At 50.8% G+C, this 57,671-nt stretch carries 51 protein-coding genes and 2 tRNA genes (2 of these 53 running past the window's edge); 7 read left to right on the top strand and 46 right to left on the bottom strand.

Annotation, left to right across the window (positions count from 1 at the left end):
• The 7 genes from CCUR_RS03170 to ileS all read right to left on the bottom strand — a co-directional run.
• Window positions 1-519, bottom strand: partial view of a hypothetical protein gene (locus CCUR_RS03170; RefSeq protein ID WP_012803043.1) — the 5' portion only. Its footprint begins 72 nt before the window's first position; only the first 519 of its 591 coding nucleotides appear in the window; it begins with the start codon at window positions 517-519; its stop codon lies beyond the left edge, outside the window.
• A 624-nt stretch (window positions 520-1,143) separates the two neighbouring features.
• Window positions 1,144-1,220 (bottom strand) — tRNA-Pro (locus CCUR_RS03165).
• 35 nt (window positions 1,221-1,255) lie between these two features.
• Window positions 1,256-2,704 (bottom strand): bifunctional phosphopantothenoylcysteine decarboxylase/phosphopantothenate synthase, encoded by a 1,449-nt coding sequence (locus CCUR_RS03160; protein WP_143711808.1) that lies wholly within the window; start codon window positions 2,702-2,704, stop codon window positions 1,256-1,258.
• Window positions 2,694-3,872: a ferrochelatase gene (gene hemH / locus CCUR_RS03155; protein WP_012803041.1), complete on the bottom strand. Its 1,179-nt coding sequence runs from the start codon at window positions 3,870-3,872 to the stop codon at window positions 2,694-2,696. Before hemH ends, CCUR_RS03160 begins: the two co-directional genes overlap by 11 nt.
• A gap of 8 nt (window positions 3,873-3,880) precedes the next feature.
• The gene (locus CCUR_RS03150; RefSeq protein ID WP_012803040.1) at window positions 3,881-4,924 is read right to left on the bottom strand and encodes an RluA family pseudouridine synthase; all 1,044 of its coding nucleotides are present in this window, start codon (window positions 4,922-4,924) and stop codon (window positions 3,881-3,883) included.
• A 1-nt stretch (window position 4,925) separates the two neighbouring features.
• Entirely contained in the window at window positions 4,926-5,447 is a 522-nt protein-coding gene (gene lspA, locus CCUR_RS03145) for a signal peptidase II (RefSeq protein WP_012803039.1), read from the bottom strand.
• A gap of 13 nt (window positions 5,448-5,460) precedes the next feature.
• Window positions 5,461-8,307: an isoleucine--tRNA ligase gene (ileS, locus tag CCUR_RS03140; RefSeq protein WP_012803038.1), complete on the bottom strand. Its 2,847-nt coding sequence runs from the start codon at window positions 8,305-8,307 to the stop codon at window positions 5,461-5,463.
• A gap of 224 nt (window positions 8,308-8,531) precedes the next feature.
• On the opposite strand from ileS, the gene CCUR_RS03135 reads away from it, so the two are divergent.
• Window positions 8,532-9,413: a DegV family protein gene (locus CCUR_RS03135; protein WP_012803037.1), complete on the top strand. Its 882-nt coding sequence runs from the start codon at window positions 8,532-8,534 to the stop codon at window positions 9,411-9,413.
• Between the two features lie 196 nt (window positions 9,414-9,609).
• On the opposite strand, the gene CCUR_RS03130 is transcribed toward CCUR_RS03135, so the two are convergent.
• The gene (locus tag CCUR_RS03130; protein ID WP_012803036.1) at window positions 9,610-10,731 is read right to left on the bottom strand and encodes a pyridoxal phosphate-dependent aminotransferase; all 1,122 of its coding nucleotides are present in this window, start codon (window positions 10,729-10,731) and stop codon (window positions 9,610-9,612) included.
• Window positions 10,732-10,862: 131 nt separating this feature from the next.
• Between CCUR_RS03130 and dinB the strand changes: the two genes are divergently transcribed.
• Window positions 10,863-12,254 (top strand): DNA polymerase IV, encoded by a 1,392-nt coding sequence (gene dinB, locus CCUR_RS03125; RefSeq protein WP_245526108.1) that lies wholly within the window; start codon window positions 10,863-10,865, stop codon window positions 12,252-12,254.
• 39 nt (window positions 12,255-12,293) lie between these two features.
• Here the strand turns inward: dinB and CCUR_RS03120 are convergent, their stop codons facing one another.
• A complete protein-coding gene (locus tag CCUR_RS03120) occupies window positions 12,294-13,316 on the bottom strand; it encodes a glycosyltransferase family 2 protein (RefSeq protein WP_012803034.1) in 1,023 nt (340 codons plus the stop codon).
• Window positions 13,317-13,560: 244 nt separating this feature from the next.
• On the opposite strand from CCUR_RS03120, the gene pta reads away from it, so the two are divergent.
• On the top strand, window positions 13,561-14,562 hold the full coding sequence (gene pta, locus CCUR_RS03115; RefSeq protein WP_012803033.1) for a phosphate acetyltransferase: 1,002 nt from the start codon (window positions 13,561-13,563) through the stop codon (window positions 14,560-14,562).
• Between the two features lie 199 nt (window positions 14,563-14,761).
• Here the strand turns inward: pta and CCUR_RS03110 are convergent, their stop codons facing one another.
• The 6 genes from CCUR_RS03110 to rnd all read right to left on the bottom strand — a co-directional run bounded on the left by CCUR_RS03110 (window position 14,762) and on the right by rnd (window position 20,154).
• Window positions 14,762-16,006 carry an acetate/propionate family kinase gene (locus tag CCUR_RS03110; RefSeq protein ID WP_012803032.1) on the bottom strand — a complete coding sequence of 415 codons (1,245 nt, stop codon included), beginning with the start codon at window positions 16,004-16,006 and terminating at the stop codon, window positions 14,762-14,764.
• A 115-nt stretch (window positions 16,007-16,121) separates the two neighbouring features.
• The gene (locus CCUR_RS03105; protein WP_012803031.1) at window positions 16,122-16,508 is read right to left on the bottom strand and encodes a histidine triad nucleotide-binding protein; all 387 of its coding nucleotides are present in this window, start codon (window positions 16,506-16,508) and stop codon (window positions 16,122-16,124) included.
• 66 nt (window positions 16,509-16,574) lie between these two features.
• Entirely contained in the window at window positions 16,575-16,835 is a 261-nt protein-coding gene (gene xseB, locus CCUR_RS03100) for an exodeoxyribonuclease VII small subunit (protein ID WP_012803030.1), read from the bottom strand.
• The gene (xseA, locus tag CCUR_RS03095; RefSeq protein WP_012803029.1) at window positions 16,832-18,202 is read right to left on the bottom strand and encodes an exodeoxyribonuclease VII large subunit; all 1,371 of its coding nucleotides are present in this window, start codon (window positions 18,200-18,202) and stop codon (window positions 16,832-16,834) included. Before xseA ends, xseB begins: the two co-directional genes overlap by 4 nt.
• 43 nt (window positions 18,203-18,245) lie before the next feature.
• Entirely contained in the window at window positions 18,246-18,911 is a 666-nt protein-coding gene (locus CCUR_RS03090) for a zinc metallopeptidase (protein WP_012803028.1), read from the bottom strand.
• Between the two features lie 97 nt (window positions 18,912-19,008).
• Window positions 19,009-20,154 carry a ribonuclease D gene (gene rnd / locus CCUR_RS03085; RefSeq protein ID WP_041225520.1) on the bottom strand — a complete coding sequence of 382 codons (1,146 nt, stop codon included), beginning with the start codon at window positions 20,152-20,154 and terminating at the stop codon, window positions 19,009-19,011.
• A 76-nt stretch (window positions 20,155-20,230) separates the two neighbouring features.
• Between rnd and CCUR_RS03080 the strand changes: the two genes are divergently transcribed.
• Window positions 20,231-21,151 carry a diacylglycerol/lipid kinase family protein gene (locus CCUR_RS03080; RefSeq protein WP_012803026.1) on the top strand — a complete coding sequence of 307 codons (921 nt, stop codon included), beginning with the start codon at window positions 20,231-20,233 and terminating at the stop codon, window positions 21,149-21,151.
• A 132-nt stretch (window positions 21,152-21,283) separates the two neighbouring features.
• On the opposite strand, the gene CCUR_RS03075 is transcribed toward CCUR_RS03080, so the two are convergent.
• The 4 genes from CCUR_RS03075 to CCUR_RS03060 all read right to left on the bottom strand — a co-directional run bounded on the left by CCUR_RS03075 (window position 21,284) and on the right by CCUR_RS03060 (window position 26,022).
• Window positions 21,284-22,120, bottom strand: coding sequence for a TerC family protein (locus CCUR_RS03075; protein WP_012803025.1), 837 nt, complete (start codon window positions 22,118-22,120; stop codon window positions 21,284-21,286).
• Window positions 22,121-22,430: 310 nt separating this feature from the next.
• Window positions 22,431-23,324 (bottom strand): CoB--CoM heterodisulfide reductase iron-sulfur subunit B family protein, encoded by an 894-nt coding sequence (locus tag CCUR_RS03070; RefSeq protein WP_012803024.1) that lies wholly within the window; start codon window positions 23,322-23,324, stop codon window positions 22,431-22,433.
• Window positions 23,324-24,310 carry a succinate dehydrogenase/fumarate reductase iron-sulfur subunit gene (locus CCUR_RS03065; RefSeq protein ID WP_012803023.1) on the bottom strand — a complete coding sequence of 329 codons (987 nt, stop codon included), beginning with the start codon at window positions 24,308-24,310 and terminating at the stop codon, window positions 23,324-23,326. Before CCUR_RS03065 ends, CCUR_RS03070 begins: the two co-directional genes overlap by 1 nt.
• The gene (locus CCUR_RS03060) at window positions 24,310-26,022 is read right to left on the bottom strand and encodes an FAD-binding protein (RefSeq protein WP_012803022.1); all 1,713 of its coding nucleotides are present in this window, start codon (window positions 26,020-26,022) and stop codon (window positions 24,310-24,312) included. The genes CCUR_RS03065 and CCUR_RS03060 overlap by 1 nt, the downstream gene beginning before the upstream one ends.
• Window positions 26,023-26,153: 131 nt before the next feature.
• Between CCUR_RS03060 and CCUR_RS07235 the strand changes: the two genes are divergently transcribed.
• Complete coding sequence (locus CCUR_RS07235) at window positions 26,154-27,122, top strand: hypothetical protein (RefSeq protein WP_012803021.1); 969 nt, start codon at window positions 26,154-26,156, stop codon at window positions 27,120-27,122.
• Window positions 27,123-27,130: 8 nt separating this feature from the next.
• Here CCUR_RS07235 and CCUR_RS03050 read toward each other — a convergent pair whose 3' ends face one another.
• The 14 genes from CCUR_RS03050 to CCUR_RS02985 all read right to left on the bottom strand — a co-directional run bounded on the left by CCUR_RS03050 (window position 27,131) and on the right by CCUR_RS02985 (window position 42,138).
• Window positions 27,131-28,306, bottom strand: a complete 1,176-nt coding sequence (locus tag CCUR_RS03050; protein WP_012803020.1) for a hypothetical protein — start codon at window positions 28,304-28,306, stop codon at window positions 27,131-27,133.
• A 98-nt stretch (window positions 28,307-28,404) separates the two neighbouring features.
• Window positions 28,405-29,325, bottom strand: coding sequence for a UDP-N-acetylmuramate dehydrogenase (murB, locus tag CCUR_RS03045; protein ID WP_012803019.1), 921 nt, complete (start codon window positions 29,323-29,325; stop codon window positions 28,405-28,407).
• Window positions 29,315-30,118: a TIGR03936 family radical SAM-associated protein gene (locus tag CCUR_RS03040; protein ID WP_245526107.1), complete on the bottom strand. Its 804-nt coding sequence runs from the start codon at window positions 30,116-30,118 to the stop codon at window positions 29,315-29,317. Before CCUR_RS03040 ends, murB begins: the two co-directional genes overlap by 11 nt.
• Window positions 30,111-31,991 (bottom strand): TIGR03960 family B12-binding radical SAM protein, encoded by a 1,881-nt coding sequence (locus tag CCUR_RS03035; protein WP_012803017.1) that lies wholly within the window; start codon window positions 31,989-31,991, stop codon window positions 30,111-30,113. The genes CCUR_RS03040 and CCUR_RS03035 overlap by 8 nt, the downstream gene beginning before the upstream one ends.
• Window positions 31,988-33,403, bottom strand: coding sequence for a hypothetical protein (locus CCUR_RS07230; RefSeq protein ID WP_012803016.1), 1,416 nt, complete (start codon window positions 33,401-33,403; stop codon window positions 31,988-31,990). Before CCUR_RS07230 ends, CCUR_RS03035 begins: the two co-directional genes overlap by 4 nt.
• Window positions 33,400-34,614 (bottom strand): rod shape-determining protein RodA, encoded by a 1,215-nt coding sequence (gene rodA / locus CCUR_RS03025; protein WP_012803015.1) that lies wholly within the window; start codon window positions 34,612-34,614, stop codon window positions 33,400-33,402. Before rodA ends, CCUR_RS07230 begins: the two co-directional genes overlap by 4 nt.
• A gap of 8 nt (window positions 34,615-34,622) precedes the next feature.
• A complete protein-coding gene (mrdA, locus tag CCUR_RS03020) occupies window positions 34,623-36,773 on the bottom strand; it encodes a penicillin-binding protein 2 (protein WP_012803014.1) in 2,151 nt (716 codons plus the stop codon).
• Between the two features lie 13 nt (window positions 36,774-36,786).
• Window positions 36,787-37,314 (bottom strand): rod shape-determining protein MreD, encoded by a 528-nt coding sequence (mreD, locus tag CCUR_RS03015; RefSeq protein ID WP_012803013.1) that lies wholly within the window; start codon window positions 37,312-37,314, stop codon window positions 36,787-36,789.
• Window positions 37,315-37,331: 17 nt separating this feature from the next.
• A complete protein-coding gene (mreC, locus tag CCUR_RS03010) occupies window positions 37,332-38,279 on the bottom strand; it encodes a rod shape-determining protein MreC (protein ID WP_012803012.1) in 948 nt (315 codons plus the stop codon).
• Window positions 38,280-38,294: 15 nt separating this feature from the next.
• Window positions 38,295-39,344 (bottom strand): rod shape-determining protein, encoded by a 1,050-nt coding sequence (mreB, locus tag CCUR_RS03005; RefSeq protein WP_012803011.1) that lies wholly within the window; start codon window positions 39,342-39,344, stop codon window positions 38,295-38,297.
• A gap of 216 nt (window positions 39,345-39,560) precedes the next feature.
• The gene (gene ndk / locus CCUR_RS03000) at window positions 39,561-39,965 is read right to left on the bottom strand and encodes a nucleoside-diphosphate kinase (protein WP_012803010.1); all 405 of its coding nucleotides are present in this window, start codon (window positions 39,963-39,965) and stop codon (window positions 39,561-39,563) included.
• 36 nt (window positions 39,966-40,001) lie between these two features.
• Entirely contained in the window at window positions 40,002-41,372 is a 1,371-nt protein-coding gene (locus tag CCUR_RS02995; protein ID WP_012803009.1) for a tetratricopeptide repeat protein, read from the bottom strand.
• 96 nt (window positions 41,373-41,468) lie between these two features.
• A complete protein-coding gene (locus CCUR_RS02990) occupies window positions 41,469-42,002 on the bottom strand; it encodes a peptidylprolyl isomerase (protein WP_012803008.1) in 534 nt (177 codons plus the stop codon).
• A gap of 60 nt (window positions 42,003-42,062) precedes the next feature.
• Window positions 42,063-42,138 (bottom strand) — tRNA-Arg (locus CCUR_RS02985).
• A gap of 303 nt (window positions 42,139-42,441) precedes the next feature.
• Between CCUR_RS02985 and rlmD the strand changes: the two genes are divergently transcribed.
• Window positions 42,442-43,776, top strand: a complete 1,335-nt coding sequence (gene rlmD / locus CCUR_RS02980) for a 23S rRNA (uracil(1939)-C(5))-methyltransferase RlmD (protein ID WP_012803007.1) — start codon at window positions 42,442-42,444, stop codon at window positions 43,774-43,776.
• Between the two features lie 135 nt (window positions 43,777-43,911).
• Window positions 43,912-44,325, top strand: a complete 414-nt coding sequence (gene rsfS / locus CCUR_RS02975; protein WP_012803006.1) for a ribosome silencing factor — start codon at window positions 43,912-43,914, stop codon at window positions 44,323-44,325.
• A 101-nt stretch (window positions 44,326-44,426) separates the two neighbouring features.
• Here the strand turns inward: rsfS and yqeK are convergent, their stop codons facing one another.
• From yqeK to CCUR_RS02910, 13 genes are all read right to left on the bottom strand, one after another.
• Window positions 44,427-45,167 carry a bis(5'-nucleosyl)-tetraphosphatase (symmetrical) YqeK gene (gene yqeK / locus CCUR_RS02970; protein ID WP_143711807.1) on the bottom strand — a complete coding sequence of 247 codons (741 nt, stop codon included), beginning with the start codon at window positions 45,165-45,167 and terminating at the stop codon, window positions 44,427-44,429.
• A complete protein-coding gene (gene nadD / locus CCUR_RS02965; protein ID WP_012803004.1) occupies window positions 45,133-45,966 on the bottom strand; it encodes a nicotinate-nucleotide adenylyltransferase in 834 nt (277 codons plus the stop codon). Before nadD ends, yqeK begins: the two co-directional genes overlap by 35 nt.
• Window positions 45,966-47,360: a GTPase ObgE gene (gene obgE, locus CCUR_RS02960; protein ID WP_012803003.1), complete on the bottom strand. Its 1,395-nt coding sequence runs from the start codon at window positions 47,358-47,360 to the stop codon at window positions 45,966-45,968. The genes nadD and obgE overlap by 1 nt, the downstream gene beginning before the upstream one ends.
• Before the next feature lie 180 nt (window positions 47,361-47,540).
• Window positions 47,541-47,795 carry a 50S ribosomal protein L27 gene (rpmA, locus tag CCUR_RS02955; RefSeq protein ID WP_012803002.1) on the bottom strand — a complete coding sequence of 85 codons (255 nt, stop codon included), beginning with the start codon at window positions 47,793-47,795 and terminating at the stop codon, window positions 47,541-47,543.
• Between the two features lie 18 nt (window positions 47,796-47,813).
• Window positions 47,814-48,119, bottom strand: coding sequence for a 50S ribosomal protein L21 (rplU, locus tag CCUR_RS02950; protein WP_012803001.1), 306 nt, complete (start codon window positions 48,117-48,119; stop codon window positions 47,814-47,816).
• A 167-nt stretch (window positions 48,120-48,286) separates the two neighbouring features.
• Window positions 48,287-50,548, bottom strand: coding sequence for a glucan-binding domain-containing protein (locus CCUR_RS02945; protein ID WP_012803000.1), 2,262 nt, complete (start codon window positions 50,546-50,548; stop codon window positions 48,287-48,289).
• Window positions 50,549-50,723: 175 nt separating this feature from the next.
• Window positions 50,724-51,596, bottom strand: coding sequence for a LicD family protein (locus CCUR_RS07225; protein ID WP_012802999.1), 873 nt, complete (start codon window positions 51,594-51,596; stop codon window positions 50,724-50,726).
• Window positions 51,597-51,736: 140 nt separating this feature from the next.
• Window positions 51,737-52,873, bottom strand: a complete 1,137-nt coding sequence (locus tag CCUR_RS02935; RefSeq protein ID WP_012802998.1) for a glycosyltransferase — start codon at window positions 52,871-52,873, stop codon at window positions 51,737-51,739.
• 14 nt (window positions 52,874-52,887) lie between these two features.
• Entirely contained in the window at window positions 52,888-53,865 is a 978-nt protein-coding gene (locus tag CCUR_RS02930) for a glycosyltransferase family 2 protein (RefSeq protein ID WP_012802997.1), read from the bottom strand.
• Between the two features lie 9 nt (window positions 53,866-53,874).
• On the bottom strand, window positions 53,875-55,269 hold the full coding sequence (locus tag CCUR_RS02925; protein ID WP_012802996.1) for an adenylyltransferase/cytidyltransferase family protein: 1,395 nt from the start codon (window positions 55,267-55,269) through the stop codon (window positions 53,875-53,877).
• Between the two features lie 14 nt (window positions 55,270-55,283).
• Window positions 55,284-56,351, bottom strand: coding sequence for a pyridoxal-phosphate-dependent aminotransferase family protein (locus tag CCUR_RS02920; protein WP_012802995.1), 1,068 nt, complete (start codon window positions 56,349-56,351; stop codon window positions 55,284-55,286).
• Window positions 56,352-56,557: 206 nt separating this feature from the next.
• Complete coding sequence (locus tag CCUR_RS02915; RefSeq protein WP_012802994.1) at window positions 56,558-57,640, bottom strand: YveK family protein; 1,083 nt, start codon at window positions 57,638-57,640, stop codon at window positions 56,558-56,560.
• A gap of 9 nt (window positions 57,641-57,649) precedes the next feature.
• Window positions 57,650-57,671 carry the 3' portion of an O-antigen polysaccharide polymerase Wzy family protein gene (locus tag CCUR_RS02910; RefSeq protein ID WP_012802993.1) on the bottom strand. It continues 1,844 nt past the right edge of the window, so the window shows 22 of its 1,866 coding nt (coding positions 1,845-1,866); its start codon lies beyond the right edge, outside the window; its stop codon occupies window positions 57,650-57,652.

Raw genomic sequence — 57,671 nt, 5'->3', positions numbered from 1 at the left:
CGAACTGTAATCGATAACAATGTAGCGCGAAGGGGAAACAGAGCCGACAACTTTGTACCCCTTGGTACTATGCCCGCTTCCCTCCATTGTTTCTGTGCCCCGTACCCAATCGTACGTACCAACTGTGAAGTCTTCTACCTCTGAATAGCTCTGTTTGATTGAGCCGATCTCTTCATCATTGAACCAATATGTATGTAGATCATCGCTGGTCAGAGCGCTGCTAGATACCTTCTGATCAACAGTAATTTCTTGAAGCACAATCGTTTCGCCACTCTTGTCACCACCGGGAGAGCACGTCAGAGTGGTGTCTGAATTATCTTCCCATGTCCAATCGGACGGCGATTCAAATGAATACCCATCGCGCTGTATAGTTGTGGTAGCCGATGCGGTGGTTGATGATGTCGTCGATGAAGACCCAGATGAAGAACATCCTGTAACAAAGCAGACAACAATAAGAGCAGTGACCGTTACAACAGTAAACAGCGCGATCTTTTTTGTGCTATTCAATATGCTACTCATATCCTCACCTGTTTCTCTTTATGTCACATCATCCCGCATGATGGTGCTCCACAGCAGGTACGTATCCGCCGCATAAAGCACCTAGTGCAGAGAGATTATATCCTCATCAATCCACTTCTGCCGATTCTTTATTATCTTATCGTGTGAATTGAGCATACCCTCAAGTTTGCTTAACTCTCAAGTTCATTCGAACCTGAGCTTTTATTCTCATACTAATCTGTACACGTTCGAAGAAATATGAGAATTCCTCGTATAGGTTGGTTTTCAAAAAGGCGGCATACACGACGTAAGTACGAGCACAAAAAGACCAGCCTCCTTGGGCTGGCCTTTTTGTGCTTATCGCGGTGAATAGATGTGCCAATCTTCTCCCTACACGACCCTCCTTGCACCACGACGCAATCAGCCGCCCTCCTCAAGCGATCTGATTTCTATACGCAATCAATGTACACTGTATCTAACAGATGCGTCAACCAATGTACGAGGTAAAAACACGCTTGTGTCCTGTATCGAGAATACGGGCGATTTTCTGCCTATATTCCTTTCCTGAACAGGACTTCACAGTCACATTCCAATCACATTATAACAAGCAGGTCAGAGCTATAAGCTTCTGACCTGCGTTTTTGATGGTCGGGTTGACAGGATTTGAACCTGCGACCCCTTGACCCCCAGTCAAGTGCGCTACCAAACTGCGCCACAACCCGTTTTGTACGCTCCCTTAAGAGCAGCAGACGCTATTCTAACGACTGCCTAATGACATTTCAAGAGCCTTATCAAGGATGACATCAGCAAGATCACGCTTCGGCATGCAAGGTACCTGAACCTCGCCGTCAGCAGAAACCAGCCAAACCTCGTTACTATCAGTGCCAAATGCACGACCATCGCCTACTTGATTTGCCACTATGAAATCAGCATGTTTCGCCACAAGCTTGCACCGCGCATTCTTAAGAACGTCGTCAGTCTCCGCTGCAAATCCCACCACAATCTGATGGGTCTTTGTGCGTCCTGCGCAAGCAAGAATATCAGGGTTTTCGACCAGTTCGATACAGGAAAGCATCTCACCGTCAGTCCCTTTTTTCAACTTGCGCCCAACCGGTTGTGCCGGCCGAAAATCTGCTACGGCTGCAGAGAAAATAGCAATGTCAGCAGCATCAAATGCCTGGGCAACAGCATCATGCATTTCATTGGCCGTTCGCACCGGCACAAGCGCTGCATCCGCTGGCGGATCAAGCGCAACGGGACCAGAGACAAGCACGACCTTTGCACCACGTTCAATTGCCGCTTCGGCTAGGGCATAACCAGTCTTGCCACTGCTAAAGTTGGAAAGGTAGCGCACCGCATCGATGGGCTCGACGGTGGGACCTGCCGTAATTAATACCGAGCGACCACTCAGATCTTTGACATGGTTACCCTTAGCCGCTCGACCGTCTTGAACCGGCGAATTATGTGCACCACGCAATTCTTCATGGCTTGTTTGAACATCAAAAGCGCCTACTGGCAGCACGGTATTCGAAGGGGGTGAACTGATTGATTTAGTAAGCAGTGAAAGGACCTTTTTCACAATGCCAGCAGGCTCTGCCATACGGCCGCGACCTTCGTACCCACACGCAAGATAACCGCTATCTGCTTCGACAAACGTAACGCCCCGCTGCGCAAGAGCGTGCATGTTTGCCCTATTGGCAGGACTTTCATACATATGCACATTCGCTGCCGGACAAATAACAAGTGGACCAGTAAAAGCTGAAGCAGTGGTAGTCAGCAAATCATCGGCAATTCCATGGGTGATCTTAGCAATAACATTCACCGTAGCCGGTGCAATAACAAATACGTCGGCCTTATCTGCCAAACTAATATGATGAATGGGATCAGCTGAATCATTAAAAAGGTCAACTGCCACCGATTCGTGAGTAAGCGCACGAAATGTCAGCGGGTTTACCAGATGCGTTGCATGCTCGGTCATCACTACCTTCACATGTACGCCTGCCTTCTGCAAACCGCGCACGATTTCGCATGACTTATAGGCAGCTATACCACCCGTTACCCCAACGAGTACCGTCTTGCCAGCATATGCCGTATCAGCGGGCAACTCTGTCGATCGACCAGCAGACTTCGCTATGGCTTCTGCCAGAGATGTGAAAGTAGGCTCCCCCAGAGGCGTAGAAACAGACTTAGCCTTCTCAGTTGACATCGCTTCCCTCTTTTCCCACGCGTTTGAATAGATTAAGCGCGTCAAGAGCCACTTCGTGTAGAAGAGCAACTTCTTCTGGTGATGGCCCTAAACAGCGAACACCCTTAAAGCGGGCCTCATCGCCCGCAAGTGAGAGCGTTTCGGTGGTTTCAACCATGCGTCGCTGTGCTTCGTCAATCGCTGCAAGGGCTGCTGCAGCAGCAGTGTCACCCGCAGCCGCCAGGACCTCTAAATCGTCAGCTGTTGCACCAAATTCAAGCAATGCCATCATTTCGCGCGGAATATCGTGAAGCGTCTCTAAGCAATCAAGCGCAAAACCAGGACAAATGAAAAAGACTCGTGACGTTAGACCTTCATCATGCCACTTCTTGAGAATATCGGTCGATAACGGCGTAGTCCACGATGCTTTGTGTGGGCCAAATACACTTTGAAATCCGAGTGTGATATCGTCCACATCACTTTCTAACCGTTCGGCTATGTGCTCAATCATCTGGTGAATCTGCGCGCGATAAGAATCGCCATTGCGCTCATCTTTGAGCGGAATCGCATGAAGCGAAATAAGCAACTTATCGTCTGATCTATCGCCGAAGCCCGCCTTTTGTATCGATCCTGCAATCGCATCTAAATAACGAGGTCTATCTGCGTAGCGCTTTATCACCTGTATATCGGCAGCATCAGGCCAGTGAAGAGCATCTATTGCCTGCTCAAAAGCATCTATCACTGAATACGTCGATGAATAGGCGCTTTGCGGATATAGGGGGAGCAGAATAATGCGATTGCATCCTTTATCTTTCAAGGCACGCAGGGCATCGGTCATCGAAGGTGCGCCGTAACACATGGCACTGTGTACAATAACTTCCGTATCAGTGTCGTTTACAGCATCGGCATCGTCTGCAGAACGAGCAAATGATTCCTGCAAAAGAGACGCCAGACGGTCTTGTGCAATAACGAGCGGAGAGCCAGCTGGCTGCCAAATACGCTTATACCGAAGTGCTGATTTCACTGGCCGCCGCGGCAAAATAATGCCATGGAGCAGTAAATGCCAAATTGGCTGCGGAAGTGGACGAATTCGTCGATCAACCAAAAAACTCGCAAGGTAGTCTCGTACTGCTTCAGCAGTGGGGGCCGACGGAGAACCCGCATTCCCTATAATGATGCCTGTTTTCATGGCCTGTCCTAAAAGTAGTGTGCCTGTAATTCTTCTGATTGACGAGGAGCCGTTGCAAGCGTTGCAAAAATGCGCTTGCCTGCTTCGGTACGACCCATACTTCGATCTTCCAAACTGCGCAATGCCCCGAAGAGATCAGGTGGTAAGCCGTCAACAAGTGCTATATCATCACCGGTCATCGGGTGATTAAAACTGAGTGAATAAGAATGAAGGAATTGCCGCGAGAGTTCGAGATTCACCTGTTCATTTCCCCATCGATACAGAGGATCACCAACGCAGCAATGACCAATGAACTCCATATGTACTCGAATTTGATGGGTACGACCCGTATAGAGCCGACACTCTAAAAGGGTATAGCCATTATCCGCACGCCCTGCTTCAAAGCGCTCAAGCACCGTAAAGGTCGTTAGCGCATTGCGAGCCGTCGGCCGATAAGAAATCTTCATGCGTAACCGATCGTCACCAACACGTCCGATTGGTTCATCAATCTGACCAGTATCAAAGGCAATATTTCCGTGCACTAACGTTAAGTATCGTCGATCAACCTTGTGATCGCGTACGAGATCCTGCAGCGCCATGCCACAGGTGTCGTCTTTCGCACACATCATAAGCCCACTCGTGTCCATATCAAGACGATGAACAATACCCGGTCGATCGTCACCTTGCACATGAGCAAGACTATCGCGCCCATAGGCATAGATGAGTGCATTAACGAGCGTGCCACCTTCATGCCCCGGTGCGGGGTGTACACAGAGACCTGCTTGCTTGCTGATGGCCATCATCCAGCGATCTTCAAACCGCACATCAAGTGGAATAGGTTCACCACGTAGCGGAATATGGGTAGCAAGAGGAATTTCCTCATAGACAATGGTATCGCCCGGTGCCACGATTGAGCGCTTCGAGCGCGCGAGTCCATTCACAAGCACCTTGCCCGCTTCAATCTGCTTAACTGCTGCGCTGCGACTTGGATAGGCGCCTGAGACCGCTAAAAGGCTATCAAGCCGCATTCCCGCATCGGCCTGTGTGACGATAAGGGAAAACTGACTTGCCATTCTAGCACTTGCCTTCCCTCTGGTCAGGTGTAGCATGCCGACCAATAAGAAGCGATGCGAACAGAAGGATAACCCCACAGGTCACCCCAATATCAGCCACATTAAAGACCGGGAAATCAATAAAGGTGCAGTTAATAAAGTCAATCACATAGCCTTGCGTCAGACGGTCATAGGCATTACCCAGACCTCCAGCAACAATCAGCGCAATACAACACGTCTCAAAGGCTGTTGAACGATTGCGGGCATACACAAGCAGATATACGCAAGCCACCAAGCACACAACCACACTAAACCAGCCGAGCGCAGCTGTCGAGCTGCCAAAAATCCCCCAGGCAGCACCCGTATTATGAACAAGCTGAATATCGAACAGCCCCAGTACGTTGCGTGCCAGCACCATGCCAGGTGAAACAACATCAACGGCTGCCTTCGTCACGCGATCGAACACCCACCAACAAATGGCCAGCACGCAAAAGAGCGTAATGGTTACACGAGCAGGGAGCTCTTTCTTCAAGAAGGCAGCCATGTTCACTTCATTCTTAGTTGGACGTCATATCATCAAGCACTGCGGCGCAGCGAGCACACACATCAGGATGAGAAGCATTGACTCCCAGTTCGCGATAGTTCCAACACCGCGGACATTTTTCCTTATCGGTCGGAACGATCGAGGCAGACATTTCATCGGAATCCGTAGCCTCAAGCGTTACCCCTGCCACAATGAATAGCTCACAGAAAAGTTCTTCGTCGTAGCGTTGCAACACCTCAAGTGCACTGTTTGGTACAGATAGTACCACTTCAGCCTGTTGACTCTTACCGATACTGCCCTGTGTACGGGCATCTTCAAGTGCCTTGGTAACCGTTTCGCGTGCCGCAAGTATCACCGTAAAGTCGTCGTCGATGCGCGCGGCATCAGCTGGAAGCGCTGGTGTAAACGTCTCGGCACTCGGCCAACCCGCCAGCTGAACACTGATGGGGCGATCGGCCTGTTCACGCAATGCTGATGGATAGTGCTGCCACACCTCTTCACAGGTAAAAGACAGAATAGGGCTCATAATGCGTACCATCGTATCAAGGATAGCCATGAGTACTGTCTGGGCACTACGACGCGCAGGCGAGGTAGGCGCTTCTGCATACAGACGGTCTTTCAATGCATCAAGATAGACCGCCGATAAGTCGCCGACCACATAATCGTAGAGCGCACGGAACACGCGGTGATACTGATACAAATCGTAGCCGGCATTGACATCATCAAGCAGGCGGGCAAGACGCACCAGTGCCCACTGGTCAGCAGGCAAGAGACTGTCGAAGGATGCCACCGCATCCGTTTCAGGATCGAAATCAGCAAGACTGCCCAACAAGAAGCGGAAGGTGTTGCGGAACCGACGATACGCATCACTGGTACGCGCGAGAATACTTTCCCCTACTGACACGTCAACTGAATAGTCGGTCGATGCCACCCAAAGACGCAGAACATCAGCACCGTATTTATTGGCTACCTGCGCAGGATCGATGCCGTTTCCTTTGCTCTTGGACATCTTTTCGCCATTTTCATCAACGGTAAATCCGCAGCAGATAACATTTTTGTACGGAGCCTGACCAAACGCCCCAATACCGCAGAGCAGCGAGCTTTGGAACCACCCACGGTGCTGGTCGGATCCTTCGAGATAGACATCCGCTGGCCACCGCAGTCCATCGGCAGCCGCACGATGTTTCAATACACCAACGTTTGAAACGCCCGATTCCCACCAGACATCAAGAATGTCGTGTTCGGGTTTGAGCTCGGTTGATCCACACTGAGGACAGCAAGTTCCTTCTGGCAAATACTCAGCTGGATCCTTCGTGAACCACGCATCAGCGCCTTCGGTCGCAAAAAGGTTAATAACTGCATCAAAAGTTGCTTCAGTTGCAACTGTTTCGCCACACGAAGCGCACTTGAATACCGGAATAGGAACACCCCAATTCCGCTGGCGAGAAATGCACCAATCGGGGCGATCTTCCACCATTGAACCAATACGATTTGCGCCCCATGTGGGCACCCAATTCACCTTTGTGCGGATAGCATCAAGCGCCTTCGCACGAAGTCCGGTATCGTCCATTGACACAAACCACTGATCGGTCGCGCGGAAGATAACTGGATTATGGCAGCGCCAACAATGAGGATAGCTGTGCGTGATCTCGACTGATGCAACAAGCATCCCTTTTTCGCGCAGCCATTCAATAATCTTAGGATTTGCCTCGTCAGTTGAAAGTCCCCCAAAATGCGGCACGTAATCCATTAAGTGGCCATCGTCATCAACCGGCATGATCATCTCAACACCAAATTGCTGCCCCACCAGATAGTCATCGACACCATGGCCAGGTGCGGTATGCACCGCGCCGGTACCAGCTTCAAGCGTGACGTGATCACCCCAGATAATGCGACCTTCAACCTGATGCAAGATAGGTGTTTGATAGGTGATGCCCTCAAACTTATTGCCCTTGAGTAATACAGGTTCTCCCTGCGCAGAAACCACCCGCCAGTTGTTCCAACCGGCCACCTCTGCGATCGATTCGACCATCTCGTGGGCAAGCAGCATAAAGATACCGTCAGCTTCAACGAAGCAGTAGTCGATATCAGGCCCCAACGAAACGGCCGTATTAGCTGGCAGTGTCCACGGCGTTGTTGTCCAGATGAGTACAAAAGCGCGCTCAACATCAACACCTGCGCGAGTAAAAATAGCTGGTACGTTGTTGAGCTTGAAGTTCACATAGATCGAAGGCGATACTTCATCGGCGTATTCAATTTCTGCTTCAGCGAGTGCCGTATGGCAATGTGAGCACCAATGAATAGGCTTGCGGCCGCGATATACCGCGCCGTCGAGATACATCCGCTTGAAGACTTCAACATTTGCCGATTCATAATCCGGCTGGAAGGTTAAATACGGATGGTCCCAGTCGGCATTCACACCCAGACGCTTGAAGCCCTCACGCTGCACATTAACAAAACGATCGGCCCATTCACGACACATGCGACGAATAACGTCTTGAGGAAGACTATTCATCTTTTCAGTGCCGATTTTCTTTTCTACCTCATGTTCAATTGGCTGTCCATGACAGTCCCAGCCGGGGATATATGGCGTAAAGAAACCACGCTGTGCGTGACTTTTATTGACAAAATCCTTGAGGATTTTATTGAAAGCATGGCCAATATGGATAGGACCATTTGCATAAGGTGGGCCATCGTGCAGCACAAAGGGCTCACCATCAGCGTTCTTCTCGAGCACCTTGTGATAGATGTCAATATCATCCCACCATTGCAACCGCGCTGGTTCGTTCTGCGCCAGATTCGCCCGCATCGGAAAATCAGTTTGCGGCAGGTTCATAGTTTGCTTGTACGTGTTAGCCACGATTTCATACCCTCCGAGATGCTCAAGCGCGCTATCACAATCAAATGTATGCGCTTCCATCGTTCGACAAACATCGAGAAATTATACTGAATACCGCACCACTTCGGGCAGGCAGCAAGCCATTTTCAAATGAGTGCCATATGCAGCAGCATGCTCGTCTGCGATAATAGCGCTACAAAACGAGTAGCATGATGGATGCTCGTGCGTCTTGGCAAGGAGAGAACATGTCCTACACGATCCTCACCGATTCAAGTTGCAATCTGCCTGAAAGCATTATCGATCGGTATGAAATCGAAGTGCTGCCGTTGCGCTTCGAAAGCGACGGCGAAGAATATGCCAGCTATCTCAAAGGTCAAGTGACCGATCTTTCGACGTTCTACCGCATGATGCGCGATGGACGGGTATTCACCACGAGCCTGCCAGCGCTCGACCGTGCCAAGGTAATTATTGAGGGCATTCTCTCGGCTGGGTATGACATTCTCTACATTGGATTTTCTAGTGGATTGTCGGGCACGTATGAAGCAATGCGCCAACTCGTACTCGATATGACTGCCGAACATCCGGGCCGACAGGCACTGTGTTGCGACACCCGTTCCGCTTCATTAGGAGAAGGTCTGCTCGTTTTGCATGCCGCCCGTCGCAAGCAAGCAGGTGAAGCAATGGAGAGTCTTCACGCCTGGCTTGAGGACGCGCGATTTCGGTTGGCTCATTGGTTTACCGTGGACGATTTGATGTATCTCTACCGCGGAGGACGCGTCTCAAAAACAAGTGCCTTCGCAGCAAATATTCTGTCGATTAAACCGGTGCTGCATATGGATGATCCCGGGCATTTAGTGCCTGTTGAAAAAGTGCGGAGCCGCCGGCGTTCAATTGAGGCGCTGTGGCGTCATATGAAGAAAACGTTTGACCACTCGCTGGCACCACAAACTATTGCAATCAGTCATGGTGATTGCCTTGAAGATGCCCATGCACTCATAGATATTATTAAGGGCGATGAAGAGCTCGCGATTGATGATATCGTTCTGAACTGTATCGATCCTGTCATTGGTGCACATTCGGGACCAGGTACCCTCGCTCTTTTCTACCTAGCAACAACACGCGACTAGCTAACAGTTTCACAGCATTCAAAACGTCCGAAAAAGTAGAGAAACCATCGAAGCTCGGAAGTTCTCTTCTCCTAAGCGGCACCAAGGAACATCACAGTTAACTGCCATGAATACCTCGTTTTGACAGCAACAAAATGAGCTAGCCAACCATCTGAGATACAACGATCCAGCCAGTCGCTCAAGACACTGAAGTGACTCAGCCGTTTAAGATGCTCCGCATGGCGTCGATAAGCCGCTGATTTTCATTGCGTAACTTTACTGAAACACAGAAAAATTCGTCGCTCGCAAGCCCCGGAGTGCCCTTGAGGGGTCGTACTAAAAAGCCAGCGAGTTGAAGCCGAATAATCAACTCTTCAGCGCACGAAACACCTAGGCGCATGCCATCAGCCAACGAAAATTCACAGAGTACAAAGTTACCTTCAGCGGGATAAATGCTAATGCCTGGCACTAAGCTGAGCATACACTGCATCCAAGGAATTTCTTTATCCAGAAACTCATGCGTCTCATCAATATAGGCACCTTGTGCAACCAGCGTCTTAGCAAGCACTTCGGAAAACATAGAAATGCTGCCTCCATCATACAACGCGCGAATGCGCCTGACGGTACGCGGATGAGCCGCAAGATAGGCAATGGGGACACCCGGCATGCCATAGGTAACCGACGGTGTGCGAATAACCACCAAATTGGGATATTCTTCCACAAGCGGCAGCACGCTTTCCCCACCAAACGAAAGCTCGATATTGCTTTCGTCGACAATAACCCAGCTACACGTTTCTAAATAATGAATGAGTGTTGCTGATGAAAGCAAGCGCGACGTGGGATACGCCGGATTGGCAAGCACGGCACCATCAAGCTGACCAGCTTCATCACGGGCAGTATAGGCATCAACCGTCGCAAACGATCGCGTGTTAGAAAGACAAACGTAGCGATGACCCGCATTCTCGATAGCAAGCGCGTATTCGGGCGGACAGGGACTCATAATGCCAACCATACCCGGCATAAATACCTGAGCAGCGGCACGAATCAATTCAAACGGCGACGTACCCGTTAAAATGCGATCGGTTGCCATTCCCAATCGACCAGCAATAGCATCACACAGGGCATGACCATCTCGGTCGGGTGAAAAAGCAATTTCGCCATCAACTAAAGCAGTATGCATTGCCTGAACAATAGCACGCGGGCAGCCCAGTGGATTGACCGGATGGCTGAAATCTATCCAGGTCATTTCGGTACGTAGCTCATAGGGAAGAGCCACGGGTTTATCGGGTAGATCGGTCACTACCTGGCGGTAATCAACATCGCGATGTAAGCCGACCATGTAACCCTCCCCGGCCTTCGTAACCATACACATGCTACGAAGACCCCCACTTAAGAGGGTCGTATCAACGCAGCAGAGTAACCATGCTAGCATATCCGCTCGCACGTATCGGACCATGATAAACTGCGTCTATGAGCAAGAAGCCTTCTAACCACCATATGTTGGTTCGTCACGACACCAAAGCACAACCACCCACAGATTCTGCGCAATTCAATCTGCCAGATGAATGGGTGGGACGCGCCATTATGCTCTTGGACCTTGATGCGTTCTTTGCGTCGGTCGAGCAACTCGACCATCCCGCCTGGCGCGGAAAGCCCGTTATTGTTGGCGGCAACCCCGAAGCGCGCGGCGTTGTGTCGACTGCTTCATATGAGGCACGTACCTATGGAGTGCACTCGGCTATGCCTTCTTCAACGGCCAAGCGCCTCTGTCCCAACGCTTTCTGGACTCCTGGACGGTTTTCGCGCTATCGCGAGATATCGCGCCAGGTCATGTCCATTATGGAAGATGAAAGTCCAGCGCTTGAACAGGTCAGTATTGATGAAGCCTTTCTCGATATCACCCCCTCACGCGCGCAAACGGAACATCCTGCTGCCATTGCGCAACGCATACAGCAGCGGGTATGTGAATTAGGCATTACCTGTTCGATTGGACTGGGGCGTAGCAAAGCAGTCGCCAAAACTGCCAGTGAAGCGCATAAGCCACGTGGCCTGACCATCGTGCCCCCTGGATATGAAGAAACATTTCTTGCAGGCCTTCCCACCAAAGCGATGAGTGGCATTGGCCCTGCCGCGCAGCAAGCCCTCCGTAAATTTGGTATCACAACCTTGGGGCAGGTTGCCCAGGCTGACGATGTCATACTCAATCACGTTTTTGGGAAGAACGCTTCTCTAATGCGCGATCGATGCCGCGGATGCGACGATTCCCCCGTAATGCATCCTGCTGGTGCCAAGTCGGTCAGCAATGAAATGAGTTTTGCGGTAGATCTTACGAGCCGTGAAGACATTGAGGCAGCGCTTTCCACGGTTGCCGCAAAAGTTGGACGACGTATGAGAATGAATGGCCTGGTGGGCAGCACCCTGTCACTGAAGCTGCGACGAGGTGACTTCTCGATTCATAGCGCTCAATGTCACTTGGATATTCCCTGCGACGATGAGTATGTAATTACGCCAATTCTCTTTGATCTGCTTGATCGCGTATGGCGACCAGGAGATTCGGTGCGGCTCGTTGGCTGTGCCCTCACCCATATTGAAGAGGTGGGTGCTCCTCTGCAAGAAACACTTTTTGATGTCGCTGATGAAGCAAAACCGGATGACAGCTCTACCACTGAACCGAATACGCAAGCAGCACAGCGGGCGCGCATGAAGCGCGAAGATGTACGTGCTGGTCTCAAGGCTGCAACCGATTCGGTGCGAAACCGATTTGGTGAAACGGCGCTTCAATATGGCAGTGAACTGCGTACCACGCGCAATCTCACCGGATCTTCGAGCAAAAATCCTGCTGACTACCGCAGTACTCGTTAACGAGCGGTAGTCATTAACCCAAAAATCAGCCCAAACTGGTTAATTGAATTTAAAAATCCTTTGGGCTATGTGATATCCAGCTAGACCCACTCGCCTGCCAGCCTCGCCCGGAAGGTTTGCCCCCCAGTTAAGCGCGCTATGACGCACCCGGCGATACAATTTTTCGTCTCGGTTACGAAGATAGGCCCAGATATCGTCGAGCTTACGGGCATTGGCCGCTGACTTTTCCATACGCAAGAAGATGCTGCAGATGCACATCATCATCGAAAGATAGTTTTCCATATAGCGGGCAAGCTTAGGATGGATTGGCGCCTCAGAAATATTGACGCCATCAATCATGATACGCGTTATTTGCAGCTGCTGATCGATACGCGAAAGCATAACTGATTCGTTTACGCTTTGATCTTCGCGCCCAATGAAATAGCGATACATATCCTCGTCGAGGTAGTACAGCGTTTTCACCTGCGGCAAGGGAATATAAACAAAGATATTATCTACATAGAAGCAGTGTTCGGGCAGTTTAAGATGGATCCGCTTTAACAGTTCGGTTCGATAGATAACTGAATGCATCAGCAGATACTGACTTTGCTTGAAACGTCCCACATCAGCCCATGAAAATTCGCGTTCAATCGGAAAGACGTTACGGTAATTGATAGTTGTTGACGTGCCCTCGTGAACCTTTTCATAGACATAATTGCCAATAACTAAATCGGTTGGATCCTGCAACTCCATCTGGCGGCGTAGATACCCCATAATTCGCAGCATCGCTGTTTCATCAAGCCAGTCATCGGAGTCGACGACCTTAAAGTACAGACCGCTTGCACACTCCAAGCCATGATTGACCGCCCCACCATGGCCACGATTTTCCTGGTCGATCGCAACAATGATATCGGGATAGCAACGAGCCCATTCATGCGCGCGATCGCTTGTGTCGTCCTTTTGAGAACCGTCGTTGACGATAATGACCTCAATGTCATCGCCACATTTCAACAATGACTCAATGCACTTGTCCATATAGGCCGCAGAGTTATAACACGGCACGACAAACGAGATCGTCTTCATCCGACGGTATCCTTCCTATGCGCTGGCAGACAGAGCCAAACGCACTGCAAGGGGTGTATATACGGCAAGGGTTACACAGTGAAAACCAAGCTTTTCCTATCCTAATAGCGATACATGACCAAATACACCGAGGAAGCAAAGTTAAGCCGGCAACTCGACCAAATCCCTATACACCGCGCGTCGTAAGCCGCCTCGCATGGGTTATCATTGACACCAATTGATGCAGCTATCAAAAGGAGCATTGATGAGTGCCTTTATTGAATCAATGATCACCCGCGCGCAAACTTCTCGTCAGACTATTGTCCTTCCTGAAGGAAACGACCAGCGAACCCTGCAAGCAGCCAAAGCCGTTATGGAACGCGGTATTGCTGATGTTATTGTGCTTGGTAACGCTACTGAAATTACTTCAACCGCCGGAGATCTTGCTGGCGCGCGTATTGTTGACCCAGCTACATCCAACGCAGCATCTTCATATGCCGAAACTTTCTTTGAACTGCGTAAACACAAAGGAATCACCCTAGAAGATGCCATCGCTCAGATGGCTGACCCCATCTACTTTGGCGCCATGATGGTTAAACAAGGAGACGCAGACGGTATGGTCTGTGGTGCATGCCACGCAACGGCTGATGTTTTACGGGCAGCGCTGCAAATACTCAAAACGGCTCCTGGGGCTTCTGCGGTATCAAGCTTCTTTATTATGGCTCTCCCTGATACTACCTACGGGGACGATGGTGTACTGATGTTCGCTGACTGCGGGCTCACCATTCAGCCTGATGCCGCCGCACTTGCACAAATCGCGGTGAGTTGTTCGGAAAGCTGGCACGCTTTGTTTGAATCAGAGCCACGCGTTGCGCTTCTTTCCCATTCCACGCACACCTCTGCGGTGGCTAACCCTGATCGCGACAAAGTAATCGAAGCCACACGGCTTGCACATGAAATGGCACCCAACCTCGCACTTGATGGCGAACTACAGGCCGATGCCGCCCTCGTGCCCGCCGTTGCCGCGACAAAAGCAGCGGATTCCTCGGTTGCAGGCAGCGCCAACATCTTGGTATTCCCCGATCTCGATAGCGGCAATATCGCCTATAAGCTCGTTCAACGGCTCGCGCATGCTGAAGCCTATGGTCCTATTACCCAGGGAATCGCGGCACCCGTTAATGATCTGTCACGCGGTGCATCGGTTGAAGACATCATTGGCGTTATCGCTATTACCGCCGTCCAGTGCCAAGCTACTGAACGTGTTTAGACACCTGCTTTAAGCGCTTCAAACGCTTCAAACGCACGCTTTAGTCCATAGGTACGAATTCAGATATATGTGGCTACCTGGCAGAACATATAAACGCAGGCATGCTGTCTAAAAAAACAATATGCCCTGGCACCACATCTGAGGCTCCGTTTTAGAATAGTTCTATAGGCGAAAATACAACAGCTAAAAAGCTGAAGACCTACCCGTTCGATTGAACAGACTGAGCTGGAATATACGGTACGATCTGATTGCGTTCGTGCATAATCGCATAGGTGTCGCGCGCGATCATTAGTTCCTCATTTGTGGGAACCACCACAATACGCACGCGGCTTGACTCAGAGGAAATCACCCGTTCGAAGCCCATTTGTCGATTGCGCGCTTCATCAACGACAATACCCATTGGCTGCAGACCGGCAAAAATCATGCGGCGCATACGGGCGTCGTTTTCACCAACACCACCGGTAAGGGCAATTACATCCACACCAGCCATAACAGCCATATATTGGCCGATAAATTTCTTGACGGAATTCGAGTACATATCGTAAGCCAACAGCGCACGCTTGTTGCCATGTTCAGCTGCTTGGCGCACACTACGCAGATCGTTACTGATGCCTGAAATGCCTAAAAGCCCCGATTTCTTGTTCATGATATCGTTTACCGCTTGAGAACTAATGCCCTCATGCTCAATAAGAAACGGAACAATAGCCGGATCGATAGACCCGCAGCGAGTACCCATCATGAGCCCATCAAGTGGCGTCATGCCCATAGATGTATCAACAGCAACACCATGATCTATAGCTGAGATAGAACAGCCGTTACCCAAGTGACAGGTGATCATCTTCAAGTCGCTTGCGCGCTCGCCTACCAAATGGGCAGCTCGATCAGCAACATAGCGATGGCTTGTCCCATGAGCGCCATATTTACGAATGCCATACTTTTCGTATAGTTCATACGGCAACGCATACATATACGCCTTTGGGGGCAAACTCTGAAAGAAAGCAGTGTCAAAAACAGCCACTTGAAGGGCATCAGGCATCGCATGGCGACACGCTTCAATGCCCTGTAGAGCGGCAAAATTATGCAGTGGTGCGAGTTCAGCTAGTTCGCGAATTTTATCGATAACTTCGTCGTCGATAAGTACCGATTTATCAAAGTAAGTGCCGCCTTGCACGATGCGATGGCCAATAGCATCAATTTGACTCATGGACGATAAAGGAGCATCTGGTCCCTCTACCAGCACTTCCATAACACAAGCAACGGCCGCATCATGATCGGGAAGATACCGATCGATCACAACTTCGTTATCGTCAACTCCATGCTTGTGCACCGAGTCAGGCGACCCAACGCGCTCACAGAGCCCTTTCGCGATAACCTTTTCAGTATCAATATTAATCAGCTGATACTTCAAGGATGAAGAACCGGCATTGACCACCAAAATGTTCAAAAAGCAGCCCCTCCCCTTCGTCTATCGACTTAGCCGCTCGCACATGCCTCTCCCTGACACCGTGCCTGCATCTTTACACACTGCAGTCACAGCTGCGGTGTTAAGCCATACAACCTTATGCATCCGTTTCAGCATTGGAAGCAGCAGAACCCCAATCCTGGTCGTTTGGACGCGGCATCAAGCCACCACCAAGCACATGGATGTGAAGGTGTCTCACACTTTGGCTGGCATTTTCACCCGTGTTAATAAGGCAACGGAAGCCATCTTGGTGAATCCCTTTGATGTCGGCAACCTTTTGCACACACGAAAAGAGATGTCCCAGCACGTCTTCAGGCACATCATCAGCTACATCCGAATAATGTTCCTTGGGAATGATAAGAGTATGAACCGGCATGAGTGGTTCAAGGTCGTCAAACGCGATTACCTGGTCGTCTTCATAGACAACCTGCGCCGGAATCTCGCCTTTGGCAATCTGGCAGAAAATGCAATCATCTTTTTGCATAGGAACTCCTCCCCGGCAGTCATTCGCTATTTTATCTATGGTAGCGCAACCACCTGATGCTCTGTCTTATGCTTTGTGCAATGAGGTATCGATTTCCTCGTCAGTGGCAGATTGTTCCATCTGACCCATAAGAACTTCGACCTTCTGCTGAGCGGTGTCGAGGCGTCCGCGCAGATTACGCAAAAGTGCCACGCCGCGCTCATAGGCAGCAAGGCTATCTTCAAGTTCTAACGTATTACCCTCAAGTTGAGCAACAATAGCGTCGAGCTCATCCATGCCCTGCCGAAACGTTAAGTCATCCACCGGTGTGCGGTTCTCTTCTGTCATTTTTTCTCCTCCCACGAAACGGTTGTCTTTTCATCATGTGTTGTGGCTGTTACCTGCGCATCAATTGTTCCATCAGCAACAGCAATAGATACCTTCGTCCCTGGCGAAACCGTATCGATGCTGTGTACAAGAGCACCGGTATCGTCGCGCACTAAAGCGAATCCACGGCCAATAACGGAAAGAGGTGAAAGATCACCCAAGCGCGCGGCGCGCATCTGCCACGCCTCGTCAAAGCGCGTTTGCAGCGACCGACCAGCAGTACTCAAACGACTTTGCGACGAAGTAAGGTTCTCCACACGCATGCTTGTCAACGACGACCCGATGGCACGCAAGCGCATGTGATGAGCCGCAAGCGCTGCCGAATCGGCGGCTAGAGCGCCGGGAATAGCGCGCGTAAGACGCCCAGAAACCAAATCGATCGGCTGACGGAATCGTGCAATAGCCTGCAGAGGATCGGAAAGAACAGGCCGTGACGCAAGGGCATCAAGACGCCGCGTGAAATCGGCAAGACGAACTGTTGCCTGTGCTTGCAAACGATCGGCACTCGCATCAAGCGTCAAGGCAAGTTCGCGTTGGTCAGGTACGCACGCTTCAGCGGCAGCTGTCGGCGTTGACGCACGCCTGTCGGCAACCATATCAGCAATTGATGTATCGGGTTCGTGGCCAATACCGGTAACTACCGGCACGGGACAACGGGCGATAGTACGAGCGAGGCGCTCATCGTTAAAGGGCATCAGATCTTCAAACGATCCACCGCCCCGCACAAGCAGTACCACTTCGGCACCGGCTTCTACAACAACGCGCAAGCCTTCGACAATCTCGGCAGGAGCGTTAACACCCTCGACCATCACACCCGCAAGCAGGATGTTCGACAGTGGCCAGCGGCGGCGCAAGGTACGCAGTACATCATGGACGGCTGCGCCATGTGGACTGGTGACCAAACCGATTGTCCGTGGCATACCAGGAAGAGCACGTTTGCGTGAAGCTTCCATGAGGCCTTCTGCTGAAAGACGTCGTGCAAGGTCAGCCACCCGCTGACGAAGATCACCTTCACCCGCTGCGGAAAGCGAAAAGACATCAAAGTTCATACGCCCTTTCGGGGCATACACCGTAAAGCGACCGGTCAGTTGAACCAGTTGGCCTACGCGTAAGTCGATACCCTCACTCCGAAAGCGATTCATCCACATCATGCACGGCATCGATGCGGCAGTATCTTTCACGGTAAAGTAGGCGGCTTTGTAACCGGGCTTTACCGATACCTCAGACACCTCACCCACGAGCGTAACGGTGCACGACTCCAAGGTATTTTTGGCCAAGGCCATTGCTTGAGAAACGCTCAGTGGTGTTGACTCGGTTGCAGAAGACATGCGCGTTTATTACTCCGTCGATCGCTCTTGCTTCGTGAGCTTGTTAGTTTTGACGTTGGTTAAGCAGCCACAGAAGCTGCATAGCTGACACCAACGCCGCTGCAACATAGGTAAGAGCACACGCACGCAGTACGCTAAAAGCACCTGCTTGTTCGCCCTGAGGAAGACCGCTTGCCTTCAGATAGTCAAGTGCACGGCGGCTTGCATCAAATTCAACAGGCAGCGTTACAAGTTGAAAGAGGACAGCAAAGGCATACAGAATAATTGCAAGGTCGATCAAACCAGCTAAATTAAGCGCAAACCCCAGGATAAGTAAGATCATCCACGCGTTCGATGCGAGATTAACCACCGGCACCAGCGCACTGCGAACCTTCATAGGCGCATAACCTTTTGCATATTGGCACGCATGTCCCGCTTCGTGACAGCCTGTTGCAATCGCCGTTATGCTGCGCTGTCCATACGCATGCGGGTCAAGCGTGATGGAGTTGCTCCGTGGATCGAAATGATCTTCGCTCTCGCGCCCCTGATAGATGGGAACCCCACTAATCGAATGGCTCGCAAGCATGCGTGATGCCGCTTCAGCGCCCGAAAGACCCGTGGTTGAAGGGACCTCCGAATACTTTTTAATTTGGTTATTCACATAAAACTGCGCACCTAAACCAATCAGAGTAGATGCCACAATAAGAAGAAGATAAGAATAGCTCAACATAGGTTTTTCCTTTGCGCCTGGGCGCCTCGCTTACAATGGAATTGATTATACCGAGTTGCCCGTGCACGAAGCTGCACGTAGTACCAAATGCGCAAACCTATGGATGTTTCGTTACCTTGAGGGCACCTTCTTGTACACTCAGGCTTATACGACCAGCTAAAAGCTCCAGTAATTCCGCACCAACAATTTCACGACGCCACCCGCGCAAGATTTCGGCATCCTTGTGGCCATGCGCAACCTTTACCAAATCAGAATGGCTCGCCAATGTCTGGAACGCAATATTATTCTGGCGGGCACGCAAGCGTACAAGTGCTGTCATCGCATCGAGAACCGCATCGACGTTTACATCGCCCCCATAGGCAACATGATCGCTTTTCGGCCATTTATCGGGTTCAAGGTCGAGACCGCGGCAGATACAGCGCACCACCGTACGAGCATCCCCGGTTGAAAGACGATCCGAAAGACCCCGCACCATGAACAGACTATCGATCGTTCGCGCTTCGCGTTTGCACGCCTCAACCACCTGTTCGTCGGTCATCACCCATTTACGCGGTATATCCCGGTCGCGCGCGCGCTTTTCACGCCAAGCTGCTACTTCGCGTGCAGCAGAAAGCTGGCGCCGGCTGAGCTGACCCACTCGCTTAAGGCGACGATAGCGATCGCGTGGGTCATCAACGTACAGCGCTGGGTCAATGAGCGCAGCAAAATCAGGATCAAGCCAGTGAATACGACCCAACCGTTCAAGCTCATCGGTCATCGTATGGTATAGCTGAGGCAGATATATCACGTCATCAGCGGCATATGAGATTTGAGAAGCAGAAAGAGGGCGCCGCGACCAATCGGTGAAGGAATCCATCTTAGCAAGCTGCACACCACAAACAGCTGAAACGAGACTGCCATACCCTATTTGCTGGGTGTGGCCCAACAGCGCTGCAGCAACTTGCGTGTCAAAGAGTGGCTGTGGCAAAAGACCGACTTCACGATTGAGTATCTCCAGATCTTGCCGGCCGGAGTGCACGATCTTCATGATGCTCGACGACTGAAAGAGCGGAGCAAGCACACCTAAATCTGACACCGCAAAAGGATCGACAATAATGGTTTCATCATCGGTCTGCATTTGGAGTAAACACAAGCGCGCGTAGTAGGTCTTTTCGCGAAGAAACTCGGTGTCGATGGCCAGCACAGATGAGTCAAGAGCACGCTTAGCAAATGCTTCGAGCTCAGCTTGGTCGGTAATGAACACGCTATGAAATCCTTCAAGTCTCGATAGGTCGGTTTTGATGATAGTATCGACCATGATAGCAATTGAAGGAGTCTCTGTGAAACTGCTCGTACTTAACAACATATCAAGCGGTCTTCCTGATGGCGGTATCTTCGATTTTATTCGCAGCGTAGCTACCGTCGGCGATGAAGTAGTTCTTCGCAGTGTTGATGCTTCGTCATCATTTGCAGACGCGCTGGCTGATGCCGATACGTTCGATGTTGTTGTTGCTTCCGGTGGCGATGGAACCGTAGCATCTGTCTGCTATTTAACCCGCCATACGCAGGTGGCAGTACTTCCCTTTCCTTCCGGCACCGCGAACTTACTCGCCCAGAATGTGGCTTCACCCATTGAACCCCATGCGCTTGCTCGCCTCGCACGTGACGGGAAACGCCTAGCCTTCGATCTTGGCGAACTAACAGCGGATGAGCAAACCTTTGGATTTTCAATGATCGCAGGTTGCGGCTATGACGCCAAAGTTATGGATGACGCGCGCCCGTATAAGAAGCGCCTCGGTGCTGTTGCCTACTTTCGGGCGGCATTCGGCAATCCCAATCCACAGGTGTCTCACATCTCTCTGACGATCGATAATAACCAAGTAGAACACGATGGTGTGGGTGTTCTGCTGCTCAATTTCAGTAAGATACAGTTTGATATTTCATTGGGACCGCAAAATCTTCCGAACGACGGTGCACTCGATATTATCGTGCTCACAACGCAGAATGCCTGGAATCTCCTACCGGCTATCTTAGGCGCAGCAATCGATCACAGCGGTGCCTCGCTTACGCAAAGCGATGCCCTTGTGTACTACCGTGGACATGACATCCATATTGTTGCTGATCCGCCCTTGCCCGTTCAGTATGACGGTGAAGCAATTGATGTGTGTACGCCCCTTACCGCGCGCGTGCTACCGGCTGCTACCACCCTTATCATCAGCGACGAAGGCTACGAGGAATTCCATCGAGACAGCGATTTGTAACGTAACCTTACTGGTTACTTGCTGCCTGGCTACTCGGCTCCTCGTTACTTAATGAGTGACTGACCGATTCTTAGGTATAAAAAAGGGTATCGCCTGCGTCGATACCCTTTTATCGGACACGCTTTTTGTTCTTTACTTCGATTCTTGACTGCTTGCTGCCTCACAGCTCGACTTCCGCTGATGCAAAAATTCATCTGCCCGTCGGTTGTACGACATCTGTATAAGCTCGAGAACCAGACTAAATATCATCGCAAAATAGACAAGGGTCTTTTCAAGAGAAAGACCCAGAGCAGCAATCTCGATACCAGTATGGAATCCCACGCCATCGATAAAAAGCAAGACTCCAATGGCGGTAATAAACACCAGCGCGAGAATCTTGATCTCAGGATGCTTGTTGATGAAATCACTCACTGCATCGATGAAAACCATCATTAAGAGCACAGCGGCAATCACAGCAATGATCATCACAATCAAATGTTCGGCCATACCCACCGCGGTAATAACCGAATCGATTGAAAAGACGATATCCATTACCATAATAGTGCCCACTGCCTGCCCCAGGCCAATACGGTGCGCCTGAACTTCAGATTCATCGCCATGGAGGGCACGCAATTCATCGAGTGCGAGCATCGAACGAACTTCTTCAATACCCTTGTAGATTAAATAAGCGCCACCGGCAGCAAGCAGAATATCGCGAATAGAAAAGCCATGGACATACGGCCCTAGCTCAATGGTAAACAGCGGTTGTGCCATGTGAATAAGCCACGATGCGAAACAGAGGAAGAGACAGCGCATGAACATAGCACCTGCGAGACCCAGCTTGCGACCAATGTGCTGCTTGTCGGGTGCCAGACGGTTTGTGGTAACCGCAATAAAGGCAATGTTGTCGATGCCTAAAACAATCTCGAGAAAAACGAGCATTGCGAGGCTAATCCAAGCCTCCGGCGTCAGGAAAATGGATAAGTCCATGCCCTGCTCCTTGCTTCTCACAGCACCGCGGTAATAAAAAAGACCCGCGACGCTCAGGTACGTCGTGAGTCTCGTCATTTAATGCATACCAGGTGCACACAGCACCGAGGTTGTTGATATGCCGCCAATGCAGAAAACCCTGCACTCGCCAACTACTCCCTCACAGGATTTGACGATGGTAGCATGCACCACGCACAAAGAGCGATTTCTTTCGCGCAAAGTACACAACCATGACTCTCCTACTACCCCGACAGAACAACCGCATTAATTTTGCAGGCGAATTCCGCTCCTTTCACCTGCCAAGCTCTTATCACCCTTCGAACAGGTTAGTTGCATTAACAATATGGCGATTGAGCGCCATTTCACGTGCGGAAAAACCTAACGCTAAGCCCACCAACTGCGGTAGATGAATAATGGGCAGTGAAATATTGTCCTCATAGAAGCGCTGCGCGTCCGCCTGCCACATATCGAGCGCCATGTGACACAGTGGGCACGGCGTAACTATGCAATCCGCCTGAGCGCGGCGAGCACCCAGACAAATTGCCCCACATGAGCGTTCTGCCTGACGTTCTGCCGGATAGATCGCATGAAACCCACAGCAGGATAAGCGCTCAGGATACGAAACAGCCGTGGCACCTAAACATTCCACCACCTGTTCCATTGAATGCGGATTACGCGCATCTTCCATACCCATTGCATCAGATGGCATAAGAATGTGGCAACCGTAAAACGGCGCAACCGTTAACCCCGAAAGGGGCGTTTTCACCTGATGCGCCAAGTACTCAAGACCCACATCCTGAACAAGAGCCCACAGATAGTGGGTTACCCGACAGCTGCCCCGATAGGTCAAACCTATCTGAGCGAGACCTTCATTAACTTTCGCACGTAGCGCAGCGTCACGATCGAGACGCTGTTTAGCTTGGCGCAACATGAGCGTGCAGGTATTGCAGACAGTCAGTAGTGCATCAAAGCCTGCCGCTTCGGCCAAAGCAAGATTGCGGGCATTGAGCATGAGAGCAACATTCGCATCAACGTCCTGTATCTGTGAGGCACCGCAGCAGGTCCATCCTTCAAGTTCAACAAGATCAATACCCAAACGAGCACAGGTTTTTCGAGTGGCAATAGCAAGCTCGCCAGCCGCTGATTCCAGCGTACAACCAGGGAAAAACCCATACCGAAGCGTTGTGTGGGATGATGCACCCATTAGGTATCCTCGTCCATGGTCTGAGCAAAACGATACAACGTACGCACGCCCTCTATACCGTGTACACAGGGCGGATGAACCTTCAGTGGATTCATCTTTCCTCGCGCAATCATACGCATGGTAAAGGGAACTCGATTTTTCAATACGCCAAGAGGTCCTTCGGTTACCAGTGCCAGCTCTGTTTCCGATAGACGGCCCCACTTATAGGCATCGTTATAGAACACGCGCGCATGACGCGGCCCCATACCCTCTGAAAAACCGCGCGAGAGAGCCTGACGACGGAGAGTGGCTATTTCCTCTGACACAGGAATACCTTTCGGACATTTCGTCGTGCACTGCTGGCAATGAAGACATTTCCAGAGGTCGCTAGCAATCACTGCCTTCAGGCGGACTCCATTGCCGTGTTCATCGCGACTATCGCGCTCAAAACGAAATGCCTTATTCATAACAAAGGGAGCCAAATAGCCACCCTCATCAAAAGCCATTTCGCAACAGGAGCTTGCACAAATGCCGCAAAGGATGCATTCGGTTGCTTTTTCATAGCGGTCAAGCTGCTCGCGCGATTGACAGGAATCAGTGCGATCGGTATACGCATGAAGCCAAGGCTCGACCGTCTGCATCTGTTCAACTTTCGCATCGAAATCGACCGCAAGGTCGCGCAACACAGGGAAACCGCGCAAGGGTGACAGAAAAAGTCGCGTCGTTTCATAGAGCTCGATAAGGTCTTCAACCTGCGTCTCGCAGGCCAAACAGGCACTCCCATTAACCACCACCGCACAGCTGCCGCAAATGGCATGACGGCACGCCTCGTTAAAAACAAGCGTTTGATCCTGATGCTCGCGAATGAAATTTAAACAGGCCAATACCGTCATAGGCTGTCGGGGACAAGAATATTCCTGCACCCACGATTTAGTGCCATCAAACCGCGCAATTGCAATACACAGGTTTTCTTGCGCGAGGGAAGTTTCCCGATCTGAATACACCATCAGTACGTCCGCTCCTGCGGTGCCACCCGTTCGGCATGTACCGCGCGCCAAGAAATATCCCAGTGTCCATCAGACAGGATGAGAATTGTATGCTTGAGAAAGCGCTCGTCGTCGCGATGAGGATAATCAAGGCGTGCATGAGCGCCGCGACTTTCCTTTCGTGCACGTGCAGCAATCACCTGCGCCTGCGCTATCTGAATGAGATTACCTAATTCAATATAGTTAAGAAGCGCCATATTAAAACGGAGTGCTTTATCGCCAAGAACTGCTCTCTGGTAACGGTGTGCACACTGTTCAACGGCTTGTGCAGCTGTCTCAAGACCCTCTTCATCGCGAAAGATACCAACACCGCTCCACATCGCAGCGGCGAGGTCTCTGCGAATTGAAAAGATATCTTCACCATCCGTGCGCTGGCGTAATTCATAAAAGCGTCCGCGCCACGTTTCGCACAGTTCTTTAAGAGTGTCCATCTCGCCAAGCAAACGATCATGCGCACGCTCGGCAGCGGCAAAACCAGCCTGCCGCCCAAAGAAACAAACCTCAGAAACCGAGTTGCCGCCAAGTCGATTGGCGCCATGCACCGATATACATGAACACTCCCCAGCAGCATGCAGTCCGGCCACTGCGGTCTCACATGTCTTAAAGTTAATCACGTCAATGCCGCCCATGCTGTAATGTGCAGCTGGACGCACTGGGACGGGATCATTGATCATATCAACGCCCTCAAAGGTCAAAGCCAGATCGCGAACTTGCGGCAAGCGTTCGGTTATACGTTTAGCACCCAAATGACGCAGATCAAGATACACCGCCGCAACACCATGCGCATCGACGCTTCGACCAGCACGTATTTCCATTTCAATAGCACGCGCCACCATATCGCGTGGAGCCAATTCAAGACGTTGCGGAGCATAATGCCCCATAAAGCGTTCACCCGTACTATTGATAAGATAGCCACCCTCGCCACGACAGGCTTCAGAAAGCAACGTGCTATTTGATGGGAGTGCCGTTGGATGGAATTGAACCATTTCAACATCTTTCAGCGCAGCTCCAGCACGCGCACAGGCGGCTACCCCATCGCCAGTCATGTTCGTTGCGTTGGTTGTACGGCCCCAGAAAACACACCCAAAGCCACCGGTAGCCATAACAATCGTACGAGCACGAAACGCCTCGATAGCGCCGGTACGAAGATTTAAAAGCACGAGGCCGTGCACGCCATGGGTGGCATCCGCCCCAACATCAAGCAAGCAATAATCGGTAAAGAATTGGATACCTGCGCGCAAACATTGTTCAAACAGGGTATGTAGTACCGCATGTCCTGTTCTATCAGCGGCATAACAGCAGCGCGGGTGACTTGCGCCGCCGAAAGGGCGCTGAGCAATGCGGCCCTTCTCGTCACGAGAATACGGCACACCCCAACTTTCCAGTTCACGAACGAGACCAGGCATGCCTTCAACAAAAAAGCTAATTGCGTCTTGATCGCCTAAATAATCCGATCCCTTTACGGTATCCATGAAATGACTATCCGGACTGTCGACCGCATCCTGAAACCCTAAGGCAGCATTCATGCCGCCTTGTGCCGCCCCGGTATGAGAGCGCGTCGGGAACACTTTTGATACCACCGCCACTGAAAGATCGCCTTGGCGCGATGCGGAAAGCGCAGCATACAACCCGGCGCCACCAGCACCCACAATGATCACGTCAAACGCGTTCATGCTGCCTTCCTTCTCGTACCACTTTATAAGGCTACTACAGAAACCTCTCTACTGGCGATTGTCCCCTGTCAAACGCGCACTGAGTGATTTTGCTATACTGGGCACGCGAAAAATCCACAGTAGGAGGCTCTATGGCTTTACACGCCGGAGACCAAACAAATCACGTGGCCGGCGCACACACGGCAGATACCGCAGACGAGCACACGGTGCCCTCTGCAGAACAGTCTGTCGATACCACTGATGCGTCGGAAATTGCCAACGATACCGATAGCACACCGAAGGATGATAGCGCTATCGCTGACGCGCCGGAAAGTGGTCGCCACGCCAGCTGCGATACCGGCACACCAGTAGCGCCAACAGGCGCTTCAATTGTCTATCCCGATGCCTCAGGTTTAACTCGCCGCCGAGAAATCGGCCCGGACAGCCGCATTATTATCGGCGCGCTCGCTGCAAGTGCCCTTGTTATCGGAGGAATCGCTGGTTATCAGTATTACGACTCTATTGTCAATCTTCCTGTTCATGAAGCACAGGCGGTGAAAGAACAGCTTGCGCGAGGGACATCACTGCAAATTCCAACCCTCACCAGTTTTGCTGGTCTTGATGTCGAAGGTATTACCAGCGCACTCGATGCCGAGGGTATTTCGGTTATCGATGTCAACGCGTTTACTTCTCGATCAGGCAATACCATTGATCTTATTAAGCTGCCTGAATCTATGGGAGCATCTGATGCCGCTCTTGCCTACGCGCGTGGCGTTGATTCGCTTTCAGCAAGCGATGCGGTGCGCCTGCTTATGGGCTCGTGGCGGTTGACTCAGCAGAATCTCAATACGGCTGATCTGCGCGTAAAATACGCTGACTTTACGGCACAAACCCCTGATGCAGCCATCGATACAGCCATCGAATTACAAGGTTTCGCCGCCGACGAAGTAAGTGAATCGGGAGTAGACGGCAAAGGGAATACGTACCGATCTGGATCGACAACTGTCGATGGGCAGGTATTCGGTTGGACGATTAGCGCCTGCCCGCTTTCAAGCGCATTCAACATAACGGGACTACCCGACGACGCACAATACGTCGGCGTACGTGTTCAAAAGCAGTAAGGCGCACATCAGCTTTCTGAAGTCGTTGTCTTTGAAGCAGATGTTGAGGTAGAATCCGCCGCCGCAGAAGAACTCGACGATCCTGCTGTTTTGCCCGTCGATGAGGAAGTCTCTGAACCAGAACCGGTAGTGTTCGACGTAGACGAACTATTTGCTGCTGAAGATTTATTTGAGCTTGTACTTGAGTCTGTTGTTGTCGGTGTATTTGAAGTGCTCGTTGTATCTTGCACGGAAGATGTTTTGGTTGTCGTCGTCTGCGCCGTGTCCTGTGCGTCGGTTGACGTCGTATTTGTCGCCTGAGAATCATCTTGAGAATCAGAGACAGTAGAATTCTGTGTCGCAGTTTGCGCAGTCGATGACGAAGCAGATGAAGCTGGCTTATCGTCAACTGCTTGCACAGATGACGAAACGATTGATGTTTTAGTGCCAAGCCCCTGTCCGGCCGTCACAAGGTTGACGGCAAGAGCAGATAAGAGAATTGCAACGAGGGCAGAAACAACAGAAACGATAATGACACGTCGTGAAAGACGTGCTTTAGCGTCACGCCGATCGCGCGCACGTAAGCGCGCATCAGTAGCATATGCCTGCGAGATATTCGAACGATCTACCTGTCCTGTGATGGCAGAACTCGGGGAATTTCGATACACCGATGCACGTGCCGCCTGCACTGAAAACGTATTTTCACGTGCGGCAGCACCGGTTGACTGGTTTGACTCAACACCAGATCCAACACGCCCAGACGCTTGAGGCTGTGACGCTGTCTGACTTCCAGCGGTCGAAGCGGTGCGTGCATGCATTTTATCGGCTGATATCGACACCATATTGCGGTACAGCTGAGCTGAAACCGTGGATACAACCGAGCCAACGAAAACGCCAATAATTGATCCGGTAATACCGATTTGAGACGACAGCAACATAGATGTCAGTGCAGCAAGGGCTGTTGCCACCACTTGAACAGGAGAAATATCAGACAAAAGATGACGACGCGGCGTAGGTGTTCCGCTTGCCACCTGATGGTGCGATGCAGATTTGCCCCCAACGGACTGATACCGCGCGGATGATCCCGCGGCAAACGAACAATGAGGTGCAGAATTTTTTACAACGGGCTGATGATATGCAGGCGCCGCTGATACGGTACTCTGTACTACGCCGCTGTGCTGAGCATATCTGATTGATTCGGCCATGGGTGCTCCTTTCGCACCCCTTACCCTATGCCGTCCAACACGCTTTACCACGAAATGCAGAAGACCTGCAAATCTTCTTGATGTAAAGACAACAGGACTTATTCGTCTTTGAAACCCCAACAGCGCACTTCAGGATGAAGATCAACACCCGAATTCTCGCGAACGCGGCGCTGCACTTCGCGAATAAGCGTACGCACATCAGATGCCGTTGCCCCATCGGCATTAACAACAAAACCCGTATGCTTTTGCGATACCTGAGCGCCACCAATTGAAAACCCGCGCAAACCCGCATCCTCTATGAGCTTACCGGCAAAATAACCCACCGGGCGCTTGAATGTGCTTCCCGCGCTGGGCATTTCAAGCGGTTGTTTTTCACGACGACGACGCGAAAGATCCGCCATACGATCGCGAATATCTTGCGTATTGCCAGGCATCAGCTGAAGGATCACCCGTAGAACAATGGTGTTCGTCGTATCCATTGCGCTGCACCGATAGCCCCACTGTGCTTCATAGGCGCGCAGAGAGACCACCTCACCAGCGGCATTCAGACACACAAGGCGGCAGGCGACGTCGCGAAACTCTCCGCCGTAAGCGCCCGCATTCATAATAGCTGCGCCTCCCACGGTGCCCGGGATACCAGCAGCAAACTCATACCCGGTAAGAGCAGCCTGCGCTGCCGCTTCAGCAATGCGTGCGTTCGAAGCACCTGCCTGGGCTTCAATGCGCGACCCGTTGACTCGAACATCCGCGAGATTTCCCGCGATTTTCATAACAACACCTGAAAGACCCGTATCTGCTACCAACAGGTCACTCCCGCGCCCTATAACACGCAGTGGCACCGACGCTGCCCGACAGCTGCGGACAACAAAAGCTGCTTGTTCTTCAGTTTGTGGCATAACAAGAACATCAGCAGGCCCCCCAATACGAAACGTCGTATGTTTGCTCATTGGTTCGTTGAGAAGTACCGCACGCTCACCTAAGCCCTCACACAGTGCGGATATCAGACTGTTATCGACCATCGCCATTGTCCCCTTCCGGTTGAGCGGTAAAGCCATCATCTACTTGTTCGCATTTCTGCGAGCGAGCAGCAAGACCGATACGCATAATTTGCAATGGTCTCCATGATGCCTGTTGCGCAAGGGTATTGGTAAACATATCGACCCGCAAACTGCCACTTTCGTGAGATTCCAACGTGAATTCCAATGTATTACCGCTGATAGTCAGACTACCGACAAGAAAGTCAGCCGGGTCCAAAATGCGTTCTCGCCGCTTGCGCGTAACGGTAATAGAGTCTGGAATAGCAACAGACTCAATGGGCGCTGAAGCGCAGACACGATAGGTGCTCAGTGGATACGCAACACTTGCAGCAGGTTCACGCAGGCCAATATACGAACACGATAAGATGGCCATGTCGGGCACGCTCGCTTGCTGCATCTTCGCAAGAGCAATATCCTCATCAACCCGCTGGGAAAGTATCACATCGAATATCTCGCAAGTTCCCCCTACCCCAACTGGAAGTGCCGACCCAAACGAGATCCGCATGTGGGGCGAAAATCCCTGGGTAATGGCATATGGCAAGGCGGCGCGGCGCACCACACGCTCTAAATAGCGCGCGGTCTCAAGATGAGACAGCATCGCACAGCGACCAGTTTGGGCAAAGCGTACACGCAAACGAAATAGCTGGCTCTCGGCATTTGTGCACGTATTCGTGTTTGCCCCTGTATCTACACCCATATTCACACTCTCATTCGTACTCTCCTGTGTCGTGCGAGAGTCGATAGATGCATTCGGAGTGTGGGACGAATCAGTCACACCGCACCCCCTGGATATCCATGTCGATACTGTAACTCTGACAGAGCGAGCAGCCGGTACATCCGACAAATGAACAATCAGGTGTTGTTTGAGCCTCAAGAGCACGCTTATATTCACGACGCAGATACGACAGACTTGCGCCACTTGATATATGCTGCCACGGAAGTATTTCATCAAGCGTAAACGAGCGCTGGGCGATATCGTCAACATCAAGCCCAAATTCAGCAGCAGCTTCATGCCATGCTTCAGGCTTGAAATGTTCGGTCCACGCATCAAAGCGCGCGCCCCGCCGATACGCACCCTCGATAAGGTCTGCACACTCACGACCGCCACGGCTCATAACCGCTTCAACAAAACTTGTCGCCGGATCGTGCCAATGCACATCAATAGCCTTGTATTTCGCCGAATCGCGCAACAGCCTTACGCGACGAAGAGCTTCCTCGGGTGCAATCTGTCCATCCCATTGAAAGGGGGTCTGAGCTTTGGGAACAAACAGCGCACAGGAAACACTCAAGCGAATACGCCCCCGTTCAGCCGGCGGCACTTCAGCACGCACCGCTTCAAAGGCATGCTGTACTAAGTCGGCGATACCTTTAACATCGTCATCAGTTTCGGTGGGAAGCCCAAGCATAAAATATAACTTGCATCGGCGCCAGCCAGCCTTAAAAGCGGCCGTCAGCGACGAAATGACGTCGTCTTCAGTAACGTTTTTATTGATCACATCACGCAAGCGTTGAGTGCCCGCTTCAGGAGCAAACGTGAGCCCACCGCGTTTTTCACCCGCTACCATTTGCGCCATATCAACCCCAAAGGCATCAAGCCGCTGACTGGGAATGGACACCCGAATACCAGTACCGGACAGGGCGCTATTCAGGCGGGTTAGTATCTCGCGTATCTGGGAATGATCCGTCGTTGAAAGCGAGGTAAGACTTACTTCGTCATACCCCGTGGCTGCCAATCCTTCAAGCGTTGAAGACACAATATTGTCAGCTGAACGTTCGCGAACAGGCCGATACATCATACCGGCCTGGCAAAAGCGGCAACCTCGTGTGCAACCACGCAAAATTTCGACATTAAGACGATCGTGTACCAAGTCGGCAAAGGGGACAATGCAGGGTTCCCAAGCAGGTGAAGAAGCAAATCCTTCAAAAACGCGGCGCTCTATCACGGGGCGGGCATGAGCGTTGATCGGTCGAACACGAGCTCCTTGGCGGGCTGCCTGCTCATCATCTAAGAGTTCATAAAACGCAGGAATGTACACGCCATCGATATCGGCAAGTATTTCAAGAATGCGCTGACGGCTTGCACCAGCACGCCGCGCAGCACCAATAGCGGCCACCATTTCAGGTACCGCTTCCTCCCCCTCCCCAATGCAAATAGCATCAAAAAAGGGAGCGTATGGTTCAGGATTAAACGTGCAGGGGCCACCAGCAAACACAATGGGATCATCCTCAGCACGATCTGCAGCACGCAAGGGCAATCCCGCAAGATCGAGTGTCTCAAGTACGTTGGTAGCTGCGAGCTCATGAGGTAACGTGATGCCCACTACATCAAAATCGCGCAGCGGCGCACAGCTTTCCAGTGAAAACAATTCAAGATGTGCCGAGCGCATTTCGTCAGCAAATTCGGCAGCAGGTAAAAAGGCACGCTCCCCAAACATACCTGGTGTCGCATTTACCCGGTTCACCAAGATATGAATAGCCTGGTTAGCCTGCCCCAATTCATACGTATCGGGATAGACGATAACAAACGACGTATCAGCCGGGTCAGCATCGGGCGAGCGATGGAGTGCACCAAACTCATGATTGATATAGCGTACCGGACGCTGCGCACGTGGCAGAAGCTCCGACAGACGGGGCCAGAGATCTCTCACTCCTTGTCCGCCTTCCCTTTACGCTCGTGCGCAAGACCAGCACGAACTACAAGAGAAAGGCGTGGAAAGGCTTCCTGAAGGGCTGGTGACAAACGCTTTGCGGTACTCTGTACCACTGGCGTGGCAGCTTCAGCAAACCGCCGCAGCGTCGGTTGTGCGGCATCCCATGCAAAACCGGCAACCCCCTTCACCATAGGCGCCGCATACGAAGCCACTTCGCGTGCGCGTGGAGCAACCTCGTTGCGCACAAACGGCACCGCGCGCTCACCAGCTCGCTGGCCGGCTGCAAGTGCCTGGGTGGCTACCTCACGAGCGCCATCAGCTACAACAGGAGCATATGCTGCAAACGTGCGGAGGACAGGTTGGATTGCAGACTGTTTGTTGGAGACAACCGCACCAGGATGCACGGCGCCAGCTTCAACCGCATCAACATGAACAGCACCGGATTCAATTGCATACGTTTTAACGGTATCGACCTTAGCAGCATTGACTTCAGTCGTATCAGCTTCAGCAGTATCAGCAGAACGAGAAAGCCCTTCAAAGTAGGCAATAGCCGCTCGTCCAATAGCCTGAGTGCCCACAGCCCCAATACCAGCCCGCAAGGCAAATCCAGCACCAGGAACAAGTGGAGCCACCTGACGGGCAACACTACGACACGCAAATCCAGCGCCGACGACGCAGGCCAGTTCGCGCCACCGCGCAAGGGTCATTTCATATCCCCATGCCGCGCCAATACGCAATACCATTTTTGCCTGGTTAAAGGTCATCAGAGGCATGTCAGCACCGGGAATAATAACAACGGCTCCAATACCAGCATTCTGAATAGACGTGGTATTGACGCAATCCAGTGCAAAGGGACGCCGAACAAACGGATATGAACGAGCAAAGGCCAGACGCTTATCGGTAAACGTATGGACAATCCACTGACCCATTGTTTCAATAACACTGCGAATTCGATCGACCGTCATAGGATACGGTTCTTCGTTGAAGCGACTATCCGCAGCGTTGTGCCCATCTACCTGTGGATCAGGACCGATAACATCTTCAGGCAACAGTGATGACGCGGTTGCAGCCGCCAATTCCTGTGCGATAACCGGTAAGTTTGTAACCGTTAGGGTAACCACCCCTGCATCACGCAGGCGACACGACACTTCCCCGGTTGATTCATACGCACCAGCAACGAGCACTGCAAGATCATACCCAACCGCATTCTGCCATTCGTCGAGGCTTAATTCCCACACGGATGTAATTGCCTGTGCATCACCGGCAACAAAGGCATCACGCAGTGCGTGGACAAGCATTTCGTCTGCTGTCGGATCGATAAAAAGCGCCACCCGCACCGGAAGCGCACGCGCTTCATTAATACCTTCGGCCGCCTTCAATAACTCCGGTATGTTGATGGGAAGCTTCATCGCAAACCCCTTTTCAATTCGCGTCCATTATGCGATCGCACCGAGCCAATTAAACCCAGCAGAATGAAATTGACCACCATAAACGATGAACCATAACTCATAAACGGCAACGGAATACCAGTAATCGGCATGAGCCCGCAGGTCATTCCAATATTTTCAAGTATCTGAAAAAGCCACATGCCTGCCACACACATGACCAGTACCGTTCCAAATAGGTCGTTTGATCGATAGGCGATACGATAACAGATAAAAATAAGCAGCGCATAGAGAACAAGTAAAACAAAAGCGCCTAAAAACCCAAGCTGTTCAGCCAGTACACAGAAAATGAAATCGGTCGGAGCTTCAGGCAAATAACCCAGCGCCGACTGCGTGGCGTTCATATAGCCTTTACCCAAAAAGCCACCGCTGCCAATAGCAATCTGTGCCTGCTTAAGGTTGTAACCATCCCCCGTTGGATCATAACTGTTATCAAGGAACACCATAAGGCGCGCACGTTGGTAGTCTTTCAAGAGTACATCGTGACCAGCCAGCGAATCAGCAATGGGATCAAGAATAAACAGAGCAGCAACAGCAGCAACAGCCAACGCGACAAGAATAACAATATAGCGTGGGCGTGCTCCCCCCACCACAAGCGCCACACCAGCAATAAACAGATACACCAGTCCAGTACCTAAGTCGGGCTGCGTCATAATGCACACAAAGGGCACCAGCATAATGCCGAGCGCCTTAAGAAAATCGCGCACGTTATCGAGCTTCCCACCAAACCGCGCAATCACACTTGCCGCCAAAAGAATAACGGTTACCTTGGCGAATTCACCTGGTTGAAATCGTACTGGTCCAAAAGCAACCCACGAGGTAGCTCCTTTTGCCGATTGCCCCACAATAGGAACATGGGGCAGCATGATCAACACAACGTTAATAATTAGGAAAAACACCAGGTAATGCGAAAGATGATGATAGTCATAGCGAAAGAGCAGCAACATAAGTGCCGCGCCAACCGCAACACCAGCTGCCTGACGGGAAAAACTGTAACTGGTATCAGATGCAACCGCTGAATACACAATAAGCAGGCCATAAGCAACTAAGGCAAACACCACCGCACACAACGGTAGATTCAGATAGTTAAACAAACGCGGCTTCAACGACCGCGGCAGTCTCCCACCGGCACTCCGAAGGGTTGATATCTGATTCATGGGACGAAGTGGATCCATGGCGCGCCCTAATCTTCCCGTGCAGAATTAGTAGTAGAGCGCGAAGAAGAAGCAGAAGCTGAATAGGAACTATCAACTGATGCTATCGAATCAGCAGCAATCGAGCCAGCATCAAGCGCCATAGCGGCTTTGATAACACGCGCAACAATAGGCATCGTGCTTGTGGTTGCCTTGACGCCTTCTTCAACAAGGCACGCACAAACATATTTCGGATTATCGGCCGGCGCGTAACAGGCAAACCAACTATAGTCCTGCTTTCCTGCAACCTGAGCAGTACCCGTTTTACCAGCCACTTTATAATTCACATCGCTGAAATAGCTTTGCTCGTATCCGTTGATGGTCATAACCTCACGCAGGCCGCGCCGCACCAGTGCGATATTGGCTTCCGATTGATCGGGGGTGAAAATAACCTCAGGAGTATACGAAAGAACCGTTTCACCCAGTGAATTGCGGACTTCACGCAGCACATGTGGCCGCCAGACTTGGCCGGTGGCAATTCCACAATATCCAGCGGCAATCTGCAGCGGTGTTACCAGCACGTATCCCTGGCCGATCGCCATATTTGTCATGTCGCCACCCTGCCACTGGGCTTGTTCGGGGGCGTCTTTGAAGTATTCGGCCTTCCATTCAGGTGTTGGCACGCGCCCCGTTGCTTCCCCTGCTAAATCAATGCCCAACTTTGACCCAAAACCGTATTCTTTGATGTAATCCTGCATAGCAGTTTCACCAATCGAAGCGCCACGTACGTAGAAATCCTTCGCGATTTCGTAGAAAACCGTGTCGCAGGAATGCGCAATGCCACCAACCAAATCGAGTGTTCCATGACCGGTAGTCAACCAACACTTCTGTGGATACGCTTCGCCAAAACCGGTCCAAGTGCCTGTGCAGGTCCACGAACTGGTCGCATTGGCAACTGAATCGGTTAGTGCGGCCATCGCGGTAAATGCTTTAAAGGTAGATGCGGCTGGATAGGTGCCCTGCACCACACGGTCCATAAGCGGGTAATGAGATTCTTGGGTATTAAGGCTGTCCCACAAATCGCTTGAAATACCCCCGATAAACTGGCTTGGCTCAAACGTGGGAAAGTTTGACAGTGCAATAATTTCACCATTAGTCGCATCAAGACAGACAACCGCGCCAGCAGTACCTGTTTTACCTCCTGCGCGGCCATTGGGTGCAATAATCTCACGCAATGCCTGGTCAGCTGCCTGCTGAACCGGTCCACGAATCGTAAGATACACATCGTTGCCCCGCACCGGATCGGTTGAGCTTATTGTTTCGCGCACCGAACCGGTTGCATCAGTGAGCAGCGTGCGTGTTCCATGATCACCCGAAAGCATTTCGTCGTAGCTATACTCGACACCGCTTTTGCCCACAATGTCGCCCGACTGAATACTGCGCCCGGCAGCAACTTGTGCAAAATCGTCAGCTGAAGCAGTTCCGGTATACCCAAGCACATGAGCAGCTAGTGCCCCATACGGATACGCGCGCTGCGTGCGCGCCTCACACGTTACCCCCGGAAATGCATCAGCATGTTCGCTGATAAATGCAATGTTGCGCAACGACGCATCACGTGCTACTACGCGGCTACTCTGCACACCTGCTGAGGTATCAAGAATACGCTGCCGCACAACCTGAAAGGGAATACCTAAAAGCGTCGAAAGTCGCGCAACGGTATTGCGATTGGACGCAACATCAGCATTCGCAAGCACTGTATAGGACGACCGATTCGTCACAAGCGGAATGCCATTTGCATCATAGATAATGCCACGTGGAGCTGGCGTATACACCGTTGCATAGAGGTTGCGCGCTGCTTGTTCACTATAGCTTTCACTCTGCAGTACCTGCATACTCCACAATTTAGCAGCGAGTGTACCGAATATACCACCCGCGAATATACCCATTGCAACAAAGCGACCGCGCAGGGTTTCACCAGCGGTACCAGAAGCGCTCTTCTGTCCTGCAAGGCGGGTATGCTCTGCTACTCCAAAGCCTGTTTTTTCCTTCTTTGGTGCAACACCGAAGGTATCAACTGACTTCCACGCATGAGTGGGTGCGACCACATCTGATGATTGTCGCCGCCTGCGCATAACGACAACCAAAACGATAACAACGATAAGAGCAATAGTGAAAAGACCAGCAATCAGGGCGTACAGCATAGAGGCCCTTCCGTTAGCGCAACTGCTTCAATGAAGCTGCTGCTGTACCGATCCCATGCGTGCGAGCCTCCAGCAAACGTGACATAAGCGGATAGAGCACAAGTCCAATCGCACACTCGTAAACCGTACACGGCAATGCGCGGTAGATAAACGCATCGAGAATTGAAGTGGATGAGGCACCTATCAAAAATGCCGCATAAAGCATGTTAACAGCCAAAATAAAAACCATGAGTGTGCCCAAGGCCGCTGCAAGACGCCCATCAGCAATAGCTCCATATAAACGCGAAGCCGTAAAGGTCGCAATAACCAAGAGGAATGAAAGCGATCCAATCATGCCAAACCCAAAGAGGTCACTCGCAAGCCCCATAAAAAAGGCAATCCACAGCGACGCAGACGCGGGCAAGCACATCGCTACAACAATGGCATACACAATAAGAATGTTAGGAACAATGCTCGCAAAAGCAATATTTGGTGCTAAGACTATCTGAAGAATAACCGCCACGAAGGCGCCCACTACCGCTATTCTTGTTTCTCGCTGCATATCTATGGCACCTCCTTTTAGTTACGTGTCGCGCTGCGGGATGCAGAAGAAGCATCCTGCGCGGTATTTGTAGTGTTTGTGGTACGCGCAGTAGTTCCCGTGTCGGTGTCATTCGTCGTATTTGCAGTGTCTGACATACCGGTAACCACAAAAACCTCGGACAGTGGAGAAGCAGAAGCATTTGGCTCCACCACAATCCGCCGATTAGCATCGCCCTGCTGGCCGTCAATCTTCACGACGGTACCAATAAGAATACCGCGATAGAATCCGCCACCGAGCCCGGACGTAATCACCGTATCACCTAAGGCCACCTGGGCATCGCTATCGATATCCTCAAGATACAACAAACCATCGAGTGCACCTTTTACAATGCCCTCAGCACGACTTGACTGCACCATGGCAGCCACACCGAACTGAGGATCTTGCATAAGCCGTACCTGAGAAGAAAGAGATGTGGTTGAAATAACCTGACCGATAAGACCACTTGAGGCCATAACTGCCAGTCCTTCATGAATACCCGCATCGGTTCCTTTATCAATCGTGATAACGTTGTTCCACGCATCACTTGAACGCGACAGCACGCGTGCGGCTGTACCATCAAGCTTATTGTCATCTTTCAAATCAAGAAGCTCTTGAAGGCGCTGCGCTTCAGCGCGGTATTCCTCGAGTTCAGCAAGGTTCTGACGCAATTGTGCATTCTGTTCACGCAGCACTGAAAGGCTACTTTCATCTGCGACAACATCAGAAGCCGTTGCGGCAGAAGCATCTTCAGCAGCCGATAAGGCACCTGAAGCGCTCCGCAGTGGCGAAGCCGCTAAAGAAAGTGCGTTTTGAGCAGTATGCAGCACCCCTGAAGACCCTTCACGTGCGTATATCGTAATAAGCGCAAGAGAAAGAACAAGCAGCGCAACAAGAAGCACGTAAACGCGCGTTGCCGATGCCCCTTGTTTGAAATTAAAGGCCATGGCGAAGCCTGCGCCCTATCGAGAGCGCATGAGCGTCTGCTTCAAAGCTGTAGGAGTCTCCAACACCTTTAAGCAACCCATAACCACGTTGGTCAAGGCAGTTTCGCTCACCCAAACTGGTATTTCAAGTTCCTGCGCCAGATACTGGTCGAGACCAGACAAAAGACCGCCACCACCAGTAAGCAAGATACCATTCTGAATAATGTCGCTCGCCAGATCGGGGTTCGTTTTCTTGAACGTTTCCTTAATATGAAGCACCATTTCATCGCAGGAAGACTGAAGAGCCGCCCGCACGTCTTCTGACTGAATTGTTACTTCCTTAGGCTGTTCGGTCAGGACGTCCTGACCTGAAATAATCATGTCGCGCTCGCGTCCATCACCAAACGGAAGAATGGAGCCGATCTTAATCTTGATGACTTCAGCGGTACGTTCTCCAATTTTGATACCCAAAAGGTCACGCAGGTACATAGCGATAGCTTCATCCATGCGGTTACCCGCTAGACGCAGCGAAGACGAGGTAACAATACCGCCCAGTGAAATAACGGCAACTTCAGTTGTTCCGCCACCAATATCAACAACCATGCTACCCGTTGGTTCGGTTACCGGCAGGTCGGCACCCATAGCAGCCGCCATCGGTTCCTCAATAAGGTAAGCCTGTCTGGCGCCAGCTTGAATAGTAGCCTCAAACACCGCGCGCTTTTCAACACTTGTCGCCCCACATGGAATGCAGACAACGATACGCGGCTTCGGCTGCCACGGATACTTTCGTTCGACTGCTTTATTGATAAAGGCAGACAGCATCGCCTCGGTGACATCGTAATCAGCAATAACACCGTCATGAAGCGGATGTTCAGCAGAAAAGGCATCGGGCGTATGGTTGATCATATTTTTTGCTTCATGACCAACTGCCAAAACACGATGAGTACTCTTCTCGATAGCCACAACGGACGGCTCGTTAATAACGATACCCTCCCCCGTGATGGCTACCAGCGTATTTGCCGTACCCAGGTCAATAGCTAAATCATATGAAGAACCGGCCGAATTAAACCAATCCATGAAAGACATACAGGCAGTCCTTTTTCCCTCGTAAATATGCGAAAGTAAATATTAGCATAGGGGCATGGGCGCCCGTTGAAATCCATATCCAGCCTATATGAAAAAACTGACCCCAGAAGAACTTCCAGAATCAGTTTCTTGCGACGTATTTCTTATTAAACACCCACGCTTTGAATAGAGCTTACCGTGAAACGGACAAAACGAGTTAAACGCTCGTTAAAGGCACTAGTTGAAGAAGATGCCAATCTCACGTTCAGCTGAAGCAGGCGAATCAGAACCATGGATAACATTTTCATCCATGATAAGGCCAAAGTCGCCACGGATCGTGCCAGGTGCTGCATCAGCTGGGTTAGTAGCACCCATAAGAGTGCGCACCTTCGCTACTGCCCCTTCGCCAGAAACAACCATCTTCACGACAGGGCCCGAAGTAATGTAAGCAATCAGACCATCGTAAAAAGGCTTGCCCTCATGTTCGGCATAATTGGCCTGCGCTTGCGCAAGCGTCACCATGCCAAGTTCCATGCGCTCGATGGTAAGACCTGCGCGCTCAAAACGGTTAACAATTTCACCGACATGACCATTTCGCACACCGTCGGGCTTAATCATCGTGTAAGTTTTCTGCTCAGACATACCTTTCCTTTCGTTGAATGTCTCAGTAAAGATGTACTAGTTCTGGCTGGGGAAATAAAGTTCGATATTCGAGACCTTCCACCCAATACCATCACGGACCAGGCTAACCTTATACTGCACCTGGCCGCCTTCCTGTGTTGCTGCGGTCACATACACCGTCGAAGAATTCATCGAGCGGTCGATACCATCAACCTGCAAAGAAGAATCTTCGATAACAGGGTCCAGCAGCGAAGAAACCTTATCGGATGACAAGTCGGAGGCAAACAGTGAAGAAGCGGCGCTCTTATCAGTAAAGACCTTTTGCACAACGCTTTCCTGCGTGGGATAGCCATAGCCGCGGCTATAGGCAAACACACCAGCAGCAAGAGCCAACACGATAATAATGATGAAGGCAACCAGCAACTTCAAGCCAACATTGCGGCGCTTGCGATCCTGCTTAGCCACCCCACGACTGTACTTTTCAATTTCTTCTTCGGTTGCATTAAAGAAGCGATCGTCGCCCGACTGATAGTTATCTTCAACGCCATAGGAATCGGCGTAGTAATACGGGTTGGCATCAGCCGCTGCCTGATCGGTTTCTTGATACACCGGCGTGCCATCAGCAGGAACATCGAGGCCTGACATGTCGTTGAGTGCGCCCGTTGTCGCAGCGGACGAGCCACCCACCGGTTCCATAACCTGCGTACCCTGAGAAACGGCCCCTACCGCGCGCTGATAATCAACGCTTGCTGCATCGTTAAGGAAATAGGTCTTATCAGCGAGTGCCATTTCGAAAGCATTTACTGCCTTTTGCATCTGACCCGTTGAGGTATACGCCTGACCAAGATTTGCATAAAGCTTATTTTTCGTTGCCGCTGGCATCGTAAACTGCAGGGCACTTTCATAGCTCGCCTGCGCATCAGCTGGGCGATTAAGCGCCATAAAGCAAATACCCAGGTTCAGGAGCGCCTGTGCTGGATTAGGATTTGCTTCATCAAGCGCGGCTGAACGAAACGACGAGCCCGCCTCTGCTGACTTACCTAACTTCAGATACGCTTTACCCATACCCGAATACGCCTTATAGGGCGTAGCATACTTGCGATCCGAAACGGCAATCTCAAAGTGCTTAACCGCATTTTCGTAATCGTGCAAAGCCGCATAGGAATTGCCGAGATTGCAGTTAACAGCACCGATGCCATCGTAGGCATTGTCGCTGGTCGCTTGCGTATAAGCATGTATCGCTTCTTCGTAATCGCGCAGCTTCATTAAGCAGTTGCCAATTTGATGGTAAAGCAACCCCAGTTCGCCAGCCGCAAGAGATTCACCAGCTGCTGCGCCCTGTAGGCACTGGGTAAATCCCTCGAGAGCGGACACGTAATCCTTTGTGATGTAGGCCTGTCTCGCCTGCTGGAATAATACGTTGTTCATACAGGGAATTATCCTTCCGTGCCGATAATCAAGGGCATACCAAAAACGTGCGCAATCGCCAAAAATTTAGTAAGCGACTCGGCGCACCCTCTTGCCCTATTCCTGAGCACCTTCAATGGTAACGCTTTCGATAACATCGCCCACTCGCAGCTGGTCAATAACCTCGAGACCTTCGATTGTTTGGCCGAAAACCGTGTAGTTAGGATCGAGAAAATGCTGCGCACCCAAGCATAGATAGAACTGTGAACCAGCCGAATCAGGCATCTGCGAGCGTGCCATAGCAAGCGCTCCATCCTCGTGACTGTTATGTGGGTTAGTCGTATATTCTTCTTTAATGCAGTACCCCGGCCCACCGGTACCCAGACCACCAAGCGGGTTCTCTGCTGCAGCCTTGACCTGTTCGGAATCGAGTTCGCGAGTATGAGGGTCACCGCCCTGAATAACGAACCCCGGAACATATCGGTGGAATTTGAGGTCGTTATAGAAACCCTTTTGAGCCAGCTCGACGAAGTTGCCGACATGAATGGGAGCATCCGCACCTGCAAGCTGTACGCGGATTGTGCCCTTTGAAGTAACTATAACGGCCACTTCGTTTCCATTGGGCTTGTAAGCAGGTGTGTAAAGCGCCATGCGAACCTCTTTCTAGCCGGCCGTCAAACAGGAGTACGGCGACTTTTACATTGCATCTCATGGTGCCCTCGACAGGATTCGAACCTGCGACTTTCTGCTCCGGAGGCAGACGCTCTATCCCCTGAGCTACGAGGGCACGCTCCAAAGCATTATACGCTATCCCCGCACAAGGCGGCATAAGGCCTTTTTCTTGCATTTAATCGCCATGCCTACCCGAATTTCAGCCGTATTCCCATTTAAATGACTCAGATAATGTGTACGTCTATTCGTGCTCTCACGTGCATATCACTCAATAATAAGAGCTTCACCGCAGTATCCTCCCGAGGCTACCGTGTAAGGGAAAAGCATATCTTTAGCCCAATGCGTTTTATGCGGAAGTCGTTGTCGACATCTGACCCAAGCGCGATAATGCAACGACTACTCACACAAGAAGGATCCTATGGAACAAACCCTTACCATCGAAGCGCTTTCATACGGCAGTGCGGGCATTGCCCACGCCGGCGATGGTAAAACTATCTTTGTTAAACAAGGTGTTCCTGGCGATGTCGTACGGGTAGCTATTGACGAAGATAAACCGCGATTTGCCCGCGGACATATTCTCGAGGTTTTACAAGACGGACCTGCGCGTATTCAGACACCCTGCCCATATGCGACCGCCTGTGGTGGATGCCCTTGGCAGCACATTGCCTACGAAACACAGCTCGAAGCGAAACGCGAAAATATTACTGCTCAGCTTGTTCGCATTGGGGGCATCAACAGCAAGCAAGCCGATAATCTTGTCGAAGCATGTCGGGCAAGCAAGCAGCAGATGAGCTATCGCAACAAAATCGAAATGGCTGTTGGGCGCGATAAAGCAGGACGGCTTGCTCTTGGATTCAGACGCCAAGACAGCCATGAACTGATAGCAGTCGACCGCTGTCCCCTTGCCACTCGCCACCTTGAGCGAGCACCAAAAGCACTCCGCGGTGCTCTGCGCTTTCTTGCTGGTGGCAATGAGCACACCACAGACGACAACCCTCTTGGACTCTATCGTGTTGGCGTGCGGTCAAGCGAGCGCACTGGCAGTACCGAAATTGCACTCTGGACAAAACCAGGAGTTTTCCCGCGCGCAGCCGCTGCCCGTACGCTTTCAAGCACGCTCAAAGCCACCAGTATCGTGCGCGTATTGGCTTATGAAGGCAAACAGCGATCCATCAAAGGAGTTGAAGTACTTGCCGGTAAAGGCTTCTGGCAAGAAACATTGGCAAGATTCACCTATCGCATCAGCGCGCCAAGCTTCTTTCAAGTCAACACCGCGCAGGCTGAACAACTGATATCGCTTGTTATTGAAGGTCTTGATATCACCGAAACCAGCCACGTAGCCGATTTATACAGCGGAGCGGGAACGTTTACCCTTCCCTTGGCTGATCGCGCTGGCGAAGTTATTGCCGTCGAAAGCGCGTCGTCGAGTGTGCGTGATTTGCGCCGCAATGCTGAGACTGCAGGTGTATGGGTTGATGTGCGCGGTGGCGACAGTGCTCGAGAGCTTGCCCATATGGGTCATCTTGATGCGCTCGTTGTTGATCCGCCCCGTGCAGGTTTGACCGAGGCAGCTATCGCAGGAATCGCCCAGGCGCAGCCAGCCCGTCTTGCCTATGTCAGCTGTGAGCCAGCAACGTGGGCACGCGATGTTGCCCGCCTTGCAGACTATGGCTATACCCTCACACGCGTCACACCGGTTGATCTCTTCCCGCAAACCTACCATTGTGAGCTCGTCAGCATTTTTAGCCGCTAAATAAGCACTTCAGATGGAATGCTGCACATAAGTACACTACACCAGCCAAACTCGCTATCATCTATACAACTGCCAACATGTCGTATCGAAGTATCAATTGCGCACAGCACAATCAGAAGAGAACCTGAGGAACCTATGACTGAACAACCTGCTTCTTCCCGTAGCATCGCTCTTATCGCCGCCAAGGCTGCCGATGAAAAGAAGGCAACCGACATCATGATCCAAGAGGTGTCAGAACTCACCTCGGTTGCTGACTACTTTGTTGTCGTCACGGCAATGAATAATCGGCAGGTTGATGCAATCGTTGAAGCAATTGAAACAGCAGTACGCGAGCAGACAGGCGAAAAACCGACTGGCCGTGAGGGTCTTGATGAAGGAACCTGGGCGCTTCTCGATTTCGGCGCCGTGGTTGTGCATGTTCTACAACCCGAAGCCCGCGACTATTATCGTATTGAAGAGCTGTGGAACGACGCACCGATTATTGACCTCAACGAGGCCGGCATCACCGATGCTATCTATTCAAAGCGCATTGCCGACTTGCTTGGGTAAGACGTACAGCAAACTAGCCATATTTACCTGGATGAAGCTTGCCATGTACTTGCTCGAATAGGGCTCGCGAACAAACCAGTTCAATCTGCTGTCCGACAGCCTTAGAGCTGACCAGCGCGCTTCATGCGCGCTAAATCCCCAAATCGCGCCATTAGTGCATTCCAGATATCAATCGTGCCGGGATATAGCAGGCGTTCCTGATCAACAAGGAATGCAAGAGTGTATTTAAACGCTTCGAAGTAAAGCTGTTCGAGCGAGACCTTCCCCACCAATGAACGCAGGTGTTCAATTCCATCCGCATCGCCATAGGTTCGGTTTGGTTCAATAATATCAGCCAGATAGATAATACAATCGAGTAGACGCATGTCGGCAGTACCCGAGGTATGATGCGCGATCGCGCTAAACACCTCAGAGCCTAGTTCAGGGCAAGCGCGCTCAAGGGCAGCAGCAGCCGTTGGACCATGCAAAAGCCAGGGCATATCTCGCACAACCATAGGATCGATAGTAAGCCCTAATTCAGTTACTCGCGCACGGACCGCTTCGTTGTTAAGACCCTTGTCCCAATCATGCAGTATGCCAGCTATCCGCGCCTTATCTGCATCAAAACCGTAGCAGCGCGCCAAAGCGCGAGCTGTTTTTGCCACGCCTTTGGAATGCTTGAATCGGCGAGGAGAAACCCGCTCTTTCAACTGATGCTTGAGATACTGATAGTTTTCCTTACTCCATGGATTTGCTGTATCCGGTAGGAGAAGATGTTCTTCGCTTATCAACGTTGCCACCCTTTCAAGCAGCACCTTGGTGAATAAGTCACCGATAGAGCTGGTGATCGATGATGTAGTCATACACCGCTTCGGGCACAAGGTAGCGCACCGAGCGGTTATGAAAGATCATAGCGCGTATCGCGCTCGATGAAATATCCAATTCGGGGGCCTGTACCGTATGCACTCGCAGGTGACAGGTAGGTTGCTCGGCACTATCGCACACAGGAAACTCGTCTTTGTGCTGATTGCTGCTTGGTCGCACAACTTCGATAAAGTCAGCGAGGGCGCTAATTTCTTCAACGGATCGCCAATGCGACACCGACGAAAGCGCATCGGTCCCAACAATAAGCGAAAGAGATACCCAAGAAGGCACCAAAGCACGCAGGGCACGCAAAGTATCAATGGTGTACGTTGACCCCGGACGATCCACTTCGATCGAACTGACTGCGAAAAAAGGATTCGCCCGACAAGCAATCTCACACATCGCTAAACGATGACGAGCATCAGTAATAACACGATCGCGCTTAAATACCGGCTTTCCCGCGGGAACAAAAAGAACTGCATCGAGATTACAGGCGCAACGTGCTTGTTCTGCCAATGAAAGATGCCCAAGATGAATGGGATCGAACGTGCCGCCAAACACACCAAGATGAAATGGCTTCTGATCGCGGGCTCGAGAAGCTACATCATCTGCCGAAGAAACATCTATTGGGGGAACGCCCGTTGAAGCAACGTCTGTTGGAGGAACGCCTGCTGAGCCGACGTCTGCTGAGGAAGCGTCTGTCGAAGCATCACGTATCCCACCCGCATTGCAAATCGGGATACCCCAGGCAGCAAGACGATTTTGCACCGTATCAGCTATCGAAGCTTCATCCATCATTAGAGCTCAAGCTCCGAAAATACATCTTCATGCTGACGGGCCGACTCAAAGGCAAACGAGTATCCAACGATGCGAATCTCATCACCATCGCGCGCACCAGCTGCCTCAAGAGCAGCGTCAACGCCAGCGCGGCGCAGGCGGTGTTGCAAAAACGTAATAGCTTCTTCGTTATCCCAATCGGTCTGAACCACCCAGCGCTCGATTTGTGGTCCTTCCACTCGAAAGACCCCTGGTGAAAGCATAACGGCCGAGAACCGTTTATCAGCTGCCTGTCGACGTCGTTCCCAAACGTGGTCGTAATGGGGCTGCTCAGCCGCAGCAGTCCGTGCCGCTGCACGAATGCGTGCAACTTCAGCACCAATAACGGCTTTAAGCGACTCAATGCCTTTACCTACCACAGCACTCGTTAGAAATAGTTTGGGATTTATGGGACTTTCAGCAAATTCATTGCCACCAACTGCCGCAAGCGAGTCTTCACGTACCACTGCTTCAAGGCGAGCAAGGTTATCTTCAAAACCAGGTACATCAACCTTATTAGCAACTACAATACATGGACGATTTGCCAGTTCAGATGCGTATAATTTAAGCTCTTGGTTGATGATGCAGTAATCCTCGACCGGATCACGCCCCTCAAAGCCACCAGTAATATCAACAACATGCACAATCAGCGCACAGCGTTCCACATGACGCAAGAATTCGTGTCCTAAACCACGTCCCTCATGCGCTCCTTCAATAAGACCCGGAACATCCGCAATCACATAATCATAATCGTCGGAACGTACCACACCCAAATTAGGTGCAAGTGTCGTAAAGGGATAATCAGCAATCTTGGGTTTTGCAGCGCTCATACGAGCAATCAGCGAACTTTTGCCGGCACTTGGCATACCAACAAGCGCTGCATCAGCCATAAGCTTCATTTCAAGCTCAATCCAATGCTCGCTGGCCGGCTCGCCTAATTCGGCAAAAGCAGGAGCACGCCTGGTTGACGTCACAAAATGAATATTGCCGCGCCCGCCAGCGCCGCCTTGCGCTACCACGACTGCATCGCCATCGTGCGTCAAATCAGCGATCGTCTCGCCCGCTTCGCTTTTCTCTTCGTTCCAAGCGCGCACCACGGTTCCCACTGGCACCCGCAAAATGCAATCGGCACCATCGGCACCGTGCATGCGGCTTCCTTTACCATGCACGCCGCGCTCAGCCTTAAAATGATGCTTGAATCGGTAATCGATCAGCGATGAAACACTGCCATCAGCTTGAATAACAATATTACCGCCATGGCCTCCATCGCCGCCGTCTGGCCCACCTTTCGGCACATGAGCTTCGCGCCGAAAACTCATGCAGCCGGCGCCACCGTCGCCACCTTTGACATGGATATGCACTTTATCGATAAACATGGGATCACCTTTAACAGGAAGGATAAACCCTTATAGCCATCTGGCTTTAAGATATATCCTATTTAAACCAGCACGTCCTTGAGTGTTCGCTTGGTTAACCATTCATAGTTTAGTCGTTCAGTATAAAACAAGAAGCCCCCTGTATCAGAGGACTTCTTGTAGGCAAATCTGCAAACGACGTTATGCTTGTGTAGGAACTACGTGCACCTTGCGCTTGACACCGCGCGTGTATTTAACCGTTCCCTCACAGAGAGCAAACAGGGTGTCATCCTTGCCGCGCCCCACATTTTCACCAGGATGAAAATGGGTGCCACGCTGACGCACGATCACGTTACCAGCGATAACCTTTTCGCCACCAAATTTCTTACAGCCCAAACGCTGAGCGTGAGAATCACGACCGTTTCGGGTAGAACCAAGGCCTTTCTTATGTGCCATCTTACTTCACTCCCTACTTTAAGCGATGGATTCGATTTTAATGCGAGTGAGGTTCTGGCGATGACCGCGAAGCCTCTGATAATTCTTGCGCTTCTTGAACTTAAAGACAAGCTTCTTCTTGTCTTTATACTGGTCAATAACGACTGCCTCAACTTTAACCTTAGCGACCTTAGAAGGCTCTGTCGTTACTTTGCCGCCATCGATAAGTGCGATAGCCTCTAAAGAAACTTTGTCGCCCTCTGCAGCGTCAAGTTTTTCAATATCAATGATGTCACCTGAGGCAACCTTGTATTGCTTGCCGCCAGTTTTCACGATTGCGTACATGTGCATTTACTCCTTGAACGTATCAAAACGCAAGGCGATATTCTATCTGCCCCGCACCGAGTAGTCAACGCTTGCGTAGGTAAAAAAATGCCTGCGCATAAAGCGCACATGCCAAACAGAGCGCTCAATACACACGATTGCAGCGTCTTATAGCATCCGACATACCGTCACAGTGCGCGGCTTTGGCCATCCCACGTGCCGTCGGAACGTAAATGATACGACTTCCCCGCAGCAACATCATCAACCCAACCGGTTTGCATGACGCCAGAATCGGAAAAGAAGTACCAAGCACCATCGTCTTGACGCCAGCCAACTTGCATAGCTCCACTTGAAGAAAAAAGATACCACGCGCCACCGTACGAAAGCCAACCACGCGCCATGCTACCGTCCTCTTTTAGATAGTACCAACTACCATCACAGTAGAGCCAACCAGTGGCCATCGTGCCATCTTCGCGCAGGTAATACCACAAGCCGCTATCGTCTATCCAACCCGTTTCCATGGCGCCTGATGAATCGAAGTGATACCAGCTGCCAGCTATGTTTTGCCAACCAGTTTGCATGACGCCAAAATTGCCATCATGATCTGGATTGAGATAAAACCAGAGACCACCTACCTGCTGCCAGCCTGACGCAACATAGCCCAGTGCACTAAAGTAGTACCAGCTACCATCAACTGCTTCCCATGTGTTTTGCGGATAGGAACCATCGGGATGTTCAAGCCACCAGCCAACCGTGTCAGAGCGCCATACCGGTCGCGTGCGGCTGGGCACCCAAGCGCCATCAGCACCCACATAGTAATGCCCATCATCGACCCATTGATTGCGTGCCATTACACCATCATGACCAAGCCAATAATTACCCGACCACGCATCAGACAACATGAGGCCCGTTTCATCAAAGCAATACCAATCGTCCTTTATCTTCTGCCAGCCGGTCTGCATAATGCCATCAACGCCGGTGTAATACCAGCCATCCCAATCGACCCAGCCGGTAACCATTTTCGAGTCCTCGCCAAAAAAGTACCAGTTGCCATCGATTTCTTTCCACGACTCATGCATCGCATACGCATGACCATCAAAGTAGTACCACGCTCCTTCGATGTATTCCCATCCGGTACTTGCTACACCCGCATGGCCACCCCACCGAACAACCGCTGGTGCTAACGAACGCATACGATAGTGTGTGCTGTCGTCGGCAACATTTATCTGCAGTTCTGACGAATTGAACGTCGCAATAACGGCCTGATACCCTTCTGCTGCAACATCGGGTGTCGTATAAAACTTGGTACCCATATCGCAAAAATCTTCGAGTACCTGTGTCTCAGGCCTATCGTACGGGCCGGTTTGCACCGCATAGCGTGGACTCAAAGCATGAAGGTAATTCGTTGTGTTTGAACCCCAAAAGCCATGATGACCCGTTTTCAAAAAGTCAACGTGTCCCAGAAGCGAAGCAAGACGATCTTCGTCGCCGTCGTAATTGTTAATATCCCCCGCCAAAAACGCCGTCTTACCATATGCGCTGACCTTTACACCCAGCGAAAACCAATTGCAATCGGGACGACCATATAGTTTGTAATCATCGCCATAGTTCATAACCTCAATGGTCATCGCGCCAAGAGAAAACACCGGATTGCCTGTGGTCTGCGAATTCGACGCAACGCTGCGTTCATTCGGCGAGGCAGGTACAACCGCCCTCACTCGCCCATCGGGCAGTTCAGATGAATTATTAGGGTCATGCGGATCGGTAGGATCAACGCCAAAACGCTCGATAATATCCTCACGCGAAAGCGATTCAGCAGCGGGGGCATCTGTTCCAGCTGACGGATCAGTTTCAACAGAAGCGCTACGCTGGGCAGCTGAAGCATCCGCAACGGGGTCAATGGGCGCAGACGTATCGAAGCTCGTGATAAGAGTTGCCCCTACATTATGGGCCGCCTCTACCAGTCGATCGTAGCAGTACTGGTTATCCCACAATGCATTGGAATCAGTAATGTATGAATCGTCATATTCGGGCGTATAAACACGTTTGGGTCGAAACTCATTAATAACCTGGCTCGCCGATCCAATGTGGTCGCTATGCGGGTGAGTACCGAGATAAAATTCGAAGTTCGACTCAGTGGCACCAAGGCTATGCAAGTAAGAAATAACTTCGTTTTCATGGCCGTTTCCCTTAGTAATACCATCACGCCAAGGGTACCGCGCATCTGATCCACCGGGATAGGTACTATCCTCCCCCGAATCGACCATCGCAAACCGCCCATTGCTTTCAAGCACGATGGCATCCATGTCGGTAAACGCCATCACATGAATACGCGTTACATCAGCAGCAAAAGCAGCTGAAGGACTAAACATGAATGCTCCCGTTGCTGCTGCCATGCCAGCATAGGCTCCACCAATCACAAATCCACGACGTGAGATTTCTCGTTTCATGGCTACCCCTTTTTACTGCCTAAAGAACGAAGCATACGATACGCTTATCTTACGCGATTTTAGACCCATCAGCTGTAAGAGATACACGAGACACGTTGAAACCAGTCACACTTTAACGGCGCGGTTTGAGGGTCAATTAAGCTATATCCTTAGCGACTATTGAACCAATCATGTGCTAGTCGACGCGATTCTCAGGCCAATAATCGGTATAGGGTGTATCAAGACTCACTATGACATCGTCTGACCCACCACCAGAATGGCACCACCGCAAATCGCTTGACTCGTCAGGAATCTGAGCCCAGTCTTCGCCATAACAGTGCGCAAGCACCTTTTGATACTCGCCTGGAGCAGGCACTTTCATGTCTTCGTAGTCGAGATAAACCGTTGAATCGAACCAAGAGCGCTTATAGGAATCAGCCGGTTCAACACAATCAATATCGGTAACCCAACCACTTGCCAAGTTAGCTTTGTCAGTGAAAAGAGCGTTTTCGACCGCAAGCCATTTCGTAATGTTTTGTTCATCGGAACCAGAAGCACGCCACTTGTTGTACAGCTTACGCAAACCTGACGTCTTCGATACATCATTGGCATAAACATACTTTGAACTTAACCGCTGAAACGATCGAATGCGCTTCAGAAACCCAGAAAATCGCGGTGTTTCAGGGTTAGGGCACGGAACCAAGGGGAAGATATCCATGCAGACTCCCCAATCAGCCGGAACATCGAGCTGATTACGCGGAATCGATGTGGTGTTGCGCACACCAAGACACTGCCAGGTTATCGCATTAGCTGGATTAAAAGAATGTACATTCAGATAGTATTCACTGTTCAGTTCAGTGCGACAAATTTCGCGGAAAGCCAGATAGTCATCAGGCATCATCCACACATCGATATCGTCATCCCACGGGATAAACCCTTTATGACGCGCAGCGCCTAAGAGTGTTCCGTACCCAATCCACCAATTCAGATTATGTTGATCGCATATGCCAGAAAATTCCTTGAGAATCTTAAGCTCAAACAGTTGATATTCTCGGAGCGAAATACCCATTGATTTCCTTTTCCCTTATATTCTGCAGGTATCGTACCTGAGATGGTTGTCTGGTACTACTCAAAAGACTCTTTGCACCACCCGCTATGCAGTAACGCAATTCTTTGTTTCGGTACCTGCTCATTTCTCTGCTAGCTGCTTTACTTCGTTCCCTGCCGTCCTCTTTGCTGCTTCTTTATCTTCTTTCCTGTTATTTCGTCAAATAAATCGAGCCACAAACGACTGACTCGTGATTCAGAAAACGCTTCGGCGCCATACTGGCTGGCAGCAGAAAACTGTGCACGCAGCTGTTCGTTGTCCATGAGCTGGGCAAGATGCTGCGCATAGGATGTGCAGTCATAGGGTTTAATCAAAAAGCCATCCTGCCCATCTTTAATGATATCTCGCGGACCGGTATCAACATCAAAGGAAACAAGCGGCAGGCCCGACGCCTTCCCTTCTAATAAAAACAAGGGAAGCCCCTCGCGATAGGATGTTAGCGTTCCAATGGAATAGCGTGGATAGCGATCAGGCATGTCGTCGACGGTGCCACACAAACGCAGTTGCTTGCTAATGCCCGCCTGCTCAATCTCATCAACAATATTGAATGATGTATTTTCAAGCACTGATGCGCCGTATACATCCCATATCCAATCGGGCCGAGAAGGTAGTACCTGTGCCGCGATAGCAACCAGATGATCAACACCCTTTTCAGCGTCGAGACGACCAGCCCAAAGAATGCGTTTTAAAGAAGGATTGTAATGCTGAGCATTCGCAAATAAATAATCGGGAATCCAATTGGGAATGCAGACCAATTTACGGGCGGGGACATGCATGATGCGCTGGTAATCTTCAAGCGTCTGCTGCGTAAGAGTAACCGTCTTAGGACATAACGTTACACATACCCGACGCAAAAAGGTGGTCGAACGGTCATCCAACTGATTGATAAGGGCTCCATGATCGCAATACACAAGTGGCACCCGCCGCATGCGACACGGCGCGATCGCCTCAACAGTTTCATCAAGACCAATACCTAACATTAAATCAACTGGATGGGTACTCAGGGCATTCTTCAGTGCTTGATATGAAGATCGAACTTTCTGTCGAATGCGACCATCATCAACACCCAGCGAAACAATGGAAACACGACTGTCAATTGGATAAGGAGTTTCTTGGTGACCTGTCAGTTCAAAAAGCGTGACAGAAATATCGGAACACAGTCGATTCGCCATGGAAACGGCGACACGAATAGCACCACCTAAACACTGCAGAGAAGAAACGAAAATTCCCACACGCATACGAAAACACCCGCTTAGTTATACCGAATGTGACGGTTCTGCAACATAACAAGCAGACGATACAGTTTTTTACTGATACTAAGTAAGCGGAGGGCCAACTTACGCTTTGCTGATACGTGTGGATGAGCGAGAATATCTGCTTTATGACTTAAAAGATAATTGATAACCTTTTGCTGTTCATGCATTTCAGCATTTGAAAGCATCATGCCATCAAGTACATCAAAATGAGCCCAATAGCAACGAAACAGAACATCCTGCATAAGATCGGGATACAGTTTTTCGACGAGAACGCGATTGTGTTCCCATGCTTCAATATTATCGCTTGCTGCTCGCAAAGAAGGCGTCGAGGTAATAGTGCCTTCATTATGGCAGTAAAAATAGCGCGGGACTCGATCAATAACTATATGTTCCACACGAGAAAATAAATCAACTACAATAAATGCGTCCTCGTGAGTCTTTCCTGCTGGAGAAGGCACTTCGCGCACAAGCCAAGCAGGATATAAGCGCGGCGGTACCCCCACCATAAGTGTCTTGTTTAAGAAGATGTCAGAAAGTACTTCTTTAGTAGTCAATACCGTAAAATTCTCAGCGCTCATTGCGGGGACATCAGTATGATCAGCATACACATCAGCAACTGCACAGAGCGCCATATCACTATTCGTATACTCAATCAGTGAATAGAGTGATTCATACATCTGCTTATCAATGTAATCGTCACTATCGACAAAACCTATCCAGTCACCGTGAGAGGTCTGTACACCAGCATTGCGTGCATCAGACAAACCACCATTTTTTTTATGGAGCACGATAATACGATTATCCTGCTGCGCCCAAGTGTCACACAGTGCACCAGAACCATCGGAAGAACCATCGTCGACCAGAATAATCTCAAGATTGCGATACGTCTGATCGACAATTGATTGCATGCAACGATCAAGATACTTTTCAACGTTGTACACCGGAACAATAACTGAAATAAGAGGATTCGCCATCATGCTACCTTAATCAACAACGGTTTCGCCGCCACCGAAAGCACAGGCAGAATCGGTCAACTTGAATATATCGCCACAATCAAACGCTTCAACAAGACGCGTTACTGCTTCCATACGTGCCCACGCACGTACTTCATTGGAAGAATCCTGTCTATTTTTATCAAACACAATGCGCATAAATTCAGCCAGTTCATAACGCTGTCCTTCGCCAGCATACTCAAAGTAAAACCGTTTTGTCGCGCGTAAGTCTTCAGTACGCAACTCAAAGTAGTTCATCAGCCACCATGGCGAAGGGATATAAAGAAATCCATCGGTACCGGTGATGGTCATATCACCTTCGGTTTTCATGCCGCGACCAGTGCGTAACGTGGCAGTTGACGAGGCATACGTGAGATTGCATTTCGTCCACGTGCAAAAGTCGCCTTCAAAGCGACAGATAAGATCTTTTCTCAAGAAATCAGGACCCAGAAAGTCGACGGCGGGCAACAGAATATAGGACGCCATGTCATAGAAGCTGCCCTCGTAGCGATTTGCTTTGTCGAGTTCGTCAAATACATGTGAAAACGATGCGTCGATATCTTTAACTTCACCAATAATGCCGCTTTCAAGCAAGAGCTTCAGATGCTCAAATGCGGGAAAATAGCGCGTCTTGACGGCATCGAATAAAATCAAGCCACCCTCTTGGGCAAGCGTGCGCGCATGGTTAAGTTCAGCAGTAGAAAGAAACTGTGGGCCTTCTGCTATTACATGACAGCCTGCACGCAGGGCCTGTTCAATAGTAGAAAAGCGTTCGTTAATGGGAAGCGATATATAAACGGCATCAACCGTATCAAGTAAATCATCAATCGATGCAACCTGCTGGAGATTCCAGTGACGACAAAATGCATCGCGGGTATCTTCGTCTTCGTCCCACGCTGCCGTAATATGAGCCCCTAGGACGAATGAACTCTCACGCACAAAGCGATCGGAAAGATAATCACAACCGATGCATCCAATAGTGAGTTCATCAGCGTCCTTTTCACGCAGTTCAGTACTCGACACGCCCTTCGTACGCTCAAGATACACAACCTCGCAGTACTTTTCGAGATAATCGAATTTACCTTGCCAGTCAGACCCAATAGCAAACACATCGACATGGTACTTCTGGATATCGGCAATCTTCTGACCGCGATACTCTTCAACGACAATCATGTCAGCCAAACCGGTTGAGCGTACCGCTTCGATGCGCTCAACCAGCGATTGACTCACATTAAATTTACCGCGCTGCTTGTCGAAGGCATCCGATGTAATACCCACGATAAGGAAATCACCCAAGGCGCGAGCTCGCTTCAGAAGGGCAATATGGCCGAAATGAAGCAGGTCGTACGTGCCGTAGGTAATAACTACCTTCTTGCCATCGCGCATGATCCTATCTCCTATCAGTTTATATCGTCCAGAGCATACTTGAGCGCTTCGATTAATGCAGCGTTATCAGATGGTGTGAGATTGCCAATATGTCCAACACGAAAAACGCGATCGGCAAGTTCCCCGCCATTTGGGCACACCCACATGTGGTAGACATCCTTCATCTGCACGAATAAATCGCGTGCTGAAAACCCTTCAGCCTCAAGCGATGTAACTGCACACGATGGATGGGCAGCAAAGGGATGAAATGGCATTCCTTCAATACGCTGCCTGAAATCTTCGGCCTGATGCCGCACACGGGCAAGTTCCGCTTCAAGGCCAATACTCGTTACTTCACGAAGGCGCTCGTTTATCTGCAAGAGAATACCAACAGCTGGTGTAAAGGGTGTCTGGCCTCGCTCAGCGTTGGCAAGTGCACGTGTGAGGTCAAAATACATAATGGCCGGATAAGCCTTTTGCACACGGTCAAGTGCCGCCTCAGAGAGCACCAGCGCACTGGCACCGGGCGGTACCGCTAAACCCTTTTGCGACCCAATAATAAGTACATCAATGCCCCATTTGGCCATATGCACTTCATCGGCAAGAAAGCTGCTAATCGCATCGGTGATCAGGAACAGGTTATTATCACGACAGAATTGCGCGACAAGTTCCATATTGTACAGAACACCAGTTGAGGTTTCCCCCATATTCAGTACAAACGCAGTGAAACCACCCTGTGCATACGGAGCTAAATCAGCCTCAGTGAATACCTGGCCACGTTCAAGCACAAGTGCTTCATAGGGAATGGAGTGGATGTCCATAAGCTCGCAAAAGCGATGTCCAAACGACCCGCCATCCACCACAAGCACTTTGTCGTGGATGGTTAGGCAATTCATAACCGCAGCCTCCATAGAAGCCGTACCCGACCCGGTAATGAACACTGCACGTGAAGATGAAGAAGCGCCAGCCAGTTCCTTGAGCAGCCGTTCGTTTTCTAGCATCACCGTGGAAAATTCATCGGTTCGAAAATACGGAACCTGCTCGGAACCGATCTTTCGCACCTGATCGTTCATCTGAACGGGTCCTACGGTAAAATTAAGCATGCGCTTTACACTTCCTTTATTCCTGTATTTATTTCTATATTGCCGCACTTGATGTGCACACAGATGCTGTCACACGTCAAGGAACATTCCTGTTCCCTCCGGTTTATTCCAAGCATATCTTTCGATGCCGCCAGACATCAAGGGAACACCCCTTTCACACACGTCACCACACAATTCGATGCAGCTTCAGCGTGTGAAAGATACGTCTACTTTTTTGAAACAAACACGGCGCCCAGCACAGGAGTGCCAGCAATTTTGATCTGTGACAAGGCATTTTCGATCTGTCGACCCGAAGAAGCGCCTTCGCGCAATACAACAAGCACAGCTTGCCCCTCTTGCAGGCGCAACGCAGCTTTATCGTCCTGTGCCAAAAAGACCGGTCCTGTTACTGACAAACCATCAATGGACGAGATGCGCTCAACAACCGCTGGCGCTTCATCACGGCTGCTCGCACCAACCACAACAAGAGATTCAATATTGCTACGCTTAGTAAGTGCGGCAACAGCTGAAGCAGCCACCTCACCTGAATCACCTGCTGCAAGATGTGCAAGAACCGGTATATCAAGCAGCCGTTCAATATCAGTTGCTGAACGAACGCGACGAGAAAGGATATCCCACGCCGCAAACAGCACAATGGAACCAGCCAAGCCCACAAAGAGGAAGATAACGATGTTCTTCACGCTAAGGCTCGGTGAAGAGGCAGTCGCCTGACCTGTCGTAGACGACGAAGACACCAGCGCATTGGATCCCCAATCGCCCGCTTTCTGCGCATCGGTGCTGGTGAGAGTAGCTGGTTCGGCTACTTCGATATACGATATTGGCACACGGTCTTTCGCGATTTCGACGGTCTTATCAGCGATTTCTTGAGCAGCATCAAGTGCTGTCTGCGCATCGCTTGCTACTACGTTAACAAACACATAACGCGATGAGATAGTGCTGTTGCTCTTCGTGTCGTACCACCACGGAACCGTAATAGTCACATCGCTTCCGTACTTGGCGCGGACTTCACCCGCTACTTCGGCACTCACCATAATGCGACGGATATCGTTACTCATTAACGTTTCGTTTTGCTGATAGTTATAGCTATCCCCAATGTGATTTTGTTCGCCATATCCATACCCGATGGCATAAACAGCAGCCTCAGCTGTGTACTTCGGTGATGCATCAACCGTACCATCGCTCCGCAGATACGATGAACCCACTCCGGCAAGTAAGCAAACTGCCGTAATAATGGCAATGGGAATCCAATGCCGTCGTACGCTTTCGCACACCGTTGAAAAATTAAACATGTCTGCTCCCTATCGTTTCTGCTTGGGCACC

The organism is Cryptobacterium curtum DSM 15641 (assembly GCF_000023845.1).
In the GTDB taxonomy this organism is placed as follows: domain Bacteria; phylum Actinomycetota; class Coriobacteriia; order Coriobacteriales; family Eggerthellaceae; genus Cryptobacterium; species Cryptobacterium curtum.
The sequence above is the reverse complement of the archived record's forward strand: the minus strand, read 5'-3'. Positions and strand labels throughout refer to the sequence as shown.

Excerpts from the sequence above, each read along its gene's own strand:
- rpmA (WP_012803002.1), bottom strand. The coding sequence starts at position 47,795 with ATGGCACATAAGAAAGGCCTTGGTTCTACCCGAAACGGTCGTGATTCT.
- obgE (WP_012803003.1), bottom strand. The coding sequence starts at position 47,360 with ATGTTTATCGATAAAGTGCATATCCATGTCAAAGGTGGCGACGGTGGC.
- CCUR_RS03135 (WP_012803037.1), top strand. The coding sequence starts at position 8,532 with ATGTCCTACACGATCCTCACCGATTCAAGTTGCAATCTGCCTGAAAGC.
- mrdA (WP_012803014.1), bottom strand. The coding sequence starts at position 36,773 with ATGCTGTACGCCCTGATTGCTGGTCTTTTCACTATTGCTCTTATCGTT.
- mreC (WP_012803012.1), bottom strand. The coding sequence starts at position 38,279 with ATGGCCTTTAATTTCAAACAAGGGGCATCGGCAACGCGCGTTTACGTG.
- yqeK (WP_143711807.1), bottom strand. The coding sequence starts at position 45,167 with ATGACTACATCATCGATCACCAGCTCTATCGGTGACTTATTCACCAAG.
- CCUR_RS03130 (WP_012803036.1), bottom strand. The coding sequence starts at position 10,731 with ATGGTCGGCTTACATCGCGATGTTGATTACCGCCAGGTAGTGACCGAT.
- rsfS (WP_012803006.1), top strand. The coding sequence starts at position 43,912 with ATGACTGAACAACCTGCTTCTTCCCGTAGCATCGCTCTTATCGCCGCC.
- CCUR_RS02945 (WP_012803000.1), bottom strand. The coding sequence starts at position 50,548 with ATGAAACGAGAAATCTCACGTCGTGGATTTGTGATTGGTGGAGCCTAT.
- CCUR_RS03105 (WP_012803031.1), bottom strand. The coding sequence starts at position 16,508 with ATGCAAAAAGATGATTGCATTTTCTGCCAGATTGCCAAAGGCGAGATT.
- CCUR_RS03090 (WP_012803028.1), bottom strand. The coding sequence starts at position 18,911 with ATGTTGAGCTATTCTTATCTTCTTCTTATTGTGGCATCTACTCTGATT.
- dinB (WP_245526108.1), top strand. The coding sequence starts at position 10,863 with ATGAGCAAGAAGCCTTCTAACCACCATATGTTGGTTCGTCACGACACC.
- xseB (WP_012803030.1), bottom strand. The coding sequence starts at position 16,835 with ATGACAGAAGAGAACCGCACACCGGTGGATGACTTAACGTTTCGGCAG.
- CCUR_RS07225 (WP_012802999.1), bottom strand. The coding sequence starts at position 51,596 with ATGGGTATTTCGCTCCGAGAATATCAACTGTTTGAGCTTAAGATTCTC.
- xseA (WP_012803029.1), bottom strand. The coding sequence starts at position 18,202 with ATGTCTTCTGCAACCGAGTCAACACCACTGAGCGTTTCTCAAGCAATG.
- CCUR_RS02915 (WP_012802994.1), bottom strand. The coding sequence starts at position 57,640 with ATGTTTAATTTTTCAACGGTGTGCGAAAGCGTACGACGGCATTGGATT.
- CCUR_RS03065 (WP_012803023.1), bottom strand. The coding sequence starts at position 24,310 with ATGGTGTATTCAGATCGGGAAACTTCCCTCGCGCAAGAAAACCTGTGT.
- CCUR_RS02930 (WP_012802997.1), bottom strand. The coding sequence starts at position 53,865 with ATGGCGAATCCTCTTATTTCAGTTATTGTTCCGGTGTACAACGTTGAA.
- CCUR_RS03120 (WP_012803034.1), bottom strand. The coding sequence starts at position 13,316 with ATGAAGACGATCTCGTTTGTCGTGCCGTGTTATAACTCTGCGGCCTAT.
- CCUR_RS02995 (WP_012803009.1), bottom strand. The coding sequence starts at position 41,372 with ATGAACAACGTATTATTCCAGCAGGCGAGACAGGCCTACATCACAAAG.
- CCUR_RS02920 (WP_012802995.1), bottom strand. The coding sequence starts at position 56,351 with ATGCTTAATTTTACCGTAGGACCCGTTCAGATGAACGATCAGGTGCGA.
- CCUR_RS03050 (WP_012803020.1), bottom strand. The coding sequence starts at position 28,306 with ATGGCCGAATCAATCAGATATGCTCAGCACAGCGGCGTAGTACAGAGT.
- CCUR_RS07230 (WP_012803016.1), bottom strand. The coding sequence starts at position 33,403 with ATGAAGCTTCCCATCAACATACCGGAGTTATTGAAGGCGGCCGAAGGT.
- CCUR_RS03160 (WP_143711808.1), bottom strand. The coding sequence starts at position 2,704 with ATGTCAACTGAGAAGGCTAAGTCTGTTTCTACGCCTCTGGGGGAGCCT.
- CCUR_RS02925 (WP_012802996.1), bottom strand. The coding sequence starts at position 55,269 with ATGCGCGATGGCAAGAAGGTAGTTATTACCTACGGCACGTACGACCTG.
- murB (WP_012803019.1), bottom strand. The coding sequence starts at position 29,325 with ATGGTCGATAACAGTCTGATATCCGCACTGTGTGAGGGCTTAGGTGAG.
- hemH (WP_012803041.1), bottom strand. The coding sequence starts at position 3,872 with ATGAAAACAGGCATCATTATAGGGAATGCGGGTTCTCCGTCGGCCCCC.
- pta (WP_012803033.1), top strand. The coding sequence starts at position 13,561 with ATGAGTGCCTTTATTGAATCAATGATCACCCGCGCGCAAACTTCTCGT.
- CCUR_RS07235 (WP_012803021.1), top strand. The coding sequence starts at position 26,154 with ATGGCTTTACACGCCGGAGACCAAACAAATCACGTGGCCGGCGCACAC.
- rplU (WP_012803001.1), bottom strand. The coding sequence starts at position 48,119 with ATGTACGCAATCGTGAAAACTGGCGGCAAGCAATACAAGGTTGCCTCA.
- rodA (WP_012803015.1), bottom strand. The coding sequence starts at position 34,614 with ATGGATCCACTTCGTCCCATGAATCAGATATCAACCCTTCGGAGTGCC.
- nadD (WP_012803004.1), bottom strand. The coding sequence starts at position 45,966 with ATGATGGATGAAGCTTCGATAGCTGATACGGTGCAAAATCGTCTTGCT.
- mreB (WP_012803011.1), bottom strand. The coding sequence starts at position 39,344 with ATGTCTTTCATGGATTGGTTTAATTCGGCCGGTTCTTCATATGATTTA.
- CCUR_RS02990 (WP_012803008.1), bottom strand. The coding sequence starts at position 42,002 with ATGGCGCTTTACACACCTGCTTACAAGCCCAATGGAAACGAAGTGGCC.
- ndk (WP_012803010.1), bottom strand. The coding sequence starts at position 39,965 with ATGTCTGAGCAGAAAACTTACACGATGATTAAGCCCGACGGTGTGCGA.
- CCUR_RS03070 (WP_012803024.1), bottom strand. The coding sequence starts at position 23,324 with ATGGGTGCATCATCCCACACAACGCTTCGGTATGGGTTTTTCCCTGGT.
- mreD (WP_012803013.1), bottom strand. The coding sequence starts at position 37,314 with ATGCAGCGAGAAACAAGAATAGCGGTAGTGGGCGCCTTCGTGGCGGTT.
- lspA (WP_012803039.1), bottom strand. The coding sequence starts at position 5,447 with ATGGCTGCCTTCTTGAAGAAAGAGCTCCCTGCTCGTGTAACCATTACG.
- CCUR_RS03150 (WP_012803040.1), bottom strand. The coding sequence starts at position 4,924 with ATGGCAAGTCAGTTTTCCCTTATCGTCACACAGGCCGATGCGGGAATG.
- CCUR_RS03075 (WP_012803025.1), bottom strand. The coding sequence starts at position 22,120 with ATGGACTTATCCATTTTCCTGACGCCGGAGGCTTGGATTAGCCTCGCA.
- CCUR_RS02935 (WP_012802998.1), bottom strand. The coding sequence starts at position 52,873 with ATGCGTGTGGGAATTTTCGTTTCTTCTCTGCAGTGTTTAGGTGGTGCT.
- rlmD (WP_012803007.1), top strand. The coding sequence starts at position 42,442 with ATGGAACAAACCCTTACCATCGAAGCGCTTTCATACGGCAGTGCGGGC.
- CCUR_RS03060 (WP_012803022.1), bottom strand. The coding sequence starts at position 26,022 with ATGAACGCGTTTGACGTGATCATTGTGGGTGCTGGTGGCGCCGGGTTG.